The sequence below is a fragment of the Pseudomonas fluorescens genome (assembly GCF_902497745.1).
GTDB classification, from domain to species: Bacteria; Pseudomonadota; Gammaproteobacteria; order Pseudomonadales; family Pseudomonadaceae; genus Aquipseudomonas; species Aquipseudomonas fluorescens_BM.
The window spans coordinates 57,399-104,007 of record NZ_CABVHJ010000015.1; the positions used below are offsets into that span (position 1 = coordinate 57,399).

Here is a 46,609-nt window from a genome sequence, read left to right on the forward strand (position 1 = left end):
GAACGGATTTTTTTGTCCGCGGTGTAGCGGTTGATCATCGAGTCCATGTTGCCCGCCGCAACCCCGAAGAACAGATTCGGCTCGCCGAGCTTCATGAAGTCGTCTTTGGACTGCCAGTTCGGCTGCGCAATGATCCCGACGCGAAAGCCTTGCGACTCCAGCAGCCGGCCAATGATCGCCATGCCAAACGACGGGTGATCGACGTAGGCATCTCCGGTAACAATGATGATGTCACAGGAATCCCAGCCAAGCTGATCCATCTCCTCCCTGCTCATCGGCAGGAATGGCGCTGGTCCGAAACATTCGGCCCAATATTTTGGATAGTCAAATAACGGCTTGGCTGCTTGCATGTCGACGACCGGTGTTGAAGTGAAAAATCGCGGGCGCGGAATATAGCACAAATTTTGACCAATTCCGACGGCAATGGTCGGTTTCTCCGACAGCCTGCGCCAGACATGCCTGACAACACCGGCAGATGCCAAAAAATCATTTCATCGAACCCGATAATCATCAGTCCAGAGCTTGCACGACTGAAATGACAACCCTTCAAGGATGAAGAAATGTCGCCAAAGCTACCTGTCAGACGCATCGTCACTGTCGATGTTCATTCACGCCCCGGTGATCCGCCGACCGTGCCCGCACCGCGCCCGGACCTGCGAACCGGCGCCATGCCCGTGCGTATCGATTACACGCCGGGCAAAACTCCGGCGCCACTCGATCTGAATGCAATCACGCCAGTGCCACCGGTCATGGTCAGCCAGATTCCTCCAACGGCAGCCTCCCCGCGTACCGTAAAGCTGCCGCTTGAACACTACCGGATCATCGAAGCAATCCCCTTACCGGCTCCCGATGCAGAAGGATTCAGGACATTCAAAGGCCGGCGCTACGTCGACGTCTCAAACGCAGGCGTGGTGCTCGTCGCGCGGGATCCTCAGAGCGGTCTGTACCGCGCACGCCTACCGAGCGAACGAAGCCCTTCCGGGCCGACGCTGATGCGTGATCCCGTGGGCAAGCTCTGGCACCCCCTGGAGGAGTTCGAACCGGTCACCTTTGCCTTGTCCGCGACGCGTCTGCAAGCGTTTGCCACCGGGCTGGATTTGCGTGCGGCACTGCCCACACAGGATCACCTGCATCGCTACGACAACAAACTGTATGTAGTCATTGGCGACCTGAGCTATCAGGTCTTGCATGATCTCGACGCGTCCTCGCCGGCCATGACCGTGATGCGCATCGTTCGTCCTGACGATCCCGTAGCGGCCGACACCGACAATGTGTATGTCGCGTCCCGCCCCGGAAGATCGGAACCGATTGTCTTTGATGTGCTGGACGGCTGGATGGGGACGCTGGTCGGCGGTGTGGCCGGCATACGCCGAAAACCCCGGCGAATGGGCGCCGTCGAGGCCGCCGACGTAATGTTCGAACTGCAAACGCTGGATCTGCAATTTGATCAGGCGATAGCCACCGGCGAGCGCATGCATGGCCTGTGGCGGGCAATGAAGGGGACCGAGCACGAGCGCACATTACTGGCGCGCCTCGCAGAACACCATCAGCAGGAACTCGCCCTTCTGGATAACGCTATCCAACTGCATATCGAGCACAAGGAGCTAGTCGTCGCAGCCAAAGGCCGCAACGACTATCGCGACAAAATGATCATGCTGAAAAAAGGACAATTGCTGACGTACAACCAACTGATGATCGCCAGTGATTCGCTGAAGCTACTGGACGGCCCGATCTTCGGCGGCCCTCCGTCAGAACATCCTGCCGTCGCGGCCCACCTGTCGAGCAAACTGGCGATCCTGAAAAAACGCCAGGCAATCGCTGACGAGCTGACGACACAGTGGCACTTGTCGCCAGAGGCGTTGCACGACACCGCCTTCGATCCGATCGAACTGCATGACCACGTGGCTTTTTGGGTCTACGCCAAAAGCCGGCTGTTGATCGATGAACGAGCGACGATCGATGTCAATAACGCCAATGCCAGATATCTCGCGTATTCATTCGGGCAGGTCACATTCGCGTTTCGTGCACTCGACAGCATTCCAGCTCAGGCGCGCATCTGCGTACTCAGTGATCTGCTGGATCAGACCGCCGCGATCAATGTGTCCTACCAACACTTGCCGCTGCCACCCGGCGCGGAGCATGCCAGCGCGCGGGGCAAAATCATCGAGGCCATCCAGGCTTTCGAAATAACTCTGGAGCAGCACCTGCAGCGTTATCACCATGAGCAGGAAAAAACCTCGGCGCTGCCGCCCCACGAACAACCCATCGACTTCGATTTCATTCCTGCACAACAGCTAAACCAGCCTTCAGCCACGCCCAGGAAAATGTTCCGCAGCAAACAGCACGGCGTCTACAAGATCCGCGTCGGCCGATCCCGTCGCACTGACGCGGGTGAAGAGCTGATCGATGTGATCAACCCGCATGATCCGACAGATGCCTTGCACACCTATGAACATCGAGAGGGCGAGTGGCGTCGACAGGTAGCCAGACAGGAGAAAAACCTGGCCACCCTGACTGACCAGGCCAACACGCTGCTGGAACAATCGGCATTGCACCTCAATACCGCCCGGCGCGATGAAAGAGCCAAAGGCAATGCCAACAGCATTGTCGAGTTCCTCACGGAACGCGCTGACCATCTCGCCGATCTGGCACGACAACTCGAACTCGCGCCGAATCCGGGTAACCGTGATATTGCACCATTGATGCAACGGCTCAATCACGACAGCCGCCGTCTGCTCGATGAAGGCGAAGACATTCGCGTTCGCCTGTACAAAGACCCGACCTACCTGAGCGTCGATCGGGTCGCGTTTCTGATCAACCATGGCCATCTCAGCGTCAGCCAGACGCAATCCCGGGTGCAACTGGGCAAGGGCAATAAAAAGGACTTTCTTGACGTCTACTCGCTGAACGACAAACAGACCGACGAGCCCCTGTGGTACGCGCATTTTCACTACGGCGAAAAAGACACCCCGGCGCTGGATTTCATGCAGCGTCGCGGCCATCTGAAAACCCGTGAGCAAAACCGCCTGGGAACGTCATCGCAACGCCGGGATGAACAAGCCGGGCGCGCGCACGTGCGCATCTGGCGAGAAGACATCGACCTGTCCACAGCGCAGAAAATTTTCCAGTTGGCTGCATAAGACAGCCCATCCCCGAGCCGAGGTTCGGGATCACTTTTCAAGGATGAAAAACATGGCTCCAAGAACGTCCACCAGGGGCAGCACTTCAGTCCAGGTACATACGCGCCCGCACCCGACGCAAGACGTGACCGTGCCACGCGTTGAGACCGGACCTCGATTCGACTCGGGCATTCCCGGCTCCGGCCGGCAGGGATCTGCGGCAAGACCCGACGGTGATGCCGATCTGGATGCAATCCGGCCGGTACCGACCGTCAGAATCGAAACAGTATTGGCTAACACGCAAGACGTGCAGCCTGCACAACACTCGATCAAGCACTACCGCATCGCCGCTGCGGCACAATTACCGGCGGCGGATGCCCAAGGGTTCAGGACGCACAAGGGGCGCCGCTACGTCGACATGGTCGATGGCGGCACCGTGCTGGTCGGTCTGGATGCCGGCACCAGCCAGTACCGCGCCAGACTCCCCAGCGAACGGGCGCCTTCCGGGCCGTTGCTGCAGCGCGAGGCTGACAGCGGCCTGTGGCGCCCGTCGAGTGCCAGTGATTCCGCCTCCGCATCATTGAGCGAAGCCAGCCTGCAAGCTTTTCGCACTGACCTGGATTTCAGCGCTGTGCAACCCGACAGTGACGGGGTGTATCGGCACAACGGCAGACGCTATGCACTCATCCACCACCACGCGTTTCAGGTCATGCTCGATGTCGATGCCTCCAGCCCCGGGCAACCCGTGTGGCGCATTGTCAATCCGCAGGATCCGGTGGCTGTCGACAGCGAAAACCTTTATCGCGCCAGCCGCAGTGGTCTGACCCATGCCGTTACGCGTAACGAGAACAATGAATGGGTGACGGCGTCACCAGGGTTGTTGGGTGGCATGCGGCGTGGACAGGAAAGCACGGCAGCGGATTTGCCCATGCTGTTGCAACAATACGTGCCTATTCAGAATGCTCATGCAGCAATGACCGAATCAGGGCAACGCTATGACGTCCTGTGGAGCGAAGCCAGAGCACTGCCAGCGGGCAGCCCAGCGCAAGCCGAAAGACTGATCGCCTTAGAGGTCCACATGCTCAGGCACATCAGAAAGCAAACGGAATTCGTGCAGTCGCTGGTCGATAACAGAACCTGGCTGGTGCGCCTGAAAACCAGCGCACGATTCAAAGAAGAACTGCAGACCTTCCGTATCGAAAGAGTGGAATACCTGAACCGGCTCATGGCTGTCATGGATCTGCGGACCCGGCCGACGGAACTGAATCTGAGCGCCGAAACCTGCAGACGCTGCATCGCCAATCTGCACAAAAAACTGAAGTTCCTCGAAGAGCGTCAGATCGTGATCGAGCAGATCAGAAAAGCCAATCCCGGGACGGCGCCCAGACTCGCTGAACTCAGTGCACAGGTGCCCAATGCCGAGCGCATCAACTTTAACAAGCTGACCCTGTACGTTCACCTGTATGCCGGCACGCCTGACCATTCGCCACACACGACCATGCCTTCGCTTTCGTCCATCGACCTGCTCACCGGAGACCTGGCCAGCGTTCCCGAACGCGAACATCCCATGGCGCTGGTCTTGACCCTTGAGCAAATCAAAAGCGACAGAATCCGGTTTGAAGCGCAGTTGGAGGCTGGTCACCCCAAAGCCGAGTACATCAGGGAAATTATCGCGCTGATCAATCCCCTCGAAAACCGCATAGAAAACCGGCTGACAGAGCTCTTTGACTCGTTCGACCGCAACACCGTACTGCCAAGACTCGATCAGGACATCGACTTCGACTTCATTCCACCGCAACCTGTCGACAGCGCGCCAGCCACCCCCGCACGAACAAGAAAAGTATTCCGCACTCGCCAGCACGGTACTTACCGGTTACTGGTGGGTGACACTGAAACCGCCCAGGACGGCAGCGTCACCATCTATGTTCCCGATCCTTTGCGCCCGGACAGCCAGCCCCTTCGCTATGAAAAGCGGCAGGGTGAATGGCTGCCCGTGCGGCAACCGATCGCCCGGACAGCCAGACCGCAACTCATAGACGAAGCCAAACGCTTGCTCAACGGTGTCGACGAACATATCGCTCAGGCCCGGGCGCATGAAGCCAGGCAATACAACCCGACTGACATCATTGAGGGCTTGGGCAGGGCTGCCGACCAGCTCAGCGACCAGGCCAGGCGCCTGGAATACCACGAAGCATCGGCCACGGATTCCGAGATCATCGCGCTGGTCACGCGTTTGCGCACGGCAGCCGAGTCGTTGACCGCCCAAGGTCAACAAGTCCTGGTGCGCATGTACAAAAACAAGGACGTACTGGACATCTTGCGCCTCAACTACCTGATCGATCATGGCGAGCTCAATGCACTCAAAACGGTTGATCGCAAACCGCTGGGCAAAGGCGCCGGCAAATCATTTCTGGACGTTTATTCGATAAGGGATCGTGCTGACGATGCACCGCTGTGGGAGGCTCACTTTCACTATGACAAGGCTGACCGTCAGTCATTGAATTTTACGGCCGAAGGCAGCCATCTCAAGACTCTCGAGCAGAGCCGACGAGGTCTCGAATCGCAGCGACGCGATGAACAGGCCGGGTTGCCTCATGTGCGCATCTGGCGTCAGACCTTCGATGGCCGGACAGCAAGCAAGATCTTCACGCTGGCCGACAACGTCGCCGGGGCCTCCCGGTGAGCCTCCACTGTCAGCTGACCAGACGGGATATCTACCCACTCAATCAGGCAATCACGCCGAACATGCGGTCAGCTCCCGCCTACGCGAACTGACCGGCAAAACTTTCAAGGATGAAAAACCATGCCAGTAAAAACGCCCACCAAAGGCACGACCTCCGGTCACACCACGGTTCGCCCTGACACCTCGCCTGAGGTGAACCTGCCACGGTCTGACAATTCACGGCACACAAGCTCGGGGCTTGAGGCGCTCTTCGGCCAACCAGTGCGGCCGGGCAGAACCACAGACACAGCCGACCTGGATTCGATTGAACCTGCACCGAGCATCACGGTGCATTCGGCGCCTTCGTCGCCAGACCTCTCTCATCCAGTCAAGCAGCCACTGGAGCATTACCGGCTCGCCGCAGCACCGGGATTGCCGGTAGCCGACACCAGCGGCTTAAGGACGCACAAGGGTCGCCAGTACGCGGAAATGGCCGACGGCGGCATCGTCCAGGTTGGCAAGGACACAGACACCGGCCTGTTGCGGGCCAGGTTGGCGAGCGAATCGAAACCGTCCGGCCCATTGCTGCTGCGCGATCCCGAGAGCGGGCTGTGGCACAGACTGGAAGACTTCGAACCGGACACATTCCACTTGAGCGACACTCGCCTGGAACCGTTTCGCACAGGGCTGGATTTCAACCACGCAGAACCCGGCAACGACGGCCTTCATCGGTTTGACGGCAAACTCTACGCGGTGATCGAAAACCACGCGTATCAGGTCTTGCACGATGCCGATGGATCAACCCCGTTAGCGGCCGTGATGCGCATCGTGCGCAGCGAGGATCCGGTGGCCAGTGACAGCGCCAACCGGTATATCGCAACGCGCCCGGGAAGATCGGAACCGATTGTTTTCGATACGGTAGAAGGCTGGGTGGGTATCACAGTCGCCGGAGCGGGCGGGATGATGCGCAGCGAGGGTGGTCGCGCGCCTGTTCGTCTGGAGCTGCGGGACCGGCTATCTCTGGCCCTCAACAAATTGCGCAGCCCAGAGTCGCGCGCCAGAAAACTGTTTCCCGACCACACCGATGACGAGATAGGCGACTTCATCGGCTCATTGGGAGATGACATCGCGGGAGGTTTGACCCGCCGCGAAACCGACTACAAAACCCTTAAGGTCGAACTCAATACCTGGGTCAGACAATCCGCCCTCGCGTCGACAGCGGATACGTCGCCAAACGGCGCACAACAGCTCGCTGATAGCCTCAAACATTGCTGGCGCCATCAGAGCGGAGGCATTCTCAGACTGGAGGCCGCAAACGCAACGCTGCCCGCGCTGACCGCGGATTTCAGCCATGTTCGGCACCTGACACTGCAATCGGTTACCTGGACCGACTCGGCCAATACGTTTCTCGGCAATTTTTCCGGCCTGGAGGCTCTGCAGATTACCGGCTCAACGCTGGGTACGTTACCCGCTGCCATTGTGCAGATGTCCAACCTGAGCAGGCTGGATCTGAGTTCGAACCGAATTGCACTCAACGAGAAAACGGCAAGAGAACTGAGCACGCTGGGCAAACTCAAGCACCTTGACCTGTCAGCCAATCCACTGGGTAAAACGCCTGATTTTGCCGGTATGCCGGAACTTGAAACGCTGAACCTGAGCCATGCACAACTGGATCAATGGCCAACGGGTCTGCGCAATCAGGCACAACTGACTCAGTTGGACTTGCGTAACAACCAGTTGACCGAGGTGCCAGAGGCACACCTGACACCTTCGACCGATCAGTTCGGAGCGGTCGCACGGATCAACAGCGTCACACTGTTTGAAGGCAATCCTTTCCCGCCCGACTATTGGAAAAAACTTGAAGTGTTTTGGCGACGTGTGGCGACCGAGCACCCGGAGCTGAACAGCAACGCATTGGCTGGCGCATTCAGACTCGAGGGTGATATGCCCGAGATCGCCACCGTACAGCGGGTCTACCCGGACAAAAACGTACAACAGGCCCGGGAATTTCTCACCGGACTGGATGATGAGGGCAAAGTGAAACTGGCTCGACGGCTTGAGGAACTGGATTCACTTGAAGCCCAGTTGAAAGCTTACGTTGACAGCAGTCAGACCGATTCATCCGGCGCTGAGTCACCCGCAAAAATACAGGCGCGGCGTGTCGCCAGAATCATCAAGGGTTGCTGGCTTCAAGACCCGGGAGAAATTCTAAGACTGGCCTCCATCAACGCGCCGCTCCCTGCCCTCACCGCAGACTTCAGTCATGTCAGATTACTGAAGCTCGACAACGTTACCTGGTCGGGGGATGCCGACATATTCCTCTCCAACTTTACTCATCTGGAGCATTTGTCAATCAGCCACTGCGGGATTGAAACCTTACCTCGCCCCGTGAGTGCGATGGACAAACTGCGCAACCTCGACTTGAGCCATAACCGACTTGAACTGGACGAAAAAAGTGCGGCAACGCTCAGTGCCATGCGTCATCTGGAGGTTGTTAATCTTTCCGAAAATCCAGCGCTGTCGCTGCTCCCTGACTTCAGCAACATGGCCGGATTGAAATACCTGTTGTTGAATAAAACGGGAATCGATCAATGGCCGACCGGACTGCAGGACAAAACGGGGTTGATCATTGTTGATTTGCGCAATAACCATTTGAAAGAAGTGCCGCAGGAATTCATCAATCCGCCGCCAGAGCAGTTGCTGACGGTCGCCCGAATCAACAGCAACACGCATCTCGACGGCAATGATTTCCCGCTCGAATACTGGAAAACCTTCGACCACTACTGGCGGCGTGTGAGCAGGGTAGCCCCCGATCTGCTGACCTCTCACCATGATGTGATGTTTGATAGCGACAACTCGCTGACGCAACGGTATCGGCGGCTGTTTCCAGGCAAGGACGTCAAAAAGTGCAGGGAATACCTCTGGAGTTTTGACGGTGATGCAGCGGCCACTAAAGTCCACAACCTCGAGCTTGAGTTCGGCATGCTGAAACGTCAGCTCGATGCCTGGGTTTACTCTGGCGGAGGTAATCGCGCAGGCTACATTCGGGCCAACCAACTGGCGTTCAACGCACAAACCCGTCCTGACAGGGTCTCGGCCAGCAACAGGATTATCAGTTGCTGGCGACAGGAAACACTGCCGAAGCTGGCCAATGACCGAACGCCCATCGGCCTTGAACTGGATCTGAGTGGCCTGAGGTTGCCAAGCCTGCCGGACATCGATGTCGACTTCAGTCATGTCGGCTCTCTCAAACTGAGCAATATGGACCTGAGCACTTCGCCGGAAGGTTTTCTGACTCGTTTCCGCCATGTCCGCTGGCTGGATCTGTCGCGCAATCAACTGCGCGAACTGCCACCCGCAGTGGGCGAAATGAACGGGCTGACGCGACTTTTTCTACAGAAAAACCAGATTTCCCTCACTGCCGACACGGCCCGAATCCTGTCAGAGCGAACGACTTTGCGAGCCCTTTGGCTGCACGAAAATCCGCGACTGGGCATCACACCGGACTTCAGCACGATCGTTGATCTGCGCTCGATCGATCTGGCCAACACCGGTATCGACACCTTTCCAACGGGCATTGCCGATCAGCCCCTGCTGGACACCATCAATCTGAGCAACAATCGAATAACGCAGATCCCGGATTCTGTCATCGCACCGCCGGACGCGCGTCTGGGGCACACTGTGCGCATCAACAACGTGACCGACATCGCCGACAATCCGCTGTCCGCAGCAACCCAGACCCGGCTGACCCAGTACAACGACCGCCTCATACAGGCCGAAACTCCGCTGACGGGTTTGAGAAACCTGGTCGACACGGCGCGAGGTCACGCCCCCGTAATCAACCGTAGAGTCACAGACGATCCGGTGGCGCGGTGGACAGCGGGACTCACGGCGGATCAGCTGGCGGCCAGAAAAATCCAGTGGCAGGCACTGCGCGATCAGCCACGCTCGGATGGCCTGTTCAATACGTTTGAACGCTTGTTGGAGTCCCCCACCGGTCACAGCGAACTTCAGAGTCGAGTCTGGAGGCTGATCGACAGCATTACCGAGAACACTTCAGAGTCCGAACGTCTGCGCAACGAAGTGTTTGATCGGGCGGGTGACGCGGCCTGCTGCGATCGGGCGGCGTTCACCTTTGCCAATCTGGAAACCCGAATGATGATGCATACCGCCCTTGCCCAGGCCGGCGACAAGGCGCAGGGGCCAAAGCTGTTCGCATTATCCAAAGCATTGTTCCGTTTGCATGAAGTCGACAAAATCGCCTCGGCAGACATCGCGCAACGCGAGGCCGCCATTGCAGCAGCCAGATCGCCGCAAGAAGCAGCAGCACTTGCACCACCTCATATTCCGGAAGAGGTCGAAGTCAGGCTCTTCTATCGCCACGGTTTGAAAGACCGACTGCAATTGCCGGGACAACCGGAAAGAATGGGGTTTTCTCGTCTGGCCGGCGTTTCACCAGCGCAGCTGGAGAATGCGTACAAGAAAGTCATCGCGCTGGATAACTCTCCTGAAGAATTTCAGGAATTGGTGTCGAGGGAGTTCTGGCAAAAATTCCTCACCCATAAGCATCAGGAAACTTTCGAAAAGCAGCGCCAACCGTTTCAGGATCGGCAGGCGGCGCTCGACGAGTCGTACGAGGCCAAGGGGCTATCGTTTGCCGATTACGACGCGCAATCCAAAGCGATGCAAGCATCGTTGATGGTTGAGGAAGCGGCATTGATCGAAGCGCTGACCCGGCAAGAGCTTGCCGAGTACTCAGCGGCCAACACCGTTGAAGAAGTGGTGGGTGCCAGCGCATAAATTGACAGTAGCGGGTGTTGGCCGAAAGACTTCGGCCAACACTTATTCGTCGTCGTCGAAGTTGTAGCTACCCGGTGCGAGGTTTTCAAAGCGGGTGTACTTGCCGATAAACGCCAGGCGGATAAAACCGATCGGGCCGTTACGCTGCTTGCCGATGATGATTTCGGCGATGCCCTTGTGCTCGGTTTCGGGGTGATACACCTCGTCGCGATACACGAACATGATCACGTCGGCGTCCTGCTCGATCGCTCCGGATTCCCGCAAGTCGGAGTTCACTGGACGCTTGTTCGGACGTTGTTCCAGGGAGCGGTTGAGCTGCGACAGCGCCACCACCGGGCAGTTGAATTCCTTGGCCAGCGCTTTCAGGGATCGCGAGATCTCGGAAATTTCGTTGGTACGGTTGTCACCGCTGGAACCGGGGATCTGCATCAGTTGCAGGTAGTCGATCATGATCAGGCCGACGTCGCCGTGTTCACGCACCAGACGCCGGGTCCGCGCACGCATTTCCGACGGACTGATGCCGGCGGTGTCATCAATGAACAGCTTGCGGTCGTTGAGCAGGTTGACCGCCGAAGTCAGGCGCGGCCAGTCATCGTCTTCCAGTTGACCGGAACGCACTTTGGTCTGGTCGATGCGGCCCAGCGAGGAGAGCATACGCATGATCAGCGATTCACCTGGCATCTCGAGGGAGTACACCAGAACCGCCTTCTCGCTGCGCAACACAGCGTTTTCCACCAGGTTCATCGCGAAGGTGGTTTTACCCATCGACGGACGGCCGGCGACGATGATCAAGTCGGACGGCTGCAGGCCGCTGGTCTTCTCGTCGAGGTCGGTGTAGCCGGTGGACAAGCCAGTGATGGCGTTGTCAGTGTTGAACAAGGTGTCGATGCGGTCGATGGCCTTGGTCAGCAAATCGTTCACACCTACCGGGCCGCCGGTTTTAGGCCGGGCCTCGGCAATCTGGAAGATCTGCCGTTCGGCTTCGTCGAGAATTTCGGCGGCGGTGCGGCCTTCAGGGTTGAAGGCGCTGTCAGCGATCTCGGTGCTGATGCCGATCAACTGGCGCAAGGTCGCTCGTTCGCGAACGATCTGCGCATAGGCCTTGATGTTGGCGACGGACGGCGTGTTTTTCGCCAGTTCGCCAAGGTAACCGAGGCCACCCACTTGCGAAGTCTGACCTTCCTTGTCCAGTTGCTCGGACAGGGTCACGACGTCAATTGGCATGTTCTGATCGGCCAGCTTGGCGATCGCACGGAAGATCAGACGGTGGTCATGTCGATAGAAATCGCCGTCGGAGACTTGATCGAGCACGCGTTCCCAGGCGTTGTTGTCCAGCATCAGACCACCGAGTACAGCCTGTTCGGCTTCGATGGAATGCGGCGGCACCTTCAGGGCAGCGGTTTGCAGATCGTATTGCTCGGGAGCGGAGATATCGTTCATGGCCACTTGTGTTGTTTGGAAAAACAGGGAATTCAGAAAGACAAAGGGCACGACCTGTAAACAGGATCGTGCCCGATGTTAACCGTCTGACGGACAAGCCGCCAGCCGATCAGTGTTGCTTAAGCTGCTACCACGACAACGCGTACGGTGGCTTCAACTTCGGCGTGCAGGTGCACAGCCACGTCGAATTCACCCACATTGCGGATGGTGCCGTTCGGCAGACGAACTTCGCTCTTCTGCACTTCAACGCCGGAGGCGGTCAGTGCGTCAGCGATGTCGTGAGTACCGATCGAACCGAACAGCTTGCCTTCGTCGCCAGCGGTGGCAGTGATGGTCACTTCCAGCTCGGCCAGTTGGGCAGCACGGCTTTCAGCCGATGCTTTACGGTCTGCAGCAGCTTTTTCCAGCTCAGCACGACGCTCTTCAAACGCAGCCAGGTTGGCAGCGGTTGCAGCGGTAGCTTTGCCGAAAGGCAGCAGGTAGTTACGGCCGTAACCGGCCTTAACGTTTACTTTGTCGCCCAGGTTGCCCAGGTTGGCGATTTTTTCCAGAAGGATCAGTTGCATGTGGAAATCCTCTTAACTTTTAACCTTCACCGTTCGCGTTATCGGTGTCTTTCGACACGTGACGACCGCGAAAATCAATCAGGCTGTCGACAATGGCCAGGACCACGAGCAACGGATAGATCAGCTGCATGAACAACAGCAGCGTGACGTACAACCCCACCAGCCAGAAACCGGCCAGTCGCTTTTGCCCGACCAGCCCGTGAATCAGGGCAAGTCCGGCGAACACCAGCGGTACACTGCACAACGGCGTCAACATGGCCATCTGTGCACCGAGATTCGGGCCCAGAAGCATTAACGCCAGCAGTAACATCGCCGGCCCCAGCGGGATCCGGATGGCGCGAAACTCGCGACCAAAACCACCCGGGTTGTACAACAACGCCTGCCAATGCCGCCCGACAATCAGGCTCAGCACGCTGACGATCTGCAACAAAGCCGCAATCAGTCCGGTCAGGACCGGTGCAATCAGGGACGCGAAACGCGCTTGCTCATCGACCGACAATTGCTTGTAAGTCTCACCGAGAAGCGCTGGCATGACCTTTATCAAGGCCTGCGCGAGCATCTCGATCTGGGCCGCAAACGCAGCCCCGAGCACCACCGAAAACACCACTCCAATCACTACGCTGACCAGCAGCGTGCGAACCCAGGACTCACTTGCGCGCAAAACCAACGCAAGTCCCGAAGACCCCAGCAGCACCAAAAGTGCGCGTGGGTCATCGGCATACAGCCACCAGATCAATGCCGGCAGCAGCCCCAGAGACAGAACACCCAGGGCGTCCGTCAGTCCGCGCCGCAGTAGCACAAGGCTCCCGGCGGCAGCGCCCAACCAATACAACAACGGCAATGTTGCACATCCGGCCACCACGAGAGTGGCCTGCATACGGCCTCGCATGATGAACTCAGCTAAGGCACGCATGCATTCAATCCTTTGCTACTTGTCGACTGCCCGGTCTCAGCGGCCGTGGCTGTCGGTGTAGGCCAGCAGGGCCAGGAAGCGGGCGCGCTTGATAGCGGTGGCCAGCTGACGCTGATAACGAGCTTTGGTACCGGTGATGCGGCTTGGAACGATTTTGCCGGTCTCGGATACGTAGGCTTTCAGAGTGTTGAGATCTTTGTAATCGATCTCTTTCACGTCTTCAGCGGTGAAACGGCAGAATTTACGACGACGGAAGAAACGTGCCATTTGATAGGCTCCTTAATAAGGTCCGTGGATTACTCGTCAGCGTTATCGCTGTCGTTCTCTTCGCCTTCAGCGCTTTCAGCGCCTTCGTGCTCAGGACGATCGCGACGCTCACGGCGCTCACTGCGGTTTTCTTCAGCCTTGAGCATCTCGGACTGGCCGGTAACGGCTTCGTCGCGACGGATGACCAGGTTACGGATCACTGCATCGTTGTAGCGGAAGTTGTCTTCCAGCTCGGCCAGGGCCTTGCCAGTGCACTCAACGTTCAGCATCACGTAGTGAGCCTTGTGAACATTGTTGATTGCGTAGGCCAGTTGACGACGGCCCCAATCTTCCAGACGGTGGATTTTGCCGCCGTCTTCTTCGATCAGCTTGGTGTAACGCTCAACCATGCCGCCGACTTGCTCGCTCTGATCCGGGTGGACCAGAAAGATGATTTCGTAATGACGCATGAATGCTCCTTACGGGTTGTAGCCTGCCGCTCAAAAACGGTCAGACAAGGAGTGAATGACACTTATGGACTTGCTGGCGCGGGGCACATGCGTGCCTGCCGTCACAGCAAGGGGCGCAATTGTAGAGAAGGGACAAGAGAGGTGCAAGGCAATTGGTGATTATTTGAACAATCACTCAGTTATGCCACCCCACAAAACACAGTGGGAGCGAGCTTGCTCGCGAATGCGGTTTGTCAGGCAACATTTACGTCGACTGACACGCCCTCTTCGCGAGCAAGCTCGCTCCCACATTTGAATCGTGTACGACTCAGGATTTCTTGGCAGCAGCCTTGGCTTTTGCCCCGCGCTGACGCTGTGCTTCGAACAGACACACGCCGGTGGCAACCGAAACGTTGAGGCTGCTGACACTACCGGCCATCGGCAGCTTCACCAGATAATCACAGTGCTCGCGGGTCAGGCGACGCATGCCCTTGCCTTCGGCGCCCATGATCAGGATGGTCGGGCCGGTCAGGTCCTGGTCATAAATGCTGACCTCAGCCTCACCCGCCGTACCGACAATCCACAGACCGCGCTGCTGAAGCTTTTCCAGCGTGCGCGCGAGGTTGGTCACCGCCACCAGCGGAATCACTTCCGCCGCGCCGCAAGCGACTTTACGCACGACCGGCGTCAAAGTTGCCGATTTGTCTTTCGGCACGATCACCGCCAGCGCACCGGCCGCATCGGCCGAGCGCAGGCAAGCGCCGAGGTTGTGCGGGTCGGTCACACCGTCGAGCACCAACAACAGCGGCGCGCCTTCAGTGCGATCGAGCAGCTCGTCGAGCATGGCTTCGCCCCAGACCTGGCTCGGGCTGACTTCCGCGACCACACCCTGATGCACGCCTTCAACCCAGGCATCCATTTCGCGACGTTCGGCCTGGCCGACCTGAACGCGATTTTCGTTGGCCAGTTCAACCAGGGTCTGCACACGCGGATCGTTGCGGCTTTCAGCCAGCCAGATCTGCTTGACGCGTTTCGGGTGGTGACGCAGCAACGCTTCTACCGCGTGAACGCCGTAGATTTTTTCCAACTGACTCATGACTTCGCCTTCGGTTTACGTGCCCCGCCACTTTTGGCTGGAGCAGAACCCGCTTTTGGCGGGCCTTTACGGTGTTTGCTCGGTTTGGCTGGCTTGCCGCCGGAGGCCTTTTCAGGCGCCGACCGTCCGGTCTTTCCCCCGGACGCCGCTTTACCACCGTTTTTGGCATCGGAAAGCAGCGCTTTCTTCATTTCACGGCTTTTGCGCAGCTCGGCGTTCTTCGCCACGGCATCGCTAGGGCGATAGGCTTCGGCAGCTTTCTCCTTGGCTGGACGACGGCCGGCGGTTTTGGCCGGGGCCTTTTCTTCCGAAGCCTTGGCAGCAGGAGCCGCGGTTTCAGCGCCACGCTTCTTGCGGCCAATTGGCGCGCTGATGGTTTTTTCGGCCATCTCGAAGTCGATCTTGCGCTCGTCGAGGTCAACGCGCATCACGCGCACTTCAACGGTATCGCCAAGACGGAAGCTACGACCGGTGCGCTCGCCCGCCAAGCGGTGATGCACAGGATCGAAGTGGTAGTAATCGCCCGGTAGCGCGGTGACGTGCACCAGGCCTTCGACGTAGATATCGGTCAGTTCGACGAACAGACCAAAACCGGTCACTGCGGTGATCACGCCCGGGAACGATTCGCCTACTCGATCCTTCATGAACTCGCACTTGAGCCAGTTCACTACGTCGCGGGTCGCTTCGTCAGCACGGCGCTCGCTCATCGAGCATTGCTCGCCGAGTTGCTCCAGTGCCGCTTCGTCGTACGGGTAAATGCGCGCCTTCGGAATGGTCATCGCACCGGCACGACGAACGTGCGGGGTGTCCTGTTTCGAATGGATCACGCTGCGGATCGCGCGGTGCGTCAACAGGTCCGGATAACGACGGATCGGCGAAGTGAAGTGGGTATAGGCTTCGTAATTCAGGCCGAAGTGGCCCTGATTGTCAGCGCTGTACACCGCCTGGCTCAGCGAACGCAGCATCACAGTCTGGATCAGGTGGAAATCCGGACGGTCCTTGATGCTTGCCAGCAAGGCCTGATAGTCCTTCGGCGATGGACCGTCCTTGCCTTTGTGCAGGGACAGACCGAGCTCGCCAAGGAACGCACGCAGTTTTTCCAGACGCTCCGGTGGCGGGCCATCGTGGACGCGATACAGCGCAGGAATTTCGTGCTTCTTGAGGAATTCGGCGGTGGCCACGTTGGCCGCCAGCATGCATTCTTCGATCAGCTTGTGCGCGTCGTTGCGGGTGGTCGGACGGATTTCGGCAATCTTGCGCTCGGTACCGAAGATGATTCGGGTTTCCTGCGTTTCGAAATCGATCGCGCCACGGACGTGACGGGCAGCCAGCAGAACCTTGTACAGCGCATAAAGCTGCTTGAGGTGCGGCAGAACATCGTTGTACTCACCGCGAAGCTGACGCGCCTCGGTAATTTTCGGCGTTTCCAGCATCGCGCTGACTTTGTTGTAAGTCAGACGAGCGTGGGAATGGATCACCGCTTCATAGAAGCAGTAGTCGGTCATTTCGCCGGACTTGGAGATGGTCATCTCGCAAACCATGGCAAGACGATCGACGTGCGGATTCAGCGAGCACAGGCCGTTGGACAACTGCTCAGGCAACATCGGCACGACGCGCTCGGGGAAGTACACCGAATTGCCGCGCACTTGCGCTTCGTTATCCAGCGCCGAGCCGATCTTCACGTAGCTGGAAACGTCGGCAATCGCCACGTACAACTTCCAGCCGCCGGAGAACAGGCGCAGCTTGCCCGGCTTGGCTTCGCAATAAACAGCGTCGTCGAAGTCGCGGGCATCTTCGCCGTCGATGGTGACGAACGGCAGATGGCGCAGGTCGACGCGCTTCTCTTTGTCTTTCTCTTCGACTTCCGGCTTGAGCTTGGCGGCTTCTTTCAGAACCGCTTCAGGCCAGACGTGCGGGATATCGTAGGTGCGCAGGGCAACGTCGATTTCCATGCCCGGCGCCATGTAGTTGCCGACCACTTCGACCACATCGCCTTGCGGCTGGAAGCGCGGCGTCGGCCAGTGGGTGATTTTCACCTCGACGAACTGACCGATTTGCGCGTTGGCGTTGCGGCCCGGAGTTACCAGCACTTCTTGCTGGATCTTCGGATTGTCGGCAACGACGAAACCGATGCCGCCCTCTTCGAAGTAGCGACCGACGATGGTTTCGTGAGCACGCGAAACCACTTCAACGATCACGCCTTCGCGGCGACCGCGGCGGTCGAGGCCGGAAACACGGGCCAGCGCACGGTCGCCGTCGAATACCAGACGCATTTGCGCCGGGCTCATGAACAGGTCGTCGCTGCCGTCGTCCGGCACCAGGAAGCCGAACCCGTCGCGGTGACCACTGATGCGGCCAAGGATCAGGTCGAGCTTGTCGACCGGCGCGTACGTACCACGACGGGTATAGATCAGTTGTGCGTCGCGCTCCATGGCGCGAAGGCGGCGGCGCAGGGCTTCGATCTGGTCTTCTGTGGTCAGACCAAACTCTTCGACCAGTTGCTCGCGGGCAGCAGGCGAACCCCGATCGGCGAGATGCGCCAGGATCAGTTCGCGGCTAGGAATAGGGTTTTCATATTTTTCCGCTTCACGAGCGGCCTCGGGATCGAGGGACTGCCAATCGGCCATTAGAGAGTTTTCACCTTGTCTATATGCGGGTTAGTTTGGCATAGGCGCCATGAAACGGGAAATTTCCGACTATATAAGACCCAACTGAGGGCCTGTATCGACGCCCGAAAGCCGTTTTGACCACCGCCGGTAAAAAAAATCATATTTTTTGCTGACAGGGGTTTACAGTTAAAAAGACGCTCCGTATAGTGCGCGCCATCGACGACGCACAAGCGTTACCGATACTGCCCAGATGGTGAAATTGGTAGACACGCCAGCTTCAGGTGCTGGTGACCTTACGGTCGTGGAAGTTCGAGTCTTCTTCTGGGCACCAATTTCGAGTTTTGAGACTAGATCAGTTTCAAGGCTCACACAAAACCCGCGAAAGCGGGTTTTTTGCATTCTAAGCCCGGGTTTTCTTAAAACTGATTTATTAAAATTAAATCAGGGGTTTACAGATCAAAAGGCGCTCCGTATAGTGCGCCACATCAACAGCGGCAACGCTCGCGATGATTGCCCAGATGGTGAAATTGGTAGACACGCCAGCTTCAGGTGCTGGTGACCTTACGGTCGTGGAAGTTCGAGTCTTCTTCTGGGCACCAATTCAAATTCAAGGTTACAGCCTTGAATTTCACAGAAACCCGCGAAAGCGGGTTTTTGCGTTTCTGGCTTCCGGAAATTTATCGCCACGCCGCCTATCAAAACGCCAGCCCCACCGCAAGGCGCACTTGAGAAACAATATCGTTTATCATTGTTGCAAGTTTTTGCAATGCGACAGTGAGGAACCCCGCGAATGACGTTTCGAAATACCCTGCGCCGAGGCCTGACCTTCACCCTCCTCGGCCTGGCGCTCGCCACTCCCCTCACCCAGGCTGCCGATACGGTTTCCCTGACTCTCTATAACGGCCAGCATAAAGAAGTCGGCGACGCGATCGCCAAAGCCTTCGAAGCCAAGACCGGCATTCACGTCAACGTGCGCAAAGGCAGCAGCAATCAACTCGCCAGCCAGATCATCGAAGAAGGCGACCGCTCCCCCGCCGACGTGATCTACACCGAGGAGTCGCCACCGCTGAACAATCTCGGCGAACTGGGCCTGCTGGCCAAGACCGATGACGCCACGCTGGCAGTGCTTCCGGAAAAATACGTGGCTGGCAACGGCACCTGGATCGGCGTGACGGCGCGCGTTCGTGTGGTCGCCTACAACCCGAAACTGGTCGACGAAAAAGACCTGCCGAAATCGGTCATGGAATTCTCCGATCCACAATGGCAAGGCAAAGTCGGTTTCGTACCGACCAGCGGCGCCTTCCAGGAACAAGCCGTGGCGATCATCAAGATGCACGGTCGCGACGCCGCCGAAGAGTGGCTGACCGGTCTGCGCGCTTTCGGCAAGACCTACAGCAACAACATGGTCGCCCTTAAAGCTGTGGAAAACGGCGAAGTCGCCACCGTGCTGGTGAACAACTACTACTGGTTCGCCCTGCAGCGCGAGAAAGGCAAACTCGACTCGAAACTGCATTACTTCACCGGCGGCGACGTCGGCGGCTTGATCACTGTATCGAGCGCTGCCGTGCTGAAATCCAGCAAACATCCCAAAGAAGCCCAGCAATTTCTCGCCTACATGGCCAGCGAAGAAGGCCAGCGCGTAATCACTCAGACCACCGCCGAATACCCGCTGCACAAAGGCATGGAATCGGATCGCGGACTCAAGCCGTTCAGCGAACTGGAAGCGCCGAACGTAACGCCGGCCGATCTGGGCAATGCCGAAGAAGCGCTGGAACTGGAACGTGAAGTTGGCTTGAACTGATGGCCGCATCGTTATCCGCCCCCGCCGCGCGCGGGGGTTACGTGCCAAAACGCAGGCGGCCTTCGATCTGGCTGGTATTGCCAGTTTTGTTGCTGGTGATACTGAGTCTGTTGCCGCTCGCCTATGTCGGGCTCAAAGCCTGGCAGGCCGGTTGGGCCGAAGCGCTGCACTTGTTGTGGCGCCCATATGTGTTCGGCCTGCTGCGCAACACCTTGGCGTTAATGGTTGGCGTAACCCTTACGTGCGGCGTGATCGGTCTGTCGCTGGCCTGGCTGCTGGAGCGCAGCAATCTGCCGGGACGACGCCTGTGGGGGGTGATTCTGTGCCTGCCGTTCGCGGTGCCGGCGTTTGTCAGCAGCTTCACCTGGGTTTCGTTGAGCGCGCAGTTCGAAGGGCTTGGCGGGGCGATTCTGGTGATGAGCCTGTCGAAGTACCCGCTGATTTTCCTGCCGGTGGCGGCGACGCTGCGCAATCTCGATCCCTCCCTTGAAGAATCTGCCCGCACCCTCGGGCAGAATCGCTGGGGCGTGTTTTTCCGCGTCACCTTGCCGCTGCTCTGGCCATCGTTGCTGGCCGGTTCGCTGCTAATTGCTTTGCACATGCTGGTCGAGTTCGGCGCACTGTCGATCATCGGCCTGCAAACCTTCACCACGGCGATCTATCAGCAATTCGAACTGGAGTTCAGCAACGCCAACGCCGCGATGCTCTCCGCCGTGCTGCTGGCGCTGTGCCTGGTGTTGTTGTGGCTGGAATTGCGGGTGCGCGGCAAGGGCCGACATGTACGCACCGGGCAAGGCGCGGCGCGTCAGGCTGAACAGGTTCGACTAGGGCCATGGGCAGCAGTCGGTCAGTTGTATTGCCTGATGCTGGCGATTGTCGGCAGCGGAATTCCGCTGGGGATGTTGGCGTATTGGCTGGCGGTCGGTTCGTCGGCGGCTTTTCCGGTGGCCGCGATTACTGAAGCCCTGCTCTCGTCTTTGGCGCTTTCTCTTGGCGGTGCGGCATTGTGTCTGGTGCTCGCAGTGCCAGTCGGATTGCTGGTAGTGCGCTACAAAGGCCAACTGGCAATCTGGGCCGAACGCTTGCCGTATCTGCTACATGCACTGCCAGGATTGGTGATTGCGTTGACGCTGGTGTATTTCGCCCTGCATTACGTGCCGGCGCTCTACCAGACTTCGGGACTGCTGCTGATTGCTTATGCGTTGTTGTTTTTGCCATTGGCACAGGCGCCGATTCGCACGGCACTGAACAAGGCTGCGCCGCAACTGGAAGAGGCCGCGCGCACATTGGGTACTTCGTCGTTCACGGCGTTTTGTCGGGTGACGTTGCCGATTATCTTTCCGGCATTGGGCGCGGCGTTTGCGCTGGTGTTTCTCGATGCGATGAAGGAATTGACGGCGACGTTGCTGCTGAGTCCGACCGGGCTTAACACCTTGGCGACCGAGGTCTGGGCGCATACAGCGAATGTAGAGTTTGCGGCCGCAGCGCCTTATGCGGCGTTGTTGATTTTGGTATCGGGGCTGCCGGTTTATTTGCTGACGACCCGGATGTATCTGAGCCGCTGATGCCGCTTTCGCGAGCAGGCTCGCTCCCACATTCTGACCAAGTCCCATCAGAGGAACGCGATCTATGTGGGAGCGAGCCTGCTCGCGAAGAGGCCCGCCCAAACAACCTCAAGCCCTGAACTGCCCCAGACTCGCCTTGAGCTGCGCCGCCAAACCATCCAGCACCTTGCCGCTCGCCGTGGTTTCCACCACCGCCTGCGCCGCTTTCTCGGCCTGCGCATGAATCGTTTCGACCCGCCCACGCACAGCCTGCGCACCCTGCGCCTGATGCGCCGCCGCTTGCGTCGCCAGACCAATCGCCGCATGCACTTGCTCAACCGATGCCTGTACTGACTGCTGCAACCGCGCGCTGTCGCGCAACACCAGCAACCCTTCGCTGGCCTGACGCCCGGCCTGACTGATCGCCTCGACCGCTTCACGCGCGCCCTGCTGCAACGCGACGATGTGCGCCTGAATATCGCCAGTAGAGCTTTGCGTTTTGCTGGCCAACGCCCGCACTTCGTCGGCCACCACCGCAAAGCCGCGCCCGGTTTCGCCGGCACGCGCCGCTTCGATGGCCGCGTTGAGCGCCAGCAGGTTGGTCTGCTCGGCTATCCCGTGGATCACCGTCAGCACCACTTCAATCTGCTCACTCTGCTGCGCCAGCCGCTCGATGACTTTCGCTCCGGTGTCGACCTGCCCCGCCAGCGCTTCGATCAGACTGCCGACCTTGGCGGAGGTGCGAGTGTTTTCGTCAGTCGCCTGACGAATATCCACAACCTGCTTCAACGCCGCTTGCATCGCATGGCTTTCCGATTGCGCTTCATCCGCCATTTGCGACAGTGCGCGCAAACTCTCCGCCACTTCATCACGCTGCATACCCGCCGCCGCATCTGCACCGGCATTGCGCAGGGTCATCGCACCAATCTCGACGCCGGTACGCTGCGCAACATCACCCGCCTCACGCACGATCGGTTGCAACTTATCCACAAAGCGATTGACCGCCGAGGCCATGTCGCCGATTTCGTCTTTGCTGTTGATCTGCACACGCTTGGTCAGGTCGCCCTCACCCGCCGCCAGGTCATCCATCGCTGCGTTGAGCATCTTCAGGCGATTGACGACGCGATGGCCGAGCACGACTGCCAGCAACAGCAACACGCCGCAACCGACCAGCGCCAGTCCCATGCCGATCCGCCAGCGCAGGGTCGCGGCCGCCTCTTGAACAGTATTGGCGGTATTGGCTTTCATCTCGACGGCCGTTGACTGCGCTGATTGCAGGCGCGACTGCATGGCTTTGGCACTGTCCGCTGCGGCGCCCTTGAGGCTGTCGCCGACCAGTTGATCACTGCTCGCGATCAACGCCGAGAAGCGCTTGTCCAGTGCCGCCAGATCGGTTTCCACTGAGGCCGTGGACACCCCCATCAGCACTTTGCCGATTTCCACGCCATTGGGATTGATCGATGCCTCGAGGTAGTAAACCGATGGATCGTTTTTCGCCGCATCCAGAACTTTATCCAGCGCGCGCTCGCCCTGGCCTTTTTCCAGCAAAGCCTTGTTGATCGGATTTTCGCGATTGAGATAGCGGGTCAGGTGCTGGCCGGTAGCGTCGTCGTAGACCACGAACAGCACATTGGGATTGCGCTGGGCCCGGCGGGCGAACTCGGACAGGGTCGGCACGTCGCTGTCCCACATGGCGCGCGGCGCAACGGAGGCGAGCAACTGCGCCATGTCATTGGCCGAATCCTTCAGATCCTTTTCCAGCGTCGCTCGCAACTGCGCCTGCTCGTCTTTCAGCCGCGAAGACAGACCGGCAGTCAGGCGCTGACGAGTGCTGGCAGACAAGGCATCGAGGCTCGACGTGACTTCACGCCCCGCCTGCTCAAGTTCGCCGGAGAGTTTCTGGCTGTCGGCGCCGAGGCGCACCGCCAGATCAGCTTCCAGCGCCGTGACGGTGCTCCGCGTCAGGGCAACGGCCACCAACACCTGCACCAAAAGGGCGATACCAAGGGTAACGAACACGGGGCGCAACAAACGGCTTTGTAACAGTGAGAGAACGGCCGACACTGTGAATACCTCTACTTCTGACGCCATTAATTTGATGGCACTCTTGTAGGCAGATTCACAGCAAAGGTCATGCCGTCCAACAGGCATAAACGACAAAGGCCCCGATTAAGGGGCCTTTGTGTTTTTACATCAACGACTTATCAAGCAAACGGATGACGCAGAACGATGGTTTCGTTGCGGTCCGGGCCCGTCGAAATAATGTCGATCGGCGCGCCGATCAACTCTTCAACGCGTTTGATGTAGGCACGAGCGTTAGCTGGCAGCTCTTCCAGGGTTTTCGCACCCACGGTCGATTCGGTCCAGCCCGGCACTTCTTCGTACACAGGCTGCAGGCCTACGTAGCTGTCAGCGTCGGTCGGAGCAACGGCATTGCCCTGCGCATCTTTGTAGCCGACGCAGATGTTGATGGTTTCCAGGCCGTCGAGTACGTCCAGCTTGGTCAGGCAGATGCCCGAGATGCTGTTCACATCGATCGCGCGACGCAGGATAACGGCGTCGAACCAGCCGCAACGACGGGCACGGCCGGTGGTCGCGCCGAACTCGTGACCTTGCTTGGCCAGATGCGCGCCGACGTCGTCGAACAGCTCGGTCGGGAACGGACCCGAACCGACGCGAGTGGTGTAAGCCTTGGTGATGCCCAGGATGTAATCCAGGAACATCGGGCCAACGCCGGAACCGGTCGCCACGCCACCAGCGGTGGTGTTGGAGCTGGTCACGTACGGGTAGGTACCGTGGTCGATGTCGAGCAACGAACCCTGGGCGCCTTCGAACATGATGTCTTTGCCGGCGCGACGCAGGTCGTGCAGCTCAGCGGTGACGTCGAGCATCAGCGGCTTGAGCAGCTCGGCGTATTCCTTGCACTCGGCCAGGGTCTTTTCGAACTCGATGGCCGGCTCTTTGTAGTACCCGACCAGCATGAAGTTGTGGTAATCCACCAGTTCACGCAGCTTGTCTTCGAAGCGCGGCATGTTCAGCAGGTCGCCAACACGCAGGCCACGACGAGCAACCTTGTCTTCGTACGCCGGGCCGATGCCGCGACCGGTAGTACCGATCTTCAGCTCGCCACGGGCCTTTTCACGGGCCTGGTCCAGCGCCACGTGGAAGGACAGGATCAGCGGGCAGGACGGGCTGATACGCAGACGCTCACGCACTGGTACGCCTTTCTCTTCCAGCTTGGTGATCTCGCGCAGCAGGGCGTCAGGTGCAACCACCACGCCGTTGCCGATCAGGCACTGCACGCCTTCGCGCAGCACGCCCGACGGAATCAGGTGCAAAACGGTTTTTTCGCCGTCGATCACCAGGGTGTGACCAGCGTTGTGGCCACCTTGGTAGCGCACTACGGCGGCAGCATGTTCGGTCAGCAGATCAACGATCTTGCCTTTGCCCTCATCACCCCATTGGGTGCCCAGGACTACGACATTCTTACCCATAACACTTGTCCTCATTCGCGCAAACTTGGTGCCGGCGATGGCCGGCAGGAAAACTCAAGAAGCCAGTGGCGATACTTGCCAAAGCCCGTTCTGCTGAATCAATTGCCGGTCGCAGTCCGCATCACGGGCGGCGGCCAAAGGTTGTCCAGGCAAAGCCTGAACGACACGCTGACCCTCACTGCGCAACTGGCAAACCTGCTGCCAGAGTGCCGCATCCGTACTGTCAGGCATCCAGATACCGCCAGACGGTAGCTCGATCTCAGCACGCCCCAGGGTCACCAGGGTTTTCAAATCGGTGGAAAAGCCAGTCGCTGGACGGGCGCGACCAAAGTCAGCGCCGATGTCATCGTAACGACCGCCCTGAGCGATGGACTGGCCAACACCCGGCACGAACACCGCGAACACCACACCGGTGTGGTAGTGGTAGCCACGCAGTTCACCCAGATCGAAGTACAGCGGCAGCTCCGGGAAGCGCGCCGACAGACGCTCGGCGATTGCCAGCAAATCTTCCAGTGCCGCCAGAACCGGCGCCGGTGCATTGGCCAGACGCTCGCGGGCAGCACTCAGCACTTCACGGCCGCCGCACAGATCAACCAGCGCGCGCAGCATGCCGGACAAGTCTGCCGGCAAGCCTTCGGTCAAGGTAATGACCTCGTCGATGGCCTTGCGTTGCAACGCGTCGAACAAGTGCTGCTCGACTTCACCGGACAGACCGGCGGCACGGGCCAGACCACGGTAGATACCGACATGACCGAGGTCCATGTGCACATCCGGCACATCGGCCAGTTGCAGCATGGCCAGCATCAGGCTGATCACTTCAACGTCGCTGCTCGGGCTGGCATCGCCGTACAACTCGGCGCCCAACTGAATCGGGCTGCGCGAGGACGACAGTGCACGCGGCTGGGCGTGCAGCACGCTGCCGGCGTAGCACAGACGGCTCGGACCTTCGCGACGCAGGGTATGCGCATCGATGCGCGCCACTTGCGGCGTGATGTCGGCACGGAAACCCATCTGCCGGCCCGACTGCGGGTCGATGACCTTGAAGGTACGCAGATCCAGGTCCTGGCCCGCGCCGGTCAGCAGGGATTCCAGGTACTCGATATGGGGAGTCACGACAAACTCGTAACCCCAGCTCTGGAACAGATCCAACACCTGACGACGCGCGACTTCAATGCGCGCCGCCTCCGGTGGCAGTACTTCTTCGATGCCATCTGGCAGCAGCCAGCGGTCTACCGTTGCCATTACGCCATTCCCCTTTGATCCGGGCGGCCAGCCTGCGGGCGAGCCTTGAGTGAAGCAGAAAATGACCGGTTCGTTCAAAACGCACGCGCATGAACGACGCGGCGAAAGGCCTGTTACCGGCTTCGCCCATCACTTTCCTCGAAATACTCTCGGGCCATTCAACCCGATGCCTGCAACAAAAAACAGCAATCAAACGTGCAGACGCAAAAAAGCCGGGAATTTCCCGGCTGCCGCATCATACACACGTTTTCCCAAAGGATCACCCCGCCCGAGGTATTAGCCGCCGGGCGGAATGATTCAAGTCAACGGCGTATCAAGGCTTGGCCTTTTCCAGGTAGTGGAAAAAGTCGCTGCTTGGGTCGAGGACCAATACGTCGGATTTGTTCGCGAAGCTTTCACGGTAGGCGCGCAGGCTACGATAGAAACTGTAGAACTCCTGATCCTGACCGTAGGCCTTGGAGTAGATCGCAGCGGCCTGGGCGTCGCCATCACCGCGAACCTCTTCAGATTCACGATAGGCTTCCGCCAGCAGCACGCGGCGTTGACGATCGGCGTCGGCACGGATGCCTTCAGCCAGTTCGTTACCCTTGGCGCGGTGCTCGCGAGCTTCACGCTCACGCTCGGTGCTCATACGTTCGAACACGCTGCGGTTCACTTCTTTCGGCAGATCGATGGCCTTCACCCGGACATCGACAACTTCGATACCCAGCTCTTTTTCCGCCATCTTGTTCAGTGATGCAGTGATGTCAGCCATCAGTGCGTCACGCTCACCCGACACCACTTCGTGCAGGGTGCGCTTACCGAACTGGTCACGCAGACCGGATTCCAGACGACGGGACAGACGCTCGTCGGCGATTTGCTTGAGGCCGGAAGTCGCGGTGTAGAAGCGCTCGGCATCTTTCACGCGCCACTTGGCGTAGGCATCGACCATCACGGCTTTCTTTTCCAGGGTCAGGAAGCGCTGTGTCGGTGCATCCAGCGTCATCAGACGTGCGTCGAATTTACGCACCTGGTTAACGTAAGGCACTTTCACATGCAGACCCGGCTGAACATCCGCCTGAACCACACGACCGAATTGCAGCAGCACCGCACGCTCGGTCTGAGCGACGATGTAGAAGCAGTTCCAGCCCACCAGTACCACAACAACGCCAACGATCAGGGCGATCAGCGATTTATTGCTCATCAGCGGGTCTCCCTTGTGCGCGACTGCGGCAGGTCAGTGACATGCGGCGTGACGTCCGTGTTGTTGCTGGCGGCAGCCGAACCGGTGACCGGTGCATTGCTGCCCGAACTGTTCTGAATCATTTTGTCCAACGGCAGGTAAAGCAGGTTGCTCTGGCCGTTTTTGTTACCGGTCACGAGTACCTTGCTGGTGTTGCTGAAGACTTCCTGCATGGTGTCCAGGTACAGACGCTGGCGGGTAACTTCAGGTGCCTTGCGATACTCGGCGACCAGTTTGGTAAAGCGATCGGCTTCACCCTTGGCGCGCGAGACCGTTTCGTCACGATAACCGTTGGCATCCTCGAGGATACGCTGGGCCTGACCACGGGCTTCCGGCACGACGCCGTTGGCGTAGGTTTCAGCCTGGTTGCGCGAACGCTGCTCGTCTTCACGGGCGCGGATCACGTCATCGAAGGCTTCCTGCACTTCACGCGGTGCCGCTGCGCTCTGTACGTTGACCTGAGTGACGGTGATACCGGTGCGATAGGTATCGAGGAAGCGTTGCAGACGCTCCTTGATTTCGCTGGCCATCAACTCACGACCTTCGGTCAGGACCTGGTCCATGGCAGTGGAACCCACCACGTGGCGCAGGGCGCTGTCGGTCGCGTGCTGCAGGCTGATTTCCGGCTGATCAACGTTCAGCACGAAGTCCTGCAGATTGCTGATCTTGTACTGCACGGTCAGCGGCACTTCGACGATATTCTCGTCCTCGGTCAGCATCTGGCCCTGCTTGGTGTAGGCACGCTCACGCGTGACGTTTTCCATGTACTTCTTGTCGATCGGCGGGAAGTAGATGTTCAGGCCCGGGCCGACAGTCTCGTAGTACTTGCCGAAACGCAGCACCACGGCTTGTTCCTGCTCATCGACCACGTAGACCGCGCTGTACAGCCAGACAGCCGCCAGCACAACGAGGCCGATGCCGAGCAGACCGCCGAAGCCGCCACTGCTCTTGCCCGAACCACCGCCGTCATCACCACGTTTCTTACCACCACCGAACAACCCGTTCAGGCTTTCCTGCAGCTTTCGGAAGGCCTCGTCGAGATCCGGTGGCCCCTTGCGGTCGCCGTTATTGCGGCGTTTGCCACCCCAAGGATCCTGATTATTCGAGTTGCCACCCGGCTCATTCCAAGCCATAGCGCTCTCCATCTGATAAAGCAAAGACGCACCCACGGCGCGCCGACCAATGCTACAGAATGCCTGCCGTTGCGGCACAACCGCTTTGTCAGGCTTTTATTGCAAAGTGTGTTGCTCGATGAATTCCATCGGCTGCAATCCTTCGCGGCTTACCAGTCGATTCAGCTCGACCCGGGGCAAACGAACGGCCAGCAGACTGATGCCTTCTTCGTCGTGCTCTTCTTTCTGCACCGCACCGAGTTCGAAAAACTGCGCACGCAGTCGCGCGAATCGTTGCGGCAAGCGCAAGGTACCGATAAACAAATCACTGCCAAGTAATTCGGCGATGGCTTGCTCAAGCAATTCCAGACCACTGCCATCACGCGCCGACAGCCAGACCCGCTGGGGCTTGCCGTTTTCGTCGCGCTGGATTTGTGGCTCAACGCCTTCAAGCAAATCGAGTTTGTTATAGACCTCGAGGATCGGCAAGTCCTGGGCACCAATCTCGCCCAGCACCACCATCACCTGCTCGATCTGCAACATGCGATCCGGTTCTGCCGCATCGATCACGTGCAACAGCAGATCGGAATTGCTCGACTCTTCGAGGGTAGACCGAAATGCCTCGACCAGCTTGTGCGGCAAGTGACGAATGAAGCCCACGGTGTCCGCCAGGACAATCGGCCCCAGGTCGTCCAGTTCCAGACGGCGCAGGGTCGGGTCCAGCGTGGCGAACAATTGGTCGGCCGCGTAGACGTCGGATTTCGTCACGTTGTTGAAGAGTGTGGACTTGCCGGCGTTGGTGTAGCCCACCAGCGACACGGTAGGAATGTCCGCACGGGAGCGACCACGTCGCGATTGCTCGCGCTGGCTGCGCACCTTCTCCAGCCGGCCCTTGATCTGGCGCAGGCGGACCCGCAGCAAACGGCGGTCGGTTTCCAGCTGGGTTTCACCCGGACCGCGCATGCCGATACCGCCACCCTGACGTTCAAGGTGAGTCCAGCCGCGAACCAGCCGCGTGCTCATGTGGTCAAGCTGGGCCAGTTCGACCTGGAGCTTGCCTTCATGGGTACGGGCGCGCTGGGCGAAAATATCGAGAATCAGACCGGTACGGTCGATCACGCGACACTCGAAAACGCGTTCGAGGTTACGTTCCTGACTGGGCGTGAGGATGTGATTGAAAATCACCAGATCGGCTTCTTCAGCCTTGACCAGGTCGCGCAGTTCCTCGACCTTGCCGCTGCCGATCAGGTATTTGGCGGTTGGCCGATGACGCGGCACGTTAAAAAACGCAACGGTCTCGGCGCCGGCCGAATTAGCCAATTCCTGAAACTCCTGCGGATCTTCGCGCGCCTCAGGGTCCTGTCCATCCAAGTGAACGAGGATGACTCGTTCACCACCACCGTGGCGCTCAAAGAACAAAGGAGACTCCTATCAGGCGTTACCTGGCTCAGCGTCACCTGCTTCGGATTCGGTTGCGCTAGGCAGACGAATTGGACGAACCGGCACTACTGTCGAGATAGCGTGTTTGTAAACCATCTGGCTTACGGTGTTTTTCAGCAGGATCACGAACTGGTCGAACGACTCGATCGTGCCTTGCAGTTTGATACCGTTGACCAGATAGATGGAAACCCCAACTTTCTCTTTACGTAAAGTATTCAAGTAAGGGTCTTGTAGCGAATGCCCTTTTGACATGTGCCGCACTCCTTTAAGGATTCAATAATAAAAAATAGGTAATTCAGATGGCTTTGGCCGTCACACCCCCAAGGATAGACGGCAATTGCAAGGACTCAGCTCAATATGGAGATGGTCCCAAGGTATTTCAAGGCGCGTGGCAGATTGTCGCAATCAAGACTGTCCAGCCAGTGTATATCTTCCCAGCTGCGCAGCCAGGTGAACTGGCGTTTGGCCAATTGGCGCGTGGCGATGATGCCGCGCTCCTGCATTTCGGCCAATGTCAGCTTGCCATCCAGGTAGTCCCAGACTTGGCGGTAGCCTACCGCACGTATAGACGGCAACCCCGAATGCAGGTCACTTCTTTTACGCAGGGCTACGACCTCGTCGATGAACCCCTGTTCCAACATATTTGTGAATCTTTGTTTAATGCGCTCGTGCAATACCTGACGATTTGCCGGGGCAATGGCCAAGTTCGCGACAGTATAGGGCAATTGTTGCAGTCCCGAAGCGGCTGCTTCAGTACTTTGCGCAGATTGTTGCAGGCGCAGCTCGGTCATGCTCTGACCACTGACCCGATAAACTTCCAGCGCGCGACTCAGGCGCTGCGGATCGTTCGGGTGAATCCGCGCCGCTGACACCGGGTCGATGATCGCCAACTGATCGTGCAAGGCTTGCCAGCCAAGGCGTGCAGCCTCTTCTTCGATCTGCGCGCGGACTTCGGGGTCGGCGGCAGGCATGTCTGCCAGACCTTCGACCAGAGCCTTGTAATAGAGCATCGTGCCACCGACCAGCAGCGGAATTTTTCCGCGTGCGGTGATCTCGGCCATGGCTTGCAGGGCATCGCGACGGAAATCTGCAGCTGAATAGGCTTCGGCAGGATCAAGAATATCGATCAGACGGTGCGGATATTTGGCCAGCAGTTCTTTCGAAGGCTTGGCAGTGCCAATGTCCATGCCGCGATAGACCAGCGCCGAATCGACACTGATCAACTCGCACGGCAGCACCTTGGTCAGCTCGATGGCCAGATCGGTCTTGCCCGCAGCGGTCGGGCCCATCAGGAAAATCGCTGGAGGAAGCTGGCTCATCAACGACCGCGCAGGAACAGTTTGTCCAGATCGTCCAGGCCCAATTGGGTCCAGGTCGGTCGGCCATGGTTGCATTGACCGCTGCGCTCGGTGTTTTCCATGTCACGCAGCAGACCGTTCATTTCCGGCAGAGCCAGGCGTCGGTTGGCGCGAATCGCGCCGTGACAGGCCATGGTGCCGAGCAATTCGTTGAGGTGCGCCTGAATCCGGTCGCTGGTGCCGTATTCCATCAGGTCCGAGAGCACGTCGCCGACCAGGCGATTGGCTTCAGCTTGCTTCAACAGCGCCGGTATTTGACGGATTGCCAGGGTTTCCGGGCCCAGACGCTGCAACTCGAAGCCCAGACGCTGAAACCATGCCGCGTGCTCTTCAGCACAATCGGCCTCGCGCTGGCTCACGGCCAGGGATTCCGGTACCAGCAGCGGTTGGCCACTGAGGCCTTCGCTGGCCATGGCGATTTTCAGACGCTCATACATGATCCGTTCGTGGGCGGCGTGCATATCCACCAACACCAGACCTTGGGCGTTCTCGGACAGAATATAAATGCCTTTGAGCTGCGCCAGCGCGTAACCGAGCGGCGGAATGTCTTCCTGACCGGCCGGCAATGCGTTGGCATTGGCTTCCGGCAGCGGTGCGAAAAACTCTCGATAAGCAGCTTGCGCCTCGGCAGCCGGCGGCACCGCCGATTGGGGGCGTGGCGTGTATTGATACTGATAAGCCCCGCCAGCACTGGCACCGGACGACGTATTGAACGCCGGTTGCGCCTGCGGTTGCTCCAGCAGGGCATTGGCCGCCAGACGCATTTCACCCTGTGGGCCGAACTCACCGGCATCAAGGCCGGTTGGGCGGACGACGGCGGTGGTCACTGACCCGGCCAACTGGTCTTCCGGCCGCACATCGCCTAACGCGCGGTGCAACGTGCCATAAAGGAAGTCATGCACCATGCGCCCGTCACGGAAGCGCACTTCGTGTTTGGTCGGGTGCACGTTGACGTCGACCGCCGCCGGATCAACCTCGAAGAACAATGCAAACGTCGGATGGCGACCGTTGAACAGCACGTCGCGATAGGCCTGACGCACCGCGTGGGCCACCAGCTTGTCGCGTACCGCCCGGCCATTCACAAAGAAATACTGCAAATCCGCCTGACTGCGGTTGAACGTCGGCAATCCAACCCAGCCCCACAAATGCAGGCCATTGCGCTCGATCTCGATCGGCAGCGCCTGCTCAAGGAAACCTGAGCCGCAGATTGCCGCCACACGACGGGCGCGGGCCGCATCATCGTGGGCCTCGTGCAGGCTGAGGATGGTCTTGCCGTTGTGGCGCAGATGAAATGCCACGTCGAAACGCGCCAGCGCCAGACGCTTGATCACTTCTTGCAGATGATCGAATTCGGTTTTTTCAGTCTTGAGGAACTTGCGCCGCGCCGGGGTATTGAAGAACAGGTCGCGAACTTCCACCGAGGTGCCAACCGGATGCGCTGCCGGCTGAACCCGAGGCGCCATGTCGCGGCCTTCGGTTTCCACCTGCCAGGCCTGATCGGCGTCGCGGGTGCGCGAGGTCAGGGTCAGGCGTGCCACCGAGCTGATCGACGCCAGCGCTTCACCACGGAAACCGAGGCTCATCACTTGCTCAAGGTCTTCCAGATTGCGAATCTTGCTGGTGGCGTGACGGGCCAGGGCCAGCGGCAGGTCATCGGCGGAAATACCGCTGCCATCGTCGCGGACGCGCAGCAGCTTGACGCCGCCCTGCTCGACGTCGACATCAATGCGTTTGGCGCCGGAGTCGAGGCTGTTTTCCAGCAACTCCTTGATCACCGAGGCCGGGCGTTCGACCACCTCACCGGCGGCAATCTGGTTCGCCAGCCGAGGGCTGAGCAATTCAATGCGAGCAGCAGCGTTCAGCACTTCGTTCATTCTTTGGACGCCAGTTCGGTGCCAGGAATGGTCAAGTGCTGACCGACTTTCAGCTCATCGCTTTTCAGGTTGTTGGCAGCGCGCAGCGTGGCCGGCGACACCTGATAACGCACGCCGATCATCGCCAGCGTTTCACCCGGGCCGACGCGGTGGTCGCGCGGGCCTTGGGCGATCTTGCCGGAATCACGCAGCCAGGCAATATAGGTGCCCGGTGGCGGGTTCTGCTGGAAGAACTGGCGCACGCCGCTGCTGATCGAACGTGCCAGCGCTTGCTGGTGGCTCGATGCCGAGAGCTTGTTGGCTTCGTTGGCATTGGAGATGAAGCCGGTTTCGACCAGGATCGACGGGATGTCCGGCGACTTCAACACCATGAACCCGGCCTGTTCCACACGCTGTTTGTGCAGCGGCGTAACGCGGCCGATATTGGTCAGGACTTTCTGGCCGACGTTGAGGCTGGAAGTCAGCGAGGCCGTCATCGACAGGTCGAGCAATACGCCCGCGAGCATGCGGTCCTTGTCGTCGAGGCTGACGTTGCCGGCACCACCGATCAAGTCAGAACGGTTTTCGCTATCGGCCAGCCAACGGGCGGTCTCCGACGTTGCACCACGATCAGACAGGGCAAACACCGAGGCACCGAAAGCTGCGGCGGAAGGTGCGGCGTCGGCGTGGATCGAGACGAACAGGTCGGCGCCTTTCTTGCGGGCGATTTCGGTACGCCCGCGCAACGGGATGAAATAGTCGCCGGTACGGGTCAGTTCGGCGCGGAAGCCTTTCATGCCGTTGACCTGACGCTGCAGCTCGCGGGCGATCTGCAATACCACGTCTTTCTCACGCTGACCGCGCGAACCGGACGCACCCGGGTCTTCGCCACCATGGCCGGCGTCGATCACCACAATAATGTCGCGCTTGCCGGCCGGTGCTGGCGGCAGTTTGATTGCCGGTTCGGTCGGGGTTACCGGCACCGCTGGCACGGTCGCCACCTGCGGTGTTGGCGCCGGCGGCGGTGCAGCGTCGGCCGGGTTGTCGAACAGGTCGACCACCAGACGGTTGCCGTACTGCGCATTCGGCGCCAGCGAGAAACTTTTCGGGGTGACGGCTTTTTTCAGGTCGATGACCACGCGCAGGTCAGTCGGCGTGCGCTGGGCCGAACGCATCGCAGTGATTGGCGTGTTCGCGGTCTGTACATTCAGCGGCGCACCGAGGGTGGCGCCGTTGATGTCGATCACCAGCCGGTCCGGTGAGGTCAGGGTGAAGACGCTGTGCTGCACCGGGCCGCTCAGGTCGAAGACCAGTCGCGTGTTGTCCGGCGCCCGCCACAGGCGCACGCTGTTGACCTTCGAATCGGCCACAGCGTTGACGGTTACTGCCATCAACAACAGTCCAGCGGCAGCCACCAACGCGCGAAAGCGCATACCTAACCCCATCATTTAATTGGATTCCAATGCCAAAGCGGCACACCAGGCCTCGCCACGCGAGCCCTGGGATAAAATTTTCAGCGAACGCCCGCTGTCTTGCGGGCTAATGGTAATGGTCAGGTCAGGCTTTGGCAAAAAGCCTGCACCTTTATCGGGCCACTCGATCAGGCACAGGGCATCGTCTTCGAAGTAGTCGCGGATGCCGAGAAACTCCAGCTCTTCCGGATCGACCAGTCGATACAGGTCAAAGTGGAAGGCGCGAATGTCACCGATCTCGTAGGGTTCGACCAAGGTGAAGGTCGGACTTTTTACCGCACCAACATGGCCCAACCCGCGAATGATGCCCCGCGACAGGGTGGTTTTGCCCATGCCCAGATTGCCTTCGAGAAAAATCAGGCCATGGCCCTGGGTCACGCGGGCAATCCGTGCACCAAAGTCGCTCATGGCCTGTTCATCGGCCAGGTACAGGGTTACTTCAGACACGGTGCTTGCTCCTCCAACAACTGACGAATGGCTGGAATCAGATCACTGGCCGCCAGCCCACGGCCGAATTTTCCTTGTTGCCTACCTGCATTGGCGTGCAGCCAGACGGCCAGGCAGGCAGCATCGAAGCCGTCCATGCCTTGCGCCAGCAGTGCACCGGTCAAACCGGCCAGCACGTCGCCGAGTCCGGCGGTGGCCATGGCCGGATGGCCTTGGTGACACAGCGCCAGACGGCCATCGGGGTGAGCGACCAGGCTGCCAGCACCTTTCAGCACCACCACCGCTGTATATTTTTTGCTCAACGCCAGCGCCACTGCCGGACGATCCGCCAGCACATCGGCAGTGCTGATCCCCAGCAAACGCGCCGCTTCGCCCGGGTGCGGGGTGATCACGCAATCCCTGGGCAACTCAACGAAATCGCTCGCCAGCAGGTTCAGTGCGTCGGCGTCCCATACTTGTGGCAATGCCGCGTTGGCGGCCGCCGACAACAGCGCGCGCCCCCAGCTGGCCTGCCCCAATCCCGGACCGACCACCAGCACGGAAACTTTATCCAGCAAACCCATCAATTGATTGGCCGACGACGTGCCGAGCACCATGACCTCCGGCACACGAGTCAGCGCTGCCGCGACATGCTCCGGGCGAGTCGCCAGCGAAACCATGCCCGCGCCACTGCGCAGGGCAGTTTCGGTACTGAGCAGGATCGCCCCGCCAAATCCGTGATCGCCACCGATCAGCAACACGTGGCCAAAACGGCCCTTGTGCGAAGTCGGTGCACGCGCCGCCAATCCCGGAAGATTAGCCGTGTTGAGCCGTCGGGCGATGACTGGAATGTCACGATAGATGTCGGCGCTGGCCTGCAAATCGTTAAACACCAATTCGCCGATATGATCAGCCGCGTCCCCGGTGAACAAGCCGAGTTTCAGCCCGATAAAGGTCACCGTCAGATCGGCTCGCACAGCGACACCCAGCAGGTGCCCTGTATCAGCACTCAGTCCGGAAGGGATATCGACAGCTATTACCGGCAAACCACTGGCATTGATTGCCTCGATCGCCGAGACGTGAGGTTCGCGCACATTCCCGCTCAGACCCGTGCCGAGCAAGGCATCGAGAATGACCCCGCGCAGTTCGCTTTGTGCCTGCCAGCCCTGCACAGCGACACCTTCATTGAGCGCTTCGGCATGGGCCAGTGCGGCATCGCCCTGCAAGCGCTGCGGATCGCCGACCGCCAACACCCGCACCTGCCAGCCAGCCCGTTGCGCCATGGTCGCGACCAGATAACCGTCACCGGCGTTGTTGCCATGCCCGGCCAGCACCGTCAGCTCAGTCGCCGACGGCCATTGTCGCACCAGCGCTCGCCACGTCGCATGCGCCGCGCGCTGCATCAATTCGAAGCCCGGCGTACCGGCGGCGATCAGCCGTGCGTCGAGCTCGCGCACCTGCGCGGCACCATACAGCGCGTCGGGTAATTGATCTTTCGTGTGCGGCATGCGTCTTCGGGCTCCGATGTCTGGCAGAATTATACGCACCTCAGCTCCGGTTTCTCTCGTCTCATGTCCGCTATCACCACAGACCTGCCCGCCCTCGCCCAATCGATCAAGGATTGGGGCCGCGAGCTGGGCTTTCAGCAAGTCGGCATCAGCGGTCTGGATCTGGCCGAGCATGAGCAGCACCTGGCGCGTTGGCTCGAGGCCGGCTACCACGGCGAAATGGATTACATGGGCGCCCATGGCAGCAAACGTTCGCACCCGGAAGAACTGGTGCCGGGCACATTGCGCGTGGTCTCGCTGCGCATGGACTACCTGCCCGGCGACACACAAATGGCGCAAATGCTGGCGCAACCGGAAAAAGCCTACGTGTCGCGTTATGCCTTGGGCCGCGATTACCACAAATTGATCCGTAAACGTGTGCAGCAATTGGCCGACAAGATTCAGGCGCAGATCGGTCCGTTCGGTTTCCGTGCGTTTGTCGACAGCGCCCCGGTGCTGGAAAAAGCCATCGCCGAAAAGGCCGGGCTGGGCTGGATCGGCAAAAACACCCTGGTGCTCAACCGCAAGGCCGGTAGTTATTTTTTCTTGAGCGAACTGTTCGTCGATCTACCGTTGCCGGTGGATGAACCACACAGCAGCGAACATTGCGGCCGTTGCACTGCGTGTCTCGATATCTGCCCGACCAACGCCTTCGTCGGCCCCTATGTGCTGGACGCGCGGCGCTGCATTTCCTATCTGACCATCGAACTGAAAAGCGCCATCCCTGAAGAGCTGCGACCGCTGATCGGCAATCGTGTGTTCGGCTGTGATGACTGTCAGATTTGCTGCCCGTGGAACCGCTTCGCCAAGCCCTCCGGGGAAAGCGATTTCAAGCCACGGCACAACCTCGACAATGCCGAACTGGCCGAGTTGTTTTTGTGGGATGAAGAGAAGTTTTTGAGCAGCACTGAAGGCTCGCCGTTGCGGCGGGCGGGGTATGAGCGTTGGTTGAGGAATCTGGCGGTGGGACTGGGCAATGCGCCTTCAACGATTCCGGTGCTGGAAGCGTTGAAGGCGCGACGGGATTATCCGTCAGAGTTGGTCAGGGAACATGTCGAGTGGGCACTGGGACGGCACTCCAGACCTTCAAACCCATAATGAGCAAGTAAAGTACTCAGGCTGCTCACATGCGAGTTGTATCCATACTTTTGGCCGACCTCATTATTGCGTTAGTCTGCCCGTCGGACCAATGGCCGCCCGCTTGGAGGACTTTGCAAACTCTCGTATTACTGTCCTCTAGAAGGTAAATACGCTCCCCACGTCCTTTCGATCTCGCAAAAAAAACATGCGTTACTTTTCGTCCATTGCCGGCTGCGCCGAACTCCTCGTAATACATCTCGGTCAAGCCCGCTGCTTGTTTGGGGGACATGTTGCTTTCCACGCGCTTGTAGAATTCCAACGCCATTGGTTGATGATTTTTATGCACATTTTCTACCTCGGCCCCGATCAATTGCCAAGGTTCATCCGGCACTTTCTCCCCGGGTGCCTTGGCTTTTTTGGCCGCAGCCTTGGCACCTTTTCCAGGCTTCTTGAAATGTTTTGCCGCTTTGGCTGTGTCCTTGCCGTCGGGACTAAGACCTTTGCTAAATGCTGAAGCCATCTTCCTGCCAGCATTCACAGCAGCTTTTGCACCCGCCGCCAAACCTGCGCCGAGCGAAGCCAGCCCAAGACCGAAACTGATCCAGCCCAGTATCTCGCCTGCCTGAGAATCCGGTGCCAGCTCATTGACCAGCTCGCCGGCGATACCCGCCAGGCCTGAAGCAACCGCCAGTCCCAATGCCGCCGCCGCCCATGGCGTCGCCGCGCCCATCGTCAGCACGCTGGCAACTACCCCGAGAATACTGAGCCCGATGCCCAGGATCGATTGCCAGGAAATATGCGCGGTAGGGTCGACACGATTGACAGGGTCGCCCAAGCAATAACTGTAGGCATTCAACCCGCCCGCATCGAACGGGCTCATGCTGTCGGGGGCGAGAAAACGCATCAGTGTCGGACTGTAGGCCCTGTAACCGTTACCCAGCAGGTACAGACCAGTGACCGGATCCAGCTGCTCGCCGTTGAACCCCGCCAGGCTGAACATTCCACCCTCGGCAGGTCGGTGCCCGTATGGGCTGTAGGCACAATCGGTGAGCTGTTCCTTGCCCAGCGTTGTCAGCACGCTTTGCTGCTGATCGGTGCCAAATAGCTGCGCGCCGGCGTTCGAACCGAGTTGCTGTTGCCCCACAAGCCCGCCACCGTGACGCACAACACTGGATGAGTTTTCACCACTCACCTCATTGGCGACCCGGCCTGCATTGTAGTAACGCTGCGTGGTTACCTTGTCGGGTTGCGACAGTTCAACCAGATCATCGAAACCGTCGTAATGGTAGCCACGAATGACTGAACCGTCTGCGCCGGACAATTGCTCGAGACGTCCGAACGCGTCATAGGCCAGAGTCCGCGCCTGGTCGTCCTTGATCATCCTGCCGTTGGCGTCGTATTCCAGCGTCACTGCCGATGGATAGTCGACATGGGAATGCTTGACTGCGCTGAGCTGTGCAGGGTCGGGATTGTCATAACTGAAGGTGGTCAGATTCACGCCCAGCGGGAACTTCGTCTGCACGGTAAGGATGTTATCCAGCGCATCGAAGGTGAACCTCTGCTGGACAATTTCCTTGCCATACGGATCGCGGGGCTTTTGGGTGCCGGCACAGTCGTACTGGATCAGACGCCCGCGCACATCGTAGGTGAATTGTTCATCGCGCAATAGTTGCGTGCCACGCCTGGAGACTTTCTGCGCCAGTTTGCCAGCAAGGGTATAAGCCGATTCCAGCGCTTGGTCAGGCTGCCCCTGAATCTCGAAAGTACGGCGGGTTTCACGACCGATATCGTCATAGACGAATCGGGTGATCATCTGCCGCTTGATCGACGTTTCTTCGGTTTTCGTCCAGTCCAGCATCCCCGTCTGGACGTTGTAGTGGAACTCGGTTTTCAGCGTACCCTGCGAGGTGGATAGCAGGCGACCATGCTGATCGTATTCGGATGTGCTTGCGGCTCCGAGTACATCGACATGGGTGATCGGTCGCCCCTGCAGGGTCCAGGTACTGGACGTTGCTTTCGTGATAGCGCCGAAGGTCGTCGTTTCGGATTTGACGCGTCCGGAAGGGTAATAGGTAAAGCGCCGTTCCCGGCCGTTTTCGGTACAGGTCAAGGGCTTGCCACTGAGGGGCTCATAAGTCATGGTCGTGACCAGTTCCCCTGACTTGCGCTCAATCAGCAAACCACCCATATCGCGCAAATAAGTGAATTCGGTTTTTTTGCCATCAGCACTCGTGTACCACTGTGGCTGAGTGAAGCCCGCTTCATAACCGGCCTCGGACTTGCGCCCGCCCACGGTACTTTGGATCAAACGCCCCAAACCATCATAAGCTTGCTGCCCCAACACTTTGTCACCGACCTTGATGCCGATCGATAGCCCTTCATCACTATGCTCGGCGTAGTCGGTCACGACCACACTGGCGTCGGGCAGGACAGTGCGGATCATCCGGTCAAAAACGTCGTACTCATATCGAGTGGTATTGCCGACAGGATCTGTCGCGCTGGTTGTACGCCCGAACCCGTCATAGGTGTAAACGGTTTTGCCCAGACTCTTGTTCTTCAGATTGAAGCTCTCGACACTGAGCGGTTTACCGAACTCATTGATGAGGGTGAGTGTCTTGCCCATCCCTTGTAGCCAATTGGTTTGCTGGCGAAGGACCGGATCCGCCTCGCTGTGTTCGATACGCCCATCGGCATGCAGCGTTTTGCTGACCTGGCCCCAGGAATCGAATTCGTAGCGGGTACTGAGCGGATAAGGCTTGCCGTCACGCCAATCGGTCAGCGTCACTTGCACCTTGTGACCGACCGAATCATGCAGGGCAGAATAAAGCGTGCGAGTCGGGATGAGCCCGTCCTCGTCCGGATGGTCGCAATCCTCTTCCTGAACGGTGATCACCCGCTGCAGGCCGTCGTAGCTCACTTTTTGCTTACCGCCGGAGGGATCCCTGGTCACCATTGTGGCCGGCTGCTGTTTGCTGGCGGGCAGATAGTCCCACCGGGTAGCGGCCTCATAAGGGGTCCCGGAAGCAACCGTTTTGCACACTGCACGGCCGATCGCATCGTATTCATGCTCGATGTGCTCGCCATCGACACCGACCTCAGACAGCGGTAATCCGGTCAGCGTCGAAAGTACTTTCTCACTGGTCTGCAGCGCGCCGTCAAATCCGCGTGTACTGGACTTGACCCGCAACTTTTCACCCTCAAGCTCATAAGAAAATTCGGTAGAGGTTTTTTTATCATTCAGGATGATACTTTGCTCTTTCGTGGCCCCGTGCTTGAGTGGGTCTTTGGGTATATCCAGATAGCTGCGTCCGGTTTTCGAACGTATGACCTCAACACCTTCCACAACTTCGAAAAAACGCTCCTCAACCGGTAACACGGACGCCAGTTCCGCACCTTCCAACGCAGTATGCAGGGCATAGTCGTAGTACGTGACAGTCGAAGCACCATCCGACGCGGCAGCGGTGACCGTCCTCTTTTTCGGGAACCTGGAGAAACCCAGCGGATCCTCCGGGCAATTATCTCCACCACCTGCCGGATAAAATTCCGTCAAAGTCGTCACCCCGCTCGGCTCGACGTGCTTGAGCAGGTTGCCCTCGTGATCGAACTCGGTGACGGTGGTTTCCACACGCTGCTGTTGGGTGCGCCGATCAAGGTGAGTCACCGTCTGGACTTTCGGCAGGCGGAACTGAGCCACCTGATCATTGAAGGGCTTGGTGACGGAACAGTGATACTCCGTAGCGGTTGCGATCCGGGCGTCGCCGCAGGTTGTAACTTCAGCCACCAACAGATGGAACTTGTTGTAGGTGCGTTGAATGCGGGTATGCACTCTGCCGCTTATCAACAACTGCTCGTCCGTGCTGTAGACATAATGACCGGGCGCCAGATAGAGCGGATCCAGGTCATTGTCCTTGGCCGGGAGGAGGCCCTGCCCAAGGAAGTTGTGGTCGGAGTATGTGTATACCTTGCAAAGCCTGGGTTGGCCGCGACCAGGATAAATATCGTGAGCGATGACAAACGGCAACGTCTGCTCCGCGTCATTGACGAAGTGATGACCTTGGCGCTTGTAGCGAATGATTTCCACGCCGCGTAATGGATTGACGACGCGGTGCAAATAGCTGGCCCCATCAATCACTTCATATTCCATCTCCCAACCTTTGCCGACCGGAAGCTCGATTGCCGTTACCCGAGCGTTTTTCAGGATTAACTTGTAGTCGACGCTGGACGAAGTCTCGGGATGTCGGGTCAATTTGACCTGACCCGCATTGCGTGTAATTTTCAGCAGGCATCGTTTGGCGTCACGAACTTCGCTCAACCTGGGAAACTGGTTGAACAACTCGTGCTTCAACGCGATGCTCACACCGTTCGCCGCGATTATTTTTTCCGCAACGGCGACTTGAGTGCCAGCCAGGACTTTGAGCAGTTCACGCCGACCATCCTTGTATCGAACTTCATAGCGCCCTGCTCCAGTGACTGACACCTTTGCCGTTTGCAGTTTCATTTCCTTGAACTTCAGACCGGTAGACGTCTCGACAGCCTTGTAGCGTTCACCGTTGGACAGCGTCATGACTTTGCTGCGCAAGTCGTAATTGGTCATGGTCAAAGACCAGCCAGTGCCAAAACCGGAGTCCGCCTGGTTGAGCGGATTGAAGCCCAGTGAAAGTGCAAACTCAGGACCGTTAAGATCTGACGAGTGCAACTTCCCTAATGAAAAGGCGCACGTGTACATGCCGGTGCGAGGATCAACGCCTCCGGAAACAAATTCGCCGAAATTGAAAGCGCTTGAATGAACAGCGGAAGCCAAATTACTTTCCATGGAAAAAATCTCCTTTATTCAGGTGCAGATACGGACAAAGCAAGTTGGCCAGCGAAGCTTCGCTGGCCCTATCAATAAAATCAGGCAAATTGCTTTGTTGACCGTTTCGACTCACCCAGAATGAAAGTTCGCTGTTCTTTATCACCATCGATAGCCAGCCAGTGCTCCGTACCGAACTCATCAATAACTACAAGTTCAAACGCACCGTCGTTGCCCGGCTTTTCCTCTGCCTGAAGAGTAGTGCGCTGCACAAGGGTTAATACCCCCGGCACATCTTAATCGGGAAAGTGATATAACCGAGAGGCGTATTGACCGAGGCCGACCGCCCATAGATCGGCGCCAGATAACCGTAAAAGCTTCTGCCGCCGCCACTGTTGAGGTTTATCGTGCCTGACGAATAAACCATTACCGCATCTTCAGCATCATACGGATCAAGCGCTATATCGTTGCTGTACCAATCGAGCAGGTTAATTTGACGACCGTCAGCGTGAAGCCCGAGATGAAAGTATTGAATTCGCTCTTCGTATACCCGTTCGGTGAGCGGGCCGTACTTATGAAGAGAGAAACTGTTCTGGTTATATCTTTTCGGCGGGATCGCCTCCAGCGTAACACTGCTGTCGAAACCGATTCCGTTGCTTCGCAATACCACGCCGTCCATGAAGATCTCGGCGGCCACTTCCATGATTCCAGGTCTGGAAGCCGAAACCCAGAATTGAAAAATCTGTACTGGATCAGAGTCGTCGCTTATCCGGTTGTACGTGGTACGCGGGACTTCTGTCAGCCGCGTTGCCCCGCCCGACATTTCGTGAGCATAACGATTTTCCTGCTGCGATACACTCCAGTCCCCCTCCAGAGGCCGTGCGCCGTTATAGGCGATCAACCGCAGTGATGGCAATGCGGGATGACCATACAGTGATGCGCCGTCGCCATTGTTATCGATCCCGTGCAGAAGCACCAAAACACGCACCTGCATGCGCCCGTTGGCATAAAGCACTTTATGCTGGCCAGACCTTGTGGCGTCGAGTTTTACCTCGATACGGGAAATACCAATTTGATCATCAAACATTTGACAACACCTTGCTGATTAATATATTTCGCCCTCTAAGGACTCAGCAAACTATTGACGATCGATTTAAATAAGAACAGCCGCGACATTAGACAAATTGTGAGGAGGCAACATCTGATCACCTCCCCTCAACAACTCACACAAATATTAATAAGTTCAAAAAACGCAGACTTCATGATACAGAATCCAACAACACTCTCCCGACCCCTTCTGTTCCTGCACTCAATGAGCCATCTCCCCTCCTGACCTCAACTGCACAAAACCAGAAGGGAAGCCATACGTACTTTATTCTTGTCAGATTATTTTAGGAAAACAAAGAAGCCGGCACTTTCATCAATATTTAGTCACTGTCTGATCCTGTCGAGAAGCCGCTCTCTGAGGACTGACTATCGGAGTCAGATTCAGAAACCGCATCCTCGGTCTGGATTTCCACCTTCCGATCCAGGCTGGAATGTTCCAGGTACTGATTAATCCGTTGCCTGGAAACGTCACTCAGCGGGTTACCCAACAAACCAATGAACAGATCCTGGGTATCCGGAATCTCGAACAATTCATCGCCAACGTCGGAAAAATTATTATCATGTAATGCCATGACCTGAAGTTTCCGAAGCCTGTCTACACCTGAGGGAAGACTGGAAAGATTGGTTTTATACACCATCAAGTCGGTCAAACCCGTCATGTAGCCTACCTGCGGAGCAACTGTCAGAGGGTTGTTTGACAGATTCAACCGGGTAAGCGTTTCGATTCTGGACAATCCTTCAACGGTGACCTCGGATAGTTTCAGCGAGCACCCGTCCAGCGTAAGCTCGCTTAACTGGCGCATTTGAAATATTCCTGACGCGAATTCCTCCATTTCTATGCCAACGATTCCTAAACATTGAATATTGGGAAAGCTGTCAAGAAACGCACCTATCCGTGCGCCCGGTTCATTCGCGGTCAATATTAACTCCGTCACATATTCAAATCGGGTGGACAGCCTTGGTAACTCACCCGAAAAATCTACGTAGTGAGAAAATTGATAGTGTCCCTCCTCCCACTTCGAAACCGACTTGCGCTGCCAGATATCTTGCAACTTTGTGCTGAACTGCGCGCGAGCCTGGCGTCGTTCGGCGGGGGCCGGGGCGCCTTCTGGTTCGAACGCCTGCGAATGTGGTGGTACGCCTTCGGCAGTCCATATCGCTAATTCATCACGCAATGTCGCAAACTCTTTTTCCAGACGGATCAGGACGCCTGATGGATCACTCTTCAAGCGCTCGGTAATAAACGTCTTCACATCCTCCTCTGGAAGATGCGGATAAAGATCACGCACACGATCAGCAACAGACCTGGTCGATCTCGGATTGTTGTCGCCCCCCCCTCGCAACGGCCCCGTTTGCCGGTATTGCGCAGCGGCAGGATCGACGGTAACCGGAAGCGGTGCCAGCCCCAGCAACTCACTCACGGTTTGGCGTGGCGGCAGCGGTTGCGCATGAATCAAGTGTTGCAATGCCGCCCCCCCAACGTCTGTCACACCCAGCATCTGGCGATCCCCGGGCAACAACAGACGCCAGAGTGTGGAATACAGATCCTTCGATCCCTGAGGTGATTGGGCGTCGCTATTCTGAATGACATAGCCATCATCCTGACGAATAAGTACGTGACGAATCGGCGACCAGACATCGCCGATAGCGCCCAGAACATCCCCGTCCATTGCCCCTTGGCGAATCTCGATACGAGTCTGCCGCGGCCAATTCGCGAGATTTCCGAGCATATGCAGCACTAACCGATCACTGTCCGGGTTAGATATCGCCTCTAAATAAATGCCTTCCGCAGCCCTTGCCAGACGAATGTCTCGCAGCGCCACCAATGCCTCTTTCGCCACTCGCTGAGGCATGCCTGGCTCGTTGAACATGTGTAAACGCTCGGCAGCGCCCGTATTGCGCCATATGGCCAGCGCAGCCGTTTTCGGTAGATCTGGAAATACCCGGCGCATCCGCAAAGTATGTTCATCGCAATCGGATTCAAATGCATCTTCCAGATCCTTGAACCGCGCAAACCGCTCTGCCACGGTCCCGCGTCCCTGTGCCTGAATTTTCTGATCAAGTTCGAATCGCCTGAGGGTGTCCTCCAGTAAAAAAGGCGCAGGACGATCATTTACGAGCACATCGCGCAGCAGCGATTCATTGACTCCGCTCACTGCCAGCATGCGGTCAACCATGACGTCGGAAAATTGCGCCACAGAACGGCCCATCCGGCGAAAAAGTTGTGCAGTTTGAGCTGATATGGAATCAGTCGGGGGGGTGACATCACTGGCCAGCGGGATCCAGAATCGGCCCTCGCTGTCCCACTTCATTAGCGGGCCGGAGGGGTCGAGCTCACTGGCCAGCGTGGCGCGAAACAGCCCACTCCGAGCGTCCAGCACCACTTGTACGATATGGTCATCGGCAACGGCGACATACTGACGCTGCTTCACAAGCCGGATGCCGTGCGCATCGGCCTCGTCGAGACTTTGGGGTGTGGGTATCCAGTAATCTGCCAGTGAGGATGTTGTGGCATGCATCGCGAAGTCATTGATCGTGGATGACCTCGGACTCACGCTCACTCTGATCGCTGGCGTCACTGCGACCGGGTCAGGCCCGAAGTAAGGATGCAAGGGTTCCAGGGGACGCGGGATGGGCGGAGGCGGCAGTGCTGAAGAGGCGGACGGTAGCCGATGAGTACCCTCTACGTTGAAATCGGGGGTTTTGGTTGGGGCTGGTACAGGTTTGACCTTAGGCGGTTTGCCAGTCATGACTACTCATCCTTGAGCTGTGGCTATAGCTGGCCCCGCATAACTGAAGGGCCAACTCACGATATAAGTAAAAGCACTTTAGGGGCGATTACCTGATGATTGAACACCACAGCTTATCGATAGTCGCCACGCCAAAAAGCATAGATATCTACTACATCCACCGACATTGCATCAGTGAAAGTGATAATCAACCTTTTTCCAGATATAAATTACGCTCATAAAAATTCGTGCGAATCGCCAGTTTATGCTCTGTACCGTACTGATCAATGGCACGGAAGCGAAGCACATTGCCGGCTTTGTATTTGCCCGCATCTTTCGAGTATTCGGACAGGGCTTGAACAACGGTCAGGTAACCTTCGCGATCATTGACGGATACGCTATAACGCTTCTGTTGCCTTGTTATGGCGTCAGCAGTAAAAGTGTACAGATTACTATTCCCGGCAAACGGCAAGTACGTTATGAACTCAGA

Annotated in this window: 31 protein-coding genes and 2 tRNA genes (1 of these 33 running past the window's edge); 8 read left to right on the forward strand and 25 right to left on the reverse strand. The window is 58.2% G+C overall.

Annotated features, from left to right (window positions below):
• Positions 1-350 carry the 5' portion of a YgiQ family radical SAM protein gene (locus F8N44_RS21845; protein WP_150651766.1) on the reverse strand. The gene continues 1,963 nt to the left of window position 1, outside the view, so only the first 350 of its 2,313 coding nucleotides appear in the window; it begins with the start codon at positions 348-350; its stop codon lies beyond the left edge, outside the window.
• 210 nt (positions 351-560) lie between these two features.
• Between F8N44_RS21845 and F8N44_RS21850 the strand changes: the two genes are divergently transcribed.
• From F8N44_RS21850 to F8N44_RS21860, 3 genes are all read left to right on the forward strand, one after another.
• Positions 561-3,140, forward strand: coding sequence for a hypothetical protein (locus F8N44_RS21850; RefSeq protein ID WP_150651767.1), 2,580 nt, complete (start codon positions 561-563; stop codon positions 3,138-3,140).
• Positions 3,141-3,183: 43 nt separating this feature from the next.
• The gene (locus F8N44_RS21855; RefSeq protein WP_224794807.1) at positions 3,184-5,802 is read left to right on the forward strand and encodes a hypothetical protein; all 2,619 of its coding nucleotides are present in this window, start codon (positions 3,184-3,186) and stop codon (positions 5,800-5,802) included.
• Positions 5,803-5,922: 120 nt separating this feature from the next.
• Positions 5,923-10,581 carry an NEL-type E3 ubiquitin ligase domain-containing protein gene (locus tag F8N44_RS21860; RefSeq protein ID WP_224794808.1) on the forward strand — a complete coding sequence of 1,553 codons (4,659 nt, stop codon included), beginning with the start codon at positions 5,923-5,925 and terminating at the stop codon, positions 10,579-10,581.
• A gap of 42 nt (positions 10,582-10,623) precedes the next feature.
• Here F8N44_RS21860 and dnaB read toward each other — a convergent pair whose 3' ends face one another.
• The 7 genes from dnaB to rnr all read right to left on the reverse strand — a co-directional run bounded on the left by dnaB (position 10,624) and on the right by rnr (position 17,918).
• On the reverse strand, positions 10,624-12,021 hold the full coding sequence (gene dnaB, locus F8N44_RS21865; protein WP_007915846.1) for a replicative DNA helicase: 1,398 nt from the start codon (positions 12,019-12,021) through the stop codon (positions 10,624-10,626).
• A gap of 119 nt (positions 12,022-12,140) precedes the next feature.
• Positions 12,141-12,587 carry a 50S ribosomal protein L9 gene (gene rplI / locus F8N44_RS21870; protein ID WP_003221136.1) on the reverse strand — a complete coding sequence of 149 codons (447 nt, stop codon included), beginning with the start codon at positions 12,585-12,587 and terminating at the stop codon, positions 12,141-12,143.
• Positions 12,588-12,606: 19 nt separating this feature from the next.
• Positions 12,607-13,500 (reverse strand): hypothetical protein, encoded by an 894-nt coding sequence (locus tag F8N44_RS21875; RefSeq protein WP_016983782.1) that lies wholly within the window; start codon positions 13,498-13,500, stop codon positions 12,607-12,609.
• A gap of 36 nt (positions 13,501-13,536) precedes the next feature.
• Complete coding sequence (gene rpsR / locus F8N44_RS21880) at positions 13,537-13,767, reverse strand: 30S ribosomal protein S18 (protein ID WP_002551829.1); 231 nt, start codon at positions 13,765-13,767, stop codon at positions 13,537-13,539.
• 29 nt (positions 13,768-13,796) lie between these two features.
• Positions 13,797-14,216: a 30S ribosomal protein S6 gene (gene rpsF, locus F8N44_RS21885; protein ID WP_007915844.1), complete on the reverse strand. Its 420-nt coding sequence runs from the start codon at positions 14,214-14,216 to the stop codon at positions 13,797-13,799.
• Between the two features lie 307 nt (positions 14,217-14,523).
• Positions 14,524-15,291 (reverse strand): 23S rRNA (guanosine(2251)-2'-O)-methyltransferase RlmB, encoded by a 768-nt coding sequence (rlmB, locus tag F8N44_RS21890; protein ID WP_016983783.1) that lies wholly within the window; start codon positions 15,289-15,291, stop codon positions 14,524-14,526.
• Entirely contained in the window at positions 15,288-17,918 is a 2,631-nt protein-coding gene (rnr, locus tag F8N44_RS21895) for a ribonuclease R (protein WP_077570643.1), read from the reverse strand. The genes rlmB and rnr overlap by 4 nt, the downstream gene beginning before the upstream one ends.
• Before the next feature lie 226 nt (positions 17,919-18,144).
• Here rnr and F8N44_RS21900 point away from each other — a divergent pair.
• The 4 genes from F8N44_RS21900 to F8N44_RS21915 all read left to right on the forward strand — a co-directional run bounded on the left by F8N44_RS21900 (position 18,145) and on the right by F8N44_RS21915 (position 21,266).
• A tRNA-Leu gene (locus F8N44_RS21900) sits at positions 18,145-18,231 on the forward strand.
• 181 nt (positions 18,232-18,412) lie between these two features.
• Positions 18,413-18,499 (forward strand) — tRNA-Leu (locus F8N44_RS21905).
• A 191-nt stretch (positions 18,500-18,690) separates the two neighbouring features.
• Positions 18,691-19,701: an extracellular solute-binding protein gene (locus F8N44_RS21910; RefSeq protein WP_150651768.1), complete on the forward strand. Its 1,011-nt coding sequence runs from the start codon at positions 18,691-18,693 to the stop codon at positions 19,699-19,701.
• Positions 19,701-21,266, forward strand: a complete 1,566-nt coding sequence (locus F8N44_RS21915) for an ABC transporter permease (protein WP_150651769.1) — start codon at positions 19,701-19,703, stop codon at positions 21,264-21,266. Before F8N44_RS21910 ends, F8N44_RS21915 begins: the two co-directional genes overlap by 1 nt.
• A 108-nt stretch (positions 21,267-21,374) precedes the next feature.
• Here F8N44_RS21915 and F8N44_RS21920 read toward each other — a convergent pair whose 3' ends face one another.
• The 12 genes from F8N44_RS21920 to F8N44_RS21975 form a co-directional block, all read right to left on the reverse strand.
• Positions 21,375-23,309 (reverse strand): methyl-accepting chemotaxis protein, encoded by a 1,935-nt coding sequence (locus F8N44_RS21920; RefSeq protein WP_150651770.1) that lies wholly within the window; start codon positions 23,307-23,309, stop codon positions 21,375-21,377.
• A 140-nt stretch (positions 23,310-23,449) separates the two neighbouring features.
• Positions 23,450-24,739 carry an adenylosuccinate synthase gene (locus tag F8N44_RS21925; RefSeq protein WP_008078328.1) on the reverse strand — a complete coding sequence of 430 codons (1,290 nt, stop codon included), beginning with the start codon at positions 24,737-24,739 and terminating at the stop codon, positions 23,450-23,452.
• A gap of 54 nt (positions 24,740-24,793) precedes the next feature.
• On the reverse strand, positions 24,794-25,981 hold the full coding sequence (locus F8N44_RS21930; protein ID WP_150651771.1) for an ATP phosphoribosyltransferase regulatory subunit: 1,188 nt from the start codon (positions 25,979-25,981) through the stop codon (positions 24,794-24,796).
• A gap of 313 nt (positions 25,982-26,294) precedes the next feature.
• Positions 26,295-27,164: a protease modulator HflC gene (gene hflC, locus F8N44_RS21935; protein ID WP_016984784.1), complete on the reverse strand. Its 870-nt coding sequence runs from the start codon at positions 27,162-27,164 to the stop codon at positions 26,295-26,297.
• On the reverse strand, positions 27,164-28,336 hold the full coding sequence (gene hflK / locus F8N44_RS21940) for an FtsH protease activity modulator HflK (RefSeq protein WP_007915828.1): 1,173 nt from the start codon (positions 28,334-28,336) through the stop codon (positions 27,164-27,166). The genes hflC and hflK overlap by 1 nt, the downstream gene beginning before the upstream one ends.
• A gap of 96 nt (positions 28,337-28,432) precedes the next feature.
• The gene (hflX, locus tag F8N44_RS21945) at positions 28,433-29,734 is read right to left on the reverse strand and encodes a ribosome rescue GTPase HflX (RefSeq protein ID WP_007915827.1); all 1,302 of its coding nucleotides are present in this window, start codon (positions 29,732-29,734) and stop codon (positions 28,433-28,435) included.
• 12 nt (positions 29,735-29,746) lie between these two features.
• Complete coding sequence (gene hfq, locus F8N44_RS21950) at positions 29,747-30,007, reverse strand: RNA chaperone Hfq (RefSeq protein ID WP_007902656.1); 261 nt, start codon at positions 30,005-30,007, stop codon at positions 29,747-29,749.
• Between the two features lie 95 nt (positions 30,008-30,102).
• Positions 30,103-31,074 (reverse strand): tRNA (adenosine(37)-N6)-dimethylallyltransferase MiaA, encoded by a 972-nt coding sequence (gene miaA, locus F8N44_RS21955; RefSeq protein ID WP_150651772.1) that lies wholly within the window; start codon positions 31,072-31,074, stop codon positions 30,103-30,105.
• Entirely contained in the window at positions 31,074-32,975 is a 1,902-nt protein-coding gene (gene mutL / locus F8N44_RS21960; protein ID WP_175559558.1) for a DNA mismatch repair endonuclease MutL, read from the reverse strand. Before mutL ends, miaA begins: the two co-directional genes overlap by 1 nt.
• 8 nt (positions 32,976-32,983) lie before the next feature.
• Positions 32,984-34,357 (reverse strand): N-acetylmuramoyl-L-alanine amidase, encoded by a 1,374-nt coding sequence (locus F8N44_RS21965; RefSeq protein WP_401044867.1) that lies wholly within the window; start codon positions 34,355-34,357, stop codon positions 32,984-32,986.
• 57 nt (positions 34,358-34,414) lie between these two features.
• Positions 34,415-34,885 carry a tRNA (adenosine(37)-N6)-threonylcarbamoyltransferase complex ATPase subunit type 1 TsaE gene (tsaE, locus tag F8N44_RS21970; RefSeq protein WP_016985707.1) on the reverse strand — a complete coding sequence of 157 codons (471 nt, stop codon included), beginning with the start codon at positions 34,883-34,885 and terminating at the stop codon, positions 34,415-34,417.
• The gene (locus F8N44_RS21975) at positions 34,873-36,372 is read right to left on the reverse strand and encodes an NAD(P)H-hydrate dehydratase (RefSeq protein WP_150651773.1); all 1,500 of its coding nucleotides are present in this window, start codon (positions 36,370-36,372) and stop codon (positions 34,873-34,875) included. The genes tsaE and F8N44_RS21975 overlap by 13 nt, the downstream gene beginning before the upstream one ends.
• Positions 36,373-36,435: 63 nt before the next feature.
• Here F8N44_RS21975 and queG point away from each other — a divergent pair, with 63 nt between their 5' ends.
• Entirely contained in the window at positions 36,436-37,509 is a 1,074-nt protein-coding gene (gene queG, locus F8N44_RS21980; RefSeq protein ID WP_150651774.1) for a tRNA epoxyqueuosine(34) reductase QueG, read from the forward strand.
• A gap of 25 nt (positions 37,510-37,534) precedes the next feature.
• Here the strand turns inward: queG and F8N44_RS21985 are convergent, their stop codons facing one another.
• The 5 genes from F8N44_RS21985 to F8N44_RS22000 form a co-directional block, all read right to left on the reverse strand.
• A complete protein-coding gene (locus F8N44_RS21985) occupies positions 37,535-42,304 on the reverse strand; it encodes an RHS repeat domain-containing protein (protein WP_150651775.1) in 4,770 nt (1,589 codons plus the stop codon).
• Between the two features lie 80 nt (positions 42,305-42,384).
• Positions 42,385-42,555, reverse strand: a complete 171-nt coding sequence (locus tag F8N44_RS31410; RefSeq protein ID WP_191630933.1) for a hypothetical protein — start codon at positions 42,553-42,555, stop codon at positions 42,385-42,387.
• 5 nt (positions 42,556-42,560) lie between these two features.
• Complete coding sequence (locus tag F8N44_RS21990) at positions 42,561-43,370, reverse strand: hypothetical protein (protein WP_150651776.1); 810 nt, start codon at positions 43,368-43,370, stop codon at positions 42,561-42,563.
• Positions 43,371-43,710: 340 nt separating this feature from the next.
• Complete coding sequence (locus tag F8N44_RS21995) at positions 43,711-45,909, reverse strand: DUF6543 domain-containing protein (protein WP_150651777.1); 2,199 nt, start codon at positions 45,907-45,909, stop codon at positions 43,711-43,713.
• Between the two features lie 418 nt (positions 45,910-46,327).
• Positions 46,328-46,609, reverse strand: a 282-nt coding sequence (locus F8N44_RS22000) for a hypothetical protein (protein WP_191630934.1), incomplete at its 5' end; no start/stop codon positions are given.

Excerpts from the sequence above, each read along its gene's own strand:
- F8N44_RS21850 (WP_150651767.1), top strand. The coding sequence starts at position 561 with ATGTCGCCAAAGCTACCTGTCAGACGCATCGTCACTGTCGATGTTCAT.
- F8N44_RS21855 (WP_224794807.1), top strand. The coding sequence starts at position 3,184 with ATGAAAAACATGGCTCCAAGAACGTCCACCAGGGGCAGCACTTCAGTC.
- F8N44_RS21860 (WP_224794808.1), top strand. The coding sequence starts at position 5,923 with ATGCCAGTAAAAACGCCCACCAAAGGCACGACCTCCGGTCACACCACG.
- dnaB (WP_007915846.1), bottom strand. The coding sequence starts at position 12,021 with ATGAACGATATCTCCGCTCCCGAGCAATACGATCTGCAAACCGCTGCC.
- rplI (WP_003221136.1), bottom strand. The coding sequence starts at position 12,587 with ATGCAACTGATCCTTCTGGAAAAAATCGCCAACCTGGGCAACCTGGGC.
- F8N44_RS21875 (WP_016983782.1), bottom strand. The coding sequence starts at position 13,500 with ATGCGTGCCTTAGCTGAGTTCATCATGCGAGGCCGTATGCAGGCCACT.
- rpsR (WP_002551829.1), bottom strand. The coding sequence starts at position 13,767 with ATGGCACGTTTCTTCCGTCGTCGTAAATTCTGCCGTTTCACCGCTGAA.
- rpsF (WP_007915844.1), bottom strand. The coding sequence starts at position 14,216 with ATGCGTCATTACGAAATCATCTTTCTGGTCCACCCGGATCAGAGCGAG.
- rlmB (WP_016983783.1), bottom strand. The coding sequence starts at position 15,291 with ATGAGTCAGTTGGAAAAAATCTACGGCGTTCACGCGGTAGAAGCGTTG.
- rnr (WP_077570643.1), bottom strand. The coding sequence starts at position 17,918 with ATGGCCGATTGGCAGTCCCTCGATCCCGAGGCCGCTCGTGAAGCGGAA.
- F8N44_RS21910 (WP_150651768.1), top strand. The coding sequence starts at position 18,691 with ATGACGTTTCGAAATACCCTGCGCCGAGGCCTGACCTTCACCCTCCTC.
- F8N44_RS21915 (WP_150651769.1), top strand. The coding sequence starts at position 19,701 with ATGGCCGCATCGTTATCCGCCCCCGCCGCGCGCGGGGGTTACGTGCCA.
- F8N44_RS21925 (WP_008078328.1), bottom strand. The coding sequence starts at position 24,739 with ATGGGTAAGAATGTCGTAGTCCTGGGCACCCAATGGGGTGATGAGGGC.
- F8N44_RS21930 (WP_150651771.1), bottom strand. The coding sequence starts at position 25,981 with ATGGCAACGGTAGACCGCTGGCTGCTGCCAGATGGCATCGAAGAAGTA.
- hflC (WP_016984784.1), bottom strand. The coding sequence starts at position 27,164 with ATGAGCAATAAATCGCTGATCGCCCTGATCGTTGGCGTTGTTGTGGTA.
- hflK (WP_007915828.1), bottom strand. The coding sequence starts at position 28,336 with ATGGCTTGGAATGAGCCGGGTGGCAACTCGAATAATCAGGATCCTTGG.
- hfq (WP_007902656.1), bottom strand. The coding sequence starts at position 30,007 with ATGTCAAAAGGGCATTCGCTACAAGACCCTTACTTGAATACTTTACGT.
- miaA (WP_150651772.1), bottom strand. The coding sequence starts at position 31,074 with ATGAGCCAGCTTCCTCCAGCGATTTTCCTGATGGGCCCGACCGCTGCG.
- F8N44_RS21965 (WP_401044867.1), bottom strand. The coding sequence starts at position 34,357 with ATGGCAGTAACCGTCAACGCTGTGGCCGATTCGAAGGTCAACAGCGTG.
- F8N44_RS21975 (WP_150651773.1), bottom strand. The coding sequence starts at position 36,372 with ATGCCGCACACGAAAGATCAATTACCCGACGCGCTGTATGGTGCCGCG.
- queG (WP_150651774.1), top strand. The coding sequence starts at position 36,436 with ATGTCCGCTATCACCACAGACCTGCCCGCCCTCGCCCAATCGATCAAG.
- F8N44_RS21985 (WP_150651775.1), bottom strand. The coding sequence starts at position 42,304 with ATGGAAAGTAATTTGGCTTCCGCTGTTCATTCAAGCGCTTTCAATTTC.
- F8N44_RS21990 (WP_150651776.1), bottom strand. The coding sequence starts at position 43,370 with ATGTTTGATGATCAAATTGGTATTTCCCGTATCGAGGTAAAACTCGAC.
- F8N44_RS21995 (WP_150651777.1), bottom strand. The coding sequence starts at position 45,909 with ATGCATGCCACAACATCCTCACTGGCAGATTACTGGATACCCACACCC.